This is a genomic window from Kitasatospora sp. NPDC051170 (assembly GCF_044455705.1).
In the GTDB taxonomy this organism is placed as follows: domain Bacteria; phylum Actinomycetota; class Actinomycetes; order Streptomycetales; family Streptomycetaceae; genus Kitasatospora.
Map to the genome: position 1 here is coordinate 298482 of NZ_JBITFA010000007.1, position 46159 is coordinate 344640.

Consider the following 46159-nt stretch of genomic DNA (forward strand, 5'->3'; position numbering starts at 1 on the left):
CTGGTCACCGGCTCGAACGTGATCGCCGCGACGGAGAACAACTACGTCTACGGCATCGACCCCGCCACCGGGAAGACCAACTGGACCCGCCAGCTCGGCCCGGCCTGGCCCACCTCGACCGTCCACTGCAACGACCCGGCCGCGCACACCGGGATCACCGCCACACCGGTGTACGACCCCGCCTCCAACACCGTCTACACCCTCGGCAAGGCCAACGACGGCCCGGACGCCCAGCACCCCCACTGGTACCTGCACGCGCTCAACGCCTCCACCGGCGCCGAGCGCACGGGCTGGCCGGTGACCATCCAGGGCACGCCGACCAACAGCCCCGGCCACCCCTTCAACCCCATGACGGCCAACGGGCGCCCCGGCCTGCTGCTGATGAACGGCTCGGTGTACGCGGCCTTCGCCTCCTACTGCGACACCGAGCCGTACGTCGGCCAGGTCGCCGGCGTAAACGTCGGCTCCCGCAAGGTCACCCTGTGGACCACGGAGGCCGGCTCCGACACCATGGAGGGCGGCATCTGGCAGAGCGGCGGCGGGCTGGTCTCGGACGGCTCGGGCCGGATCTTCGTCGCCACCGGCAACGGCGCAGGCACGGGCGCCTCGCCGAGCCAGGGCCCCGGCAACAAGCCGCCATCCCACCTCGGCGAGTCGGTGGTGCGGCTGGGCGTCAACAGCGACGGCAGCCTCAGCGCCAGGGACTTCTTCAGCCCCACCAACAACCGGACCATGGACAGCAACGACACCGACCTCGGCTCCGGCGGGCCGACGGCCCTGCCGAACGGGTTCGGCACCACCGCGCACCCGCACCTGCTGGTCGAGGTCGGCAAGGACGGCCGGGTCTTCCTGCTGGACCGGGACAACCTCGGCGGCATGGGCCAGGGCCCGAACGGCACCGACAACCCGGTCAGCATGGCCGGCCCCTTCGAGGGCATCTGGGGCCACCCGGCCGTCTTCGGCGGTGGCGGGGGCTACATCTACACCGTCGCCACCGACACCGGCAACGGCCGCTCACCGATGCGGGCGCTCAAGTACGGCGTCAACGGCTCCGGCGTCCCGGTCCTGACCAGCGTCGCGACCAGCAACGAGGGCTTCGGCTACGGCTCCGGCTCCCCCGTGGTCACCTCCAACGGGACGAGCCCCTCCTCCGCGCTGGTCTGGGCGGTCTGGTCCGGCTCCGGCGCGGGCGGCGTCGGCGGCGAGCTGCGGGTGTACGACGCCTTGCCCGTCAACGGCGTCATGCACCTGCGCCGCTCCTTCCCGATCGGCACGGCGGCCAAGTTCGTGGTGCCGGCGACGGACGGCGGCCGGGTCTTCGTCGGCACCAGGGACGGCCACATCGTGGGCTTCGGCAGCCAGTGACCTGAGGCCCGTGATCGTGCCCCCGACCGCCCGCCGGTCGGGGGCACCGATGTTTCACGGCAGTTCGATCAGCTCGCCCTCCCGCGCGACCTCGGCGCCCGCCGCCAGCACCTCGGGCGGGGTCCGCCGGGCGAGCGGGTTGGTGTTGTTGAGGTGGGTGTAGAGGTAGCAGGGGCCGGGGCGGAGGGCGAGGTGGGGCAGCGAGTCGTGGACGGCGAGGTGGCCCATGCCCGGTGAGCGGCGGGCGCCGCCCGTACGGTCGGCGAGTTCCCCGGCGGTGGCGAAGGTGCCGTCCAGCAGGACCACGTCCGCCCCGGCCACGGCGGCGTCCATGGCCGGTGTCCAGTCGGCCAGCCCCGGGGCGTACACGGCGCAGGCGCCGGTGCCGTCCTCGGTGAAGCGGTAGCCCGTCACCCAGTCTCCGTGGTCCGGCAGGTGGTCCGGCAGGTGCTCCGGCAGGCGGTCCGGCAGGTGGGCCGCGTACCGGGGGCGCTTGCCGCCGAGCGCGAAGGCCTCCGCGCGCAGCCCGCCCTCGAGGTCCACGGGCTTGCCCGGGGTGACGGTGTGCCAGTCGGCCCCGGTGTAGGCGGCCAGCAGCGGGCCCACCGGGAAGGCGTGGTGCAGCGCGTGGCGCACCGGCGCGGTGGCGTGCACGGTGAAACCGGAGGCCTCGCGCAGGGTCAACAGGCCCAGGGTGTGGTCGAGTTCGCCGCTGGTCAGCAGGACGCCGCGCAGCGGGGTGTCCCGGGTGCCCGGGGCGGGGGCGAGTTCGGGGGCGGCGAGCAGCTGGGTCCGCAGGTCGGGCGAGGCGTTGACCAGGTACCAGGCGCGGCCGTCGCCGCTGACGGCCAGGCAGTCCTGGCTGCGGGCCTCACCGCCGCGGCGGGCGGCGGTGCACTCGGCGCAGCCGCAGTTCCACTGCGGCAGGCCGCCGCCCGCGGCCGTGCCGAGCACCCTGATCCTCACCCCACCTCCTCCGTCGGGGACTTCAGCCGCCGGGGCGCCGGCGCGGCCGTCTCGGCGAGGACGGGCGCGGTGACCAGGTGGTGGTCCGGAGAGAGGCGGCAGGCGGGGTCCGTCGCGGCCGGGTCGCCGGTGAACTGGTAGGCCTGGCAGCGGCAGCCGCCGTGGTCCACCTCGCGCAGCGGGCAGCTGCGGCAGGGCTCCGGCATCCAGTCGGTGCCCCGGAAGCGGTTGAACGCGGGCGAGTCGTGCCAGATCTCCGTCAGCCCGTCGGTGACGGCGTTGGGCACGGCCGGTCCGGGCAGCTGGGCGGCGGCGAGGCAGGGCAGCACGTCCCCGTTGGGGGCGACCGCGAGCTGCTCGCGGCCCCAGCCGTTCATGCAGGGCTTGACGGTGCCGTCGTGCAGGTCGGCGGCGACGTGCACGATCTCGATCCGCCCGCCGTGGCGCTCCCGGGCGGCGGCGACGTCCCGTACGGCCTGGCGGACCTGCTCCTCGCCGGGGGCGAGGTGGGCGCGGTTGCGCCAGGCCCAGCCGTAGTACTGGACGTGGGCCAACTCGACGCGGTCGGCGCCCAGTTCGACCGCCCGGTCGGCGATGGCGCCGAGCCGGGCCAGGTTGCCTCGGTGCAGCACGGCGTTGACGGTCAGCGGCAGGCCCGCGGCGGTGAACTGCCGGGCGGCGGCGAGCTTGCGGTCGTGGGCGGCGATCCCGGCGACGGCGTCGGCGCGGCGCGGGTCGGTGTCCTGGAGCGAGAGCTGGACGTGGTCGAGGCCCGCCCCGGCGAGCTCCTCGGCGCGTCCGGCGGCCAGCGGGAGGCCACTGGTGACGAGATTGGTGTACATCCCCAACTCCCGTGCTCTGCCGATCAGTTGCCCCAGATCCGGGCGCAGCAGCGGCTCGCCGCCGGTCAGGTGGAGCTGGAGCACGCCGAGCCCGCGGGCCTGCTCGAGGACGCGCAGCCACTGGCCGGTGTCCAGTTCCGCCCGGTAGCGGGACAGGTCGACGGGGTTGGCGCAGTAGGTGCACTGGAGCGGGCAGCGGTAGGTGAGTTCGGCGATCAGCCCGAGCGGGGCGGGCGCGCGCACGGGCCCGCCGGGCGGGGCGGCGGCCGTCGTCTCCAGCGCGGGCGCCCCGGCGCCGTCGAGGGCGAGCAACCGCCGCTCCGCCAGGTCGGCGAGCAGGGCGGCCACCTGGGCGCCGTCCACGCCCTCGTACTCCTCGGAGAGCGCGGCGGTGACGGACCGTACGTCGCGGCGCCCGTCGCAGTGGCGCAGCACGGCGGCGGCGGTGTCGTTGAGCAGCAGCACGCCCTCGGGGTGGAGCAGGGCGCGGCGCCCGCGCGCCGGGTCGTGCACCAGCCGGACGCCGGGGCGCAGCCCGGGGGCGCCGGTCACCGCTGCGGCCCGTAGTCGACGGCGTCCAGCATGGCCCGCAGCACCTCGCACTTGAAGGCCAGCGCCTCCACGGCGGCCTGCTGCTGGGCCTCGGTCACGCAGTGGTCCAGGACGAGTTCCAGCGTGCGGGCGCTGTCCTCGCGGGCGACGGGGATGCGGTGCTCGAAGTAGGCGTACCCGGCCGGGGCGATCCAGTCGTAGTGCGCGCGCCAGGCGGTGACCCGGTCGGCCATGTGGTCGGGCGAGAACATCTCGGTGAGCGCCGCGGCCACGCCCTCGGTCCAGGGCCTGGTCTGACAGAAGTGCAGGTACCCGTCCACGGCGAAGCGCACCCCGCGGGCGACGTGCCGCTCGTCCAGCACCTCCTCGCGCTCCAGGCCCACGGCCTCGGCGAGCACCAGCCAGTCCGCCAGCCCGCCTTCCGCGCCGGTCCCGTCCTGGTAGGCGAGCCGGCCCGCCCAGGCCCGACGGACCTGTGGCAGCGGGCAGTTGGCGATGATCGCGGCGTTCTTGCGGGTCAGGCAGAGCTGGTAGTACCACCGGTTGGCGACCCAGCGCCGCAACTCCGGTGGCGTGCAGCCACCGGAGTGCAGGCGCAGGTGGAACGGGTGGGTGTCCCAGTACCGTCCGCGCAGCTCGTGCAGCCTGGCCGCGAACCGCTCACGGCTCAGCGGTCGCGCCACGTCGAGGCCCGTCCGGCGTACGCGGTGACCTCGGCACCCGTGCGGTGGCACTCCACCGCGGGCGCGGACCAGACGGGCCTGGCACCCGCCGCAGCGGCCACGGGCACGGCCGCGGCCCCTTCTGACGGTGTCGGAGTTCGGGCGGCATCCATGGTGCCTCCTCGGTCGGGGTTCCCGGCCGCGCAACCCGGGCCGGAGAGAGCACGACAGCCCTCTGCCCGGACGCTACGAGCCCCCGCCCCCGCGCGCCGCCCGAGAACCCCGCCTCATGAAGCCCCGAGACCCCCCACAACCCGCCGTTCCCCCGCCGGAACCCCCCGCCCGCGCCCCCGCGCGGCACTCACCCGCCCGGGTGAGGAAGAAGAGGTGGAGATAGGATTCGAACCCATGTAAACGGCCCTGCAAGCCGCTGCCTCACCGCTCGGCCACTCCACCGTGGCAACACGGAGAACACTACGCAGCCCCGGCGCCCGGACACCGACGCCGCGCGCACACCTCACCCGAACGGCTCAGGCCGGGTGGTGGGGAGCCCGGGAGCCGCGTCAGTCCGAGGGACCGCGGCGCAGGGTGAGCATGTCCTGGGTGTGGCCGATGGCGTAAGTGCCGTCGGGCTGGGCGAAGTTGCGCTGGACGTAGGCGGTCAGGGCGGCGCGGGTGGGGCGGGGGTCCATGGTGGCGAGGTCGGCGACGTTGACCATGAACTCGGCCACGTCCACCGCCTCGTCCAGGTTCCGCGCGCGGTAGCGCAGGCCGAGGGTCTCCAGGGCGAGGCCGTCCCCGGGGTGGCGGTCGCGCAGGGCTGCGGCGAGGGGGCGCAGGTCGTAGCGGGCGCCGGTGAAGTGGGCGGCCATCCGCATGCAGGGGCTGTCGGGGTTCTGCAGGACGACCAGCAGCGTGCCGCCTGGCGCCGTCCAGGAGCGGATGCGGGTGACGACGGGCAGCCACTGCGCCTCGGGGACGTAGTAGAGCACGTGGGAGAGGTGCACCAGGTCGGCCGGCTCCGGCGGCTCGGCGCGCTCGATCGGCTCCGGCAGGACCAGCGCCTCCGGGCAGACGGCGCGCAGCTTCTCCCGCATGGCGGCGCTGGGCTCGACGGCGACGGTGCGCTCGAAGGACCGCCCCAGGTACGCCGTGGTGCGTCCCTCCCCCGCCCCGACGTCCAGCAGCACCCGCCGGTGCGGCAGCGCGGCCACGACCTCGCCCAGCCGGGCGTGGGTGAGCGGCTTCTCGTCCGTCCCGGCGAGGAACAGCTCGAAGGCCCGCCGGTACTCCGGGCCCGACACGTCGAGCACCCGCACCGGCCGGTCGTCCATCATCGTCGGTTCCATCCCTGCCTCCTCCGAGAACGCCGCACGATCGCGCCCCATCCCACCCGGCCCGGCCTCCCGCCCCACGCAGGCACGTTCCTGCCCGCGTGTCGCCCGGCCGCGGCTCCCGGTGGTCGGGGGCGCAGGGGTGTGCTCGAATGGAGTAAAGGCAGCAGCGCCAAGGGGCCACTGTCATCGTTTTCCGGAGGCTGCCGTGCTTCTGGCCACGCCTGAACCGTCCCCGTCGCCCGGTACCGGTGGTACGCCGGCGGGGCCGAGTGTGCTGAGTTGGGGGGAGACGCTCACCGCGCTGGTGATCATCGCCGCGGTGATCCTGGTGATCGGCCTGATCCTCTGGCTGACCACTCCTGTGAAGAACGCGCCGGGCAGCGGGGTGGCGCGCAGCTGGATCGCGCTGTCGCTCATCTCCGGGCTGCTGTTCTCGGGGGTGCTCGCGTTCGCCGTCAACGACTCGACGATCCGTAGCGGACTGGTCGGGGCGCTCGGAGCGGCGGTCGGTGCGGCGACGGCGTTCTTCTTCTCGTCGAAGTCGACCGACCAGGCGCACGATCTGCTGACCAGTTCCATGGGCACGGAGACCATCCCCGACCTCCTCGGGCGCACCTCCGAGGACGCGATGCGGGTCCTGAGCACCACCACGCTGAAACTGGTGTCCGCCGACCCGTCCTACGCCGTGCCCGCGCCCGGGCGCACCGTCGCCAAACAGGATCCCGCGCCGGGCACCACCGCTCCCAAGGGCACCACCGTGCAGGTCACTTACGCCTGAATTCGCCGGAGCCGCCGCCCGCCGCCCCCGGCAGCGCTATCGTGCTGTCCCTGGCCGGGCACACGGGAGGGGGCGGGGCGGGGTGCGGTTCCTCTTCGTGCACGGCACCGGAGTGCGGCGGGACGGCTACGACCCGCTGTTCGAGCTGGTCGCGCGCGAGTTGCTGGCCCGGTTCCCGGAGGCCGAGACGGTGCCCTGCTACTGGGGGGACGAGCACGGCGCGACCCTCGGTGCGGGCGGCGCCTCGATACCCGGCTTCGCTGCGGCCGTGTCCGCGCCGGAGGCGCTGGTGGACCGGGCGGACGGCGGGTGGACGCTGCTGTACGTCGATCCGCTGTGCGAACTGCCCCCCGTCCCCTCGACCCGCGCTGCGTGACGCCTTCCGGCGGCCCGGGCTCCGGGACCCGGGCCCACAGAGCGCCGGCGAGGATGACAGCGGCCCTGCCTTCTACGATCCCGACGAGTGATCGCGCGCCAGGGGTGTGGGCAGCCTCGGCAACGGGCGACCACAGGTTCGGGCGGGGACGGCCGACTGTCAGACTGGTCCGATGATCTCCGACTCCCTCACTGAGGCCCTCACCGAGGCCCGGCTGCGCGGCGTGGCCGCCAACCCGGGTGCGCCCGCCGAGGTGCTGCTGCGGCTGCTGGCGCCCGAGGGGCGCGCGGCGTGGGCGGTGCTGTGCGGGGAACGGGCGCTGCCGGCGGAGGTGGTGGAGGCTGTGCTCGCGCACCCGGAGCCGCCGGTGCGGGGGCGCTTCGCCCGTAACCGGTGGGCGGCGCCCGAGGAGCGCGGGCGGCTGGCGAGCGATCCGGAGTCGATGGTGCGCGCCGCCCTCGCGAGCGGGCCGAGGCCCCGGTGGTTCGGGGCGGCGACGCCGCTGCCCGACGCCGTGCTGGAGGCGCTGCTGACGGCCCGGGACGAGGACTTCCCCGACGGGCAGATGCTGTCGGCGGCCGAGGTCGCCTCGGAGCTGGTGAGCTCCGGGCAGGTCCCCCCGGCCTTCCGTCGCGGGCTCGCCACCCACCCGAACCCGGTACTGCGGCGCCAGGCCGCCTGGCCCTGGTTCCGGCTGACACCCGAGCAACGCGCCGCGCTGCTCGCCGACCCCGACCCGGCCGTCGCCGAGGCGGCGCGCGAGAACAGCCGCACCCTCGACCCGGCCGCCATGGAGGCCGAACTCCCGGAGCAGGACTGCCACGCCCGCCACCTGATCCTCGTCAACTACGCCATCTCCCCCGCCGTCGCCGCCCGCTGCCTCACCGAGGGCCGCGACCTGTGGTCCCTGGCCTCCAACCCCCACACCCCCGCCGAGACGCTCCCCCGCCTCGCCCGGGAGGCCGACCCGAGGGTGCGCGAGCGCGTCGCCGCCCGCGCGGACCTCACGCCCGCGCTGCTGGCCGAGCTGGCGGACGACCCGGACGACGCCGTCCGCACCCGGGCGCGGCTCCAGCCGCTGCCGCGCACCTGGCCGCAGCGCGCCGCCATCGACCGGGTCCTCGGGCACGACGCGGACTGCCTCGGCCCGGCGGGCGAGATGCACCACGAGCCGGAGACGGCCTGGTACGAGGAGTGCGCCGCCTCCCCGCACCCCGTGCTGCGCCGCGTCGCCGCGACCTGCGCGCGGCTGCCCGAGCCGTGGGTGCACCGCCTCGCCGGGGACCAGGACGCGGACGTGCGCCACCTGCTGGCCTGCAACCACCCCCTGGCGCCGCCCGCGCTGCTCCTCGACGCCTTCCTCGCCCTGCCCCGCCAGCGCGCCCACCTGCTCACCCTCCCCCGCCTGCCCCGCACGGGCCTGAGCCACCTGCTCACCCACGAGGCCCCCGAGGTCCGCGCCCTGGCCGCCGCCGACCCGACCCTCCCCGAGCCGCCCCTGCCCCTCCTCACCGACCCGGACGACCACGTCCGCCGCGCGGCCGCCGCCAACCCCCTGCTGCCGCTCGACCTCCTCGACCGCCTCCTCGACGACCCCACCCACGCCCAGGGCGCCGCCGCCCACCCCCGCCTGCCCGCCGAGCGCCTGCACCGCCTCCTCGACGAGGCCGGGCTCGCACGGCCGGCGGTGTAGCCCCGATACCGATACCGCTACCGCTACCGGAGGACGAGTTCGAGCTCTGCCGCGGGGTACGGCGTGCTCCTGCTCCCGCGCAGCAGGCGGCGGTGGAACCCGCCCATCAGCAGGGCGGTCCGGGCGTGGCGGTCGATCGCGGCCGCCGCCTCGGGGGCGAGGCCCTCGGGGCGGTGGCCGGTGGTCCAGTCGCTCAGGAAGGCGTCGGCGTCGGTCCCCGCGAGGAGGTTGTCGCGCAGCAGGTGGCTCAGCACGTAGTGGCGGTCGTAGTCGCGGTGGAGGGCGAAGAACTCCCGTTCGGACGCGTCGAGTTCGAAGGTGGAGCTCAGCGCGAGCCCGTAGTCCGCGAAGTGGACGCGCCGCCCGTCCGTCAGCAGGTTGTGGAAGTGCGCGTCGAAGTGGACGAGCCCGCGCGAGCGCAGGAAGGCCGTACCGCGCGCCAGTTCCTCCTCCACCCAGGGCAGGGCGGCCGCGCCGTGCTCGTGGAGCCAGGAGCCGAGGGTGCCCGGCACGTACTCGAGGAACAGCACCACGCTGTGGGTGGCCCGCCCGATCGCCTCCAGCCGGGTGCGGACGGCCGGTGAGCCGCCCCAGTGGGCGACGGCGCCGTCGATGCCGCCGAACTCGTCGGCGAAGCCCTCGAACGGGGTGTCCGGCAGGACGCGCCAGTGGTGGGTGAGCGGGAAGCCGTCGTACTCGCCGCCGAGCGCCCAGTGGGTGGTCATCAGGTGCACGGCCAGTTCCCGCCAGGCGCCGAAGCCGCTGGAGCCGAAGCCGTACTGGTAGTACAGCGGCAGGCCGAAGTGGTTGGCCGTCGAGCGCAGGTGCTCGGGCCGCAGTTCGAGGTCCGTCAGCGGGATGCGCTTGACGAAGACCGGCGTGCCGTCCACCTCGGCCGCACCCGTACGGCCGCCCATCCCGGAGGCCACCGGCACCGACCGGACGAGCTCCGCGAGCCGCCGGTCACTCAGCTGGTCCAGCCGCGCGGCGACCCGCCGGTGGGTGGCGAGCCGGGGATCGGTCGAAGGCTCCGCAGCAGTGCTCATCCGACGATCGTAGAACGCTGCGCGGCCGCCCCTCAGCCCTCCCGGCTGATCCTCCACACCAGGTCCTCACCGGTGTCCCCGGGCGCGACCCGCTCGACCGGACGGCGGACGAACTCGGTGAAGCCCAGCCGCGCCGGGACCGCGCCGCTCGGCAGGTTGGCCGGATCGTGGCAGATCTCCACATGGGCGACGCCGGGGAGCCGGAACGCCTCCTCCACCAGCGCGCGGGCCGCCCGGGTGGCCAGGCCCCGGCCGGTGGCGGCGGGGTGGAGCCAGTAGCCGATCTCGCGCACGTCGGCCGCCGCGCCCTCGGCCCGGAAGATGCTGCAGGCCCCGACCAGCGCGCCGTGCTCCTCGATCGCGTACGTGAAGTTCTGGCCGCTCTCCCATCGTTCGTCCCGGGTGGCGAGGAACTGGTCCGTGACGGCCGGATGGTCGGGCACCCAGTACATCCAGGGCCGCAGGTGCTCCAGGGACTCGTCGATCAGCCGGTGGTACGCGGCGGCGTCCGTGTCCGCGCCGATCCGACGCAGGGTCAGACCGCCGTCCGACTCGATCACGTTCGGTGGGAGGTCCATGACCGGAGGATGACGCCTTCCGTTCGCACCCGCAACACATTTTAAGGTCCCCTTCGTCCAACTGCTCGTCCTCGGGCCGGCGGTGATCGCGGTCCGGCCCGACGCCCCAGGGGGGTCCGAAGGAATGGTCGTGGCCCCCGGCGGTCCGGCCGGGGGGCTGGGTTCACCGCGCTGATCGTCCGGGCTGCCGGGGCGCCGCTCACAGCCCGGCGAGCAGCGCCGTCAGCGGCGTCGCCGGGTGGGCCGGGGTGAGGGCGGCGGCGAGGACGTGGCCGTAGTGGATCTTGCGGCCCTTCTTGGTGCCCAGGAAGCGCTGGAGCTGCCGGTGCGCGGTGCGGCCGCGCTGGGCGGGCTGGCGGAGGAAGACGTCCAGGGCGCGCAGGTCGCCCTGGGCCTCGACGAGGTCGCGGACGGCGTCGACGCCGAGGGTGCGGATGAGCTCGTCCTCCAGGTCGGCGACGCAGACGTGGATGTCGGCGGCCTCCGCGCCCGCGAGCTGCCAGCCGCGCAGGTAGTAGCCGCGCTCGGCCTCGTCGCAGAGCCCGGCCAGGCGCAGACCCAGGCCCTCCCGGCCGAGGTTGGCGGCGTAGCGGCCGACGTTCATCGCGCCGCCCATCGGCAGGACGCAGACACCCTCGGCGGCGAGGTCCCGGCCGTGGGCGGCGGCGAGGGTGTCGAGGGCGGCGGAGTCGCTGAGGCCCTCCAGCAGGACGGCGGTGTGCACGCGCAGGCCGTCGGCGAGCCGCCGGGCCGGTTCGGCGGGGCCGCCACCGAAGGTCCAGGCGGCGAGGGCCTCGCGGAAGGACGCCATGTCAGCCATGGTGCTCCCCGGTTCCACCCAGGGCGTGTCTGACAATTGGCGTCGGATGAGCGGGCGTCTCCCCCAGCCTTCGGCCGGGAGCCATTGGCGACTGACGAGAAGCCGTCGAGGTGCGTGCCCCAACGACGCCCGCCCGGCGGGAATTGTCAGACACGCCCTAGACCTTCCGGCCCCAGGCGGAGACCAGGGGCGCGATGGTCAGGTCGAGGCGGCCGGTGGCGACGTTGGCCAGGTGGCGGTCGATCTCCTCGTCCGTGGCCAGGCCCTGCTCCACCAGGAGGTGACGGACCTGGCGCACCGTCGCGGCCTCCAGCACGGTGAGGGCCGGGGAGGTGATCGGGAAGTAGGCGTCGGCCTCGACGTCCACGAGCCCGGCCTCGCGCAGGACCCGGGGCAGGGTGCGCCCGTACGCGAGGTCGGCGCCCCGGCCGGCCATCAGGGTGCGGAAGGCGGTGCGCAGCCGGTTGGCGAGGGCCTGGTCGGGGCCGAACTCGTCGATGCAGAGCAGGGGTTGGAGCTGGGGGTCGGCGTCCTCCAGCAGCAGCCGGCCGCCGGGGCGCAGCGCCTGGACCATCCGGCGCAGGGCTTCGGCGCGGTCGGCGACGTGGACCAGGACGAGCCGGGCGTGCACCAGGTCGAAGGATCCGGGCGGCGGCGGGTCGGAGGCGACGTCGTGGGTGAGGACCTCGATGCGGTCGGAGGCGATGCCCGCCGTCCAGGAGACGTCGAGGTCGGTGGCGACGACGGTGCCGGTGGGGCCGACCCGTTCGGCGAGGCCGAGGGGGACGGACCCGCCGCCGGCGCCGACCTCCCAGCAGCGCATGCCGGGGCGCAGGCCCAGGCGGTCGACGTGCCGGAAGGTGACGGGGTCGAAGATCTCGGCGAGCGCCTCGAAGCGGGTGCCCGCCTCGGACTGCCGGTTGTCCAGCAGGTAACCGCCGTCACTGCCCTCGTGCTCAGCCATGCGCCGATTCTGGCAGACGGGCGGGCGCTGATCATCCCGATCGATCATTCCGATTGATCATCCGGTTCGGGCGATCGGGCTCAGCCTGCCGTCCAGGGCGCGTCGGGCAGTGTCGCGGCGGCGTCGCGGCCGGTGAACTCCAGGGTGGTCGGGGTGCCCAGGCCCGGCATCGCCATGGTGACGCGGCGCAGGCCCCCGTCCCCGTCGAGCCAGTAGGTGAGGGGTGAGCGGGCGCCGTCGGGGGCGGAGCCCTGGGCGCGGGGGCCGGAGAAGCGGTCGTAGTCGCGGCCGTCGATGCGCTCGCGGCCGAGCCAGCGGGCGCCGGACTGGGCGAGCAGCAGGGGGTTGTCGGGGCGGTCGGCGCCGAGCTGGACGAGGAGTTGGAGGCCCGCGTCGAGGGGGTCGGTGGTGTAGGCGCGGGGGGACCAGCCGGTGCGGGGCACGTGTTCGGCCTGCTGCCAGGGCGGGCCCGTCTCGCCCTCGGGGGCGGGGGCGAGGCCGAGGCCGCCGGTGTCCCAGACGATGAGGCCCTGGTCGGTGCGCGCTCCGGCGCTGCGGGGTCCGGCGGTCGGGGCGGGCGCGGGGGCGGCGGCGCCGAGGGTGCGGTAGCTGCCGACGCCCCGGTGGGCGCGGTAGTCGACGATGCCGGTGACCTGGATCCGTAGGTCGCCGCCCTCGGCGGCGGTGAGGGTGACGGCGGCGGGGCTGGCCTGGTAGAGGGTGAGGCGGGAGAGGGCGAGGCGGGAGGCTTCGTCGACGGTGACGGGGCGTTCGGCGGCGGCGTCGTCCCCGGAGACCGTGCGGTAGACGGCGTAGCCACCGGCCGTGGCGGCGCAGACGGCGGCGGCGATCAGCGCGCCGAGCAGGCGGCGTCGGCGCGGGGGCGTTCCGGTCCCGGTGCGCCGGGCCTTGGCGCCGTCGGGGGCGGCGGGCTTCTTCGGCCGGGCCTTGGTGGGCATGGGTGCGCCTTTCGTCGGTCCGGGAAGGTCCGGGAAGGTCCGGTCGGGTCAGGTCGGGTCAGGTCAGGTCCGACGGGGTCCGTCCCGGGCGCCGGACAGTCTGTCAGGGGGAACGGCGCTCGGGCGGGTTCGCGAACCGGTGGCTCGCGAACCCGCCCGAGGTGGTCAGGTGTGGTCGGCTTCGATCACATCTGACCTCGCTTCGTTCAGTACTGCGTTCAGTGCTTCGTTCAGTGCTGCTGTCCCGCGCGACGGCGGCGGACCAGCAGGACCAGCCCGGTGCCGAGGCCGAGGAGCAGCACCGCGCCACCCAGGGCGATCGGGATCTGCTGCCCCGCGCCCGTGTCCGGCAGGTGCCCGCCCGGCGGCGCGGGCGCGGGCGGGGTCTCCGACGCCGACGGGGTCGGCGTCGGGGTGGGCGTCGGCGTCGGAATGCGCTTGTTGACGGCCGTCACCGAGACCCCGTCGGCGAGGTTGTCCGCCGTGAGCGCCAGCGGCCCGAAGACCGTGGTGTCCGGCACGGTGTAGCCGTCCGGCGGGCTGACCTCCTGCCAGTAGTAGGTGCCCACCGTCCCGCTGCCCCCGCAGAGGCCGTCGGCCCCGGTGGTGCAGGGCTCGCCCACCTTGCTGTCGGGCTTGTCACCGCCCGTCTGGAGCCCGTCGGTGCCGTTGCTCTCCTTCCACAGCTGGAACTTCGCGCCCGCCAGCGGCTTGCCGTCCTGGTCGTGCTTGACCAGTTTCAGCGCGCCTTCCTGCCGGCGGAACCCGAAGTCGTAGGTGTGGTCGTTCTCCCCGGGCCCGCCGGTGGTCAGCACCCGCTCCGCGTACTTCCCACCGGACGGCACCACGCCCTTGGAGTCCACGAAGTGGTTCTCCCCGACGTTCGCCTCGGTCGGCACCCACTCGTACAGCGGCCCGCCCTTGGCGTAGTCGGCCGGTTCGTCCAGCCTGATGATGTACTTGGCCTTCGGCTTGAGCCCGCCCTCGACGTTCGTGTCGTCGAAGTAGTACTCACCCCGCTTGGTCGTCCTCGCCGTGCCGACGAGCTTCCCCGACTCGTCGTACAGGTGGACGGTCGCGCCCTCCACCGGCTTCTGGCCCGGGAGTTGGACGCCCTTGCGCTCGGGGTCGTACCAGACCCGGTTGCCGATCTGCAGCGGCGCCCGGTCGCACAGCACCTCGAGGTCGCCCATGGAGGCACCCTTGCCGAACGGCGCGGTGTCCTTCACCGGGTTGAGGCGCAGCCCGTGCTTGGGGTCGGGCTTGCCGTCCAGGCGCTGGACCCAGGCGGTGCCGTACCCGACGGCGTAGAGGTTGTCCGGGTCGAAGCCGGAGGTCGCGATGGTGCTCTCCACCTTGGAGAGGGCCATCCCGGCGAACGCGGCGTTGTGGTGGAAGGTCATCCGACTGGTGTCGAAGAACCGCTTGCCCGGTGTGGTGATCCCGCAGCCGAGGTTGGTGTCGAGGACGTACGTGCCGTTGGCGAGGCACGCCTTGTTCAGGTCACCGCCGGAGAGGATCTGGCCGGCGGTGTTGGGCACCGGGCCGGCGGGGCCCCGGTCGGCGAAGCGGTCCCGGAAGGCGATCAGCATGGAGCCGTCCGTCTCGAAGCCGATCTCGCCGATCTCGGGCTCCGGCTGGGCCAGAAAGGTGTTGCACTTCTGGCCGTTCTGGCTGGTCGGGATGGTGCTGGTCCAGGGGAACCAGCCCGCGCCGTCGCAGGGGCCCGAGCCGACGGTGGACTCGCGCTTGTAGTCCAACTTCTGGTCCAGCACGGGCTTGTGGAACGCCCCGGTGGTGAGGTCGAAGGGCAGGACGACCGCGCGCAGGTCGGAGACCTTGCCGGTCGACTCGCCCGAGCAGACCCCGCCCAGGTACCCGAGGCCGTCCTGCAGCCCGAGGCCGAAGGGACGCCAGTCCCCCGCCGCCGGGCAGCCCGGGTCGGGGATCGGGTACGACGCCTTGGGCGCGGCCGCAGTCGCCGCGCTCGCGTCGTAGCGGTACAGCTTGCGGTCGTTGAGGTTGACGACGAAGAGGTCCTTGCCGTCGTCCGTGATCTTGACCCCGCCGAGGCTCTCCCGGCCGGCGACGTCGGTGAAGGCGTCGTCGGTGCCGGTGCCGTGGGCCGTCGTCCCGGCGTCGGGGACGGTGGCCCAGAGCGTGGTCTTCTTCTGCGCCAGGTCGGTCACGTAGATCGCGCCGGGCCCGCCCGGGCCGTACACGGCGGTGCGCTTGGCCTGGGCGGTGGAGAAGACCCGCTTGTCGGCCTTGCTCCAGGCGATGCCGTAGATGTTGCCGGTCTCGGCCTTGGTCGAGATGTCGGTGACGTGGACGTCGGTGCCGTCCACGCCGCGCGCGTCGTACGGGAAGGAGACCAGCGTGCGCGCCGATCCGGCTTCCCTGCCCGCGGGCTGGCAGGTCGTGACCAGGGTGGCGTTCTTCTGGCAGTAGTCCCCGGGGTTCCACAGGCCCGTGGTGTAGGAGACCGTCTTTCCTCCGGAGAGGTCGACGAACTCCTCGTTGCTGGACAGCTGGTCGGGGGCGCCGTCGAGCCCCTGGCGGGAGGCGAAGGCCGGGAACAGCACGCCCGGCTTCGGATTCACCACCTGCACCCGGTACTTGCCGCCGGTGACCTTGGTTCCGGCGGGCGACAGGGTCACCGTGCCGTCGGCCGCCGTCGTGCCGTCGACCCCGTTGCCGGCGTCGTCGGTGAGCGTGACCTTTACTCCGCCGATTCCCGGCTCCAGCACGGGAGTCCACTTCCCGCTGGTGTCCACGGCCCGGACCACCCGGACCGTCACCGTGCCGTCCGCCGGCGTCTGCGGATGGGCCGCCGGGGCGGCGGCCAGCGAGCAGGCACCGATCCCGACCGCCACGGCCGTGATCCGCCCCACCGCCCGGCGGCCGCGCGTGGCGGCGGCCGTCTGTTCTCTCGTCGTCGTCATCCCTGCTCTCATGGTCGAGTTGGACCTACCGCCCGGCGCTCGCAAGGGAGTTCCTCAAGTGGCGGAAAGCCGCCGATGATTAACGGCAGCTTAAAGGGACCGAGTACGACCTGTAAGCGGAATGAGGAACTTTGACGAGCAGTCAGCCGAGATCGCTCACACGGCGATCGGGACGGTCTCGATCCAGCAGTGGTCCGCCACCCGTGCGAGCACCGCGAGGGCGTCCCGCGCGTCCGCCTCGGTGAGGAAGACCCCGGCGGGCGACTCCTTCGACCGGCCGCCCCCGTGGTCGACCCTGGTCATCACCACGTGCACGGCGCGGTAGCGCTCCCGGCGGGCCGGTTCCCCGCTGTCCGGGTCGGTGGCGGCCAGCAGGGCCACCACCTCCTCGGCGGAGGCCAGGTTGAAGCCCGCGTGGGCGCCGCCCAGCGGCTGGTGCCGCCAGCCGGGCCGGTCCTCGTCCGGGCCGTTGAACAGGCTCGGCTCGGTGTACGCCAGGACGCCCTCACGCCAGCCGACCGCCTGGGCCACGACGTAGCCCCGCTCCTCCTCGCTCTCCAGCACGAAGACCTGGACGCCCTCGTGGAGCGAGGTCGTGGGGTGGGCCGCCCGCACCCGCTCGGCCTCCTCCTCCACGGCGCAGCGGATGACCAGGCCCGCGCAGGAGGTCCGCAGGTCCAGGGCCTGCGCGGACGTGAACAGCACCTCGACGACGGTGTTGTCCGGGCCGATCGGGCGCGCCGGGGAGCGCTCGCTGCGCAGCATCAGCTGGCCGTGGCTCGGGGTGTAGGCCATGAGCATGAAGGACCGGTCGCTGCGGAAGAGCTCCGCACCCGGCCGGAAGGATTCGCCGGTGAGCCACTCGCTGATCATCATGCGGCTCAACCGTGGCGGCCGCACGACCGTTCGTCAACCCACCTCCGCTGGTCAACCCTCGAAGGTGACCTCGGGAAAGTCCCGCGAGGGCGCGTCCAGCAGGTGGCCGCCGCGGTGGCGCAGGTGGCGGTCGAAGAAGGCCAACGGGTAGGTCTGCTGGATGCGGACGGCGCGGGCCGGGTCGAGGGTGCCGATGAGGCCGCGCAGGGTGGCCTCGTCCCAGCCGAGGATCGGGGCGAGCTGCGGGAAGAGGGACTGGAGGTCGCTGTAGGAGCTGTGGACGGCGCCCGTGGCGTGGAGGTCGCGGCGCCAGCCGTGCAGGTGGGGCCAGAACGCGGCGACCTCGGGGGCGGTGGCGGGGGTGTTCCTGGCGGTCAGCATCAGGAACGGGCGGTCGATGTCGGGAGTGGTCCTGAAGATCATCGGGGCGTCGATGCTCAGCCCGGCGCGGATCCTCCGGTCCTGGGCCGTGATCAGGGCGGCGGCCGAGCCGCCCTTGGACCAGCCGAACGCGCCGACCCGGTCCAGGTCGAGGATCTCCCCGAGGCCCTGCGGCAGGGTCTTGCCGTCCGCGTCGGGGTTGCGGCCGGCGGCGATCTCCTCGATCCGGTCGAGGACGAAGCCCAGGTCGTAGGCGCAGTCGGCCGGGCTCAGGCCCAGGCGTGGGTTCGGGTTCGGGGGGAGGACGCGGCCGTCGGGGAACTCGGTGATGGCGTCGTTGGTGTGGTCGACGGTCACCACGACGTAGCCGCGGCTGGCGAGCTGCTGCACGATCACGGTGTGGTCGGCCCGGTAGCCGTGCGCGCCGTGGCTGTACAGCAGGACGGGCCGGCGGCGGCCGGGGTGGGCCGGGGCGCCGTCGTGGCCCGCGGTGAGCGGGACGAGGACGGCCCCGGCCGGGATGTCGGAGTCGGCGAGCAGGAAGGACAGGGCTCCGGCGCTCATCCAGGGTGCGACGGGGTGCCCTGCGGTGCGGTGCGCCGGGTACCAGATGGAGGTCATCAGCGAGCGGTGGCTGTCCGGGCCCGAGGTGGGGTCGGGCCGGGAGGTGTCCACCAGCCGCAGGACTGTGGTGCCCACCTCGTGTTGGCCGGTCGGCGCGGGCAGGGTGAGCCGCACGGGCCCGGCGGCGGCCCCGGCGGCGGGCGCAGGCGTGGGCCCGGCCGCCCGGGCGGGCGCGGCGAGGCCCAGCGGCAGCGCCGCTCCCGCCGCACCGGCGGCGAGTGCGGCGCCGAGCATCCGGCGGCGGGTCAGGGCACTGCGGGTCAGCGAGCTGCGGTCGGTGAAAGGTGCGGTCGTCACGGCGTCTCCCCCAGGTGGATGCGGAACGGCTGTCCCGGACAGGACGAAACGCTGTCACGCACGCGGGCCCGGATCATCCGTCCTCCGGATGTATTCGCCCGCCGCCGTAGTCCCCGGGATGTACACCCCCGGACCCGCCCCGCACCGCACCGCCCGTCAGTCCAGCAGCTCCCCCATGTGCCCGTCGTCCGCGAGCAGCGGCCAGAAGTGGTCCTCGGTGGACCACGCCTCCGGGTCGAGCGCCCGCAGGATCCCCTCGGCCGCGCCGGAGTACATCTCGCCCGGCGAGAAGACCGTCCACGGCCCCGCCTCCCGGTCGCGGGCCGCCCGCAACCGCTCGTACGTCCAGAGGGTGAGGAGCAGCGTGGAGAGGTCCCGGTGCAGGTAGGCGGCGAGCTCGCCGTCGGCCCCCCAGTCGGACAGCTCCACCCGGCCGGTGGCGCCGTCGAGGAGGACGGTCAGGTCGTACGTCCACTCGCTCAGCACCAGGAACCCGGCCTGGTACGGGCGTTCGCTGCCGTCCTCCTCGTCCGTGCTGTCGGGGTAGCGCTCGGCCATCGTGGGCAGCGGGCCCTCGGCCTCGGCGGAGAACATGCCCGATCCGCCGACGGGCAGGCCGAGTTCGGCGAGCAGGCGCCTGCTCGGCCCGTGGGCGAGCTGCGCGGGCAGGTCGCCTTCGGCGTAGCGGCGCACCTCGCAGCCGGTCAGCTCGGCCAACTCCTCGACCAACGCCGGGCCGAGGGCGTACGCGAGGCCCTCGCCGGGCAGCGCGGCCCAGCCGAGCGCCCGTATCCCGACGGCCGTGTCCCAGTGCGGCGGCCGGTCGTCCCAGTGCCGGAACAGCTCCGGATCGGCCTCGCGCAGCGAGGCGCCGACGATCCGCGCGACCTCCGCGACGGCGCCCGGGCCCCGCGCGGCGATGCCCTCCGCCTCCGGGCCGGGGACGAGCCCGGCCTGCTCGGTGACGGCCTCGACCTGGCCGAGCAGGGAGGTGAGCGTCCACACGTCCGTGGCGAGCCGGTCCCGGCGCACGCTCCCGTCGTCGTCCACGATCACCAGGACCACCTCGCCACTGGCGCCGTCCACGGCCACGGCGGCCGGCTCCCAGGCGTCCTCGGCGTCGTAGCAGGTCTCGCCGAGGACGACGAGCCGCTCGGCCCCGCCCGCCGGGGCGGCCTTGAACCAGACGTCGGCGGTGCGCAGCTCCTCCGCCCCCGAGGCCGTCAGGTCCAGATGCCCGATCACCCTCGGCAGCCCGCCCGCCGCCAGCCACTCCCGGCTGGGCCCGTGCGTGAGCACGGCGGGCAGCAGCCGCGCCGCCCCGGCCTCCGAGCGCTCCGAGCGCTCCGAGCGCTCCGAGCCGTTCGAAACCTCCGTCATCGCATCCCCCGTGGTCGTTCGTCGTCCATCGACGCGAGCGACCATAGCCGATGCCACTGACACTGACGGTGCGTCGATCGGCCGGACGGAACGGCGGGGCCGCGGTTAGGCTCGCGGGATGGCGACCGATCTTGCACGTTCCCTCGCGACCGGCCAGCGCTCCCTGGGCGATCCCACCCTCGGCTACCCGCTGCTCCCCCCGCTGACCTCCGGCTGCCCGGGCACCGGCACCGGCACCGGCACCGGCACCGGCACCGAGGAAGTCTCCTACCCCCTCGACCTCGACTACGCCTACGACCGCCTCGACGCCGCCGCCCTCTTCGGGCCCGCCGCCGGCCCCCGTACGGGCCTGGACCGGTGGGCGCCGCTGCTGCCCCCGCTGCTCGCACCGGGCCTCGGCGAGGGCGGCACCCCGCTGGTCGAGATCGCGCCGGGCGTCCACATCAAGGACGAGTCGCGCAACCCCACCTGGAGCCACAAGGACCGGCTCAACCGCTGCACCACCAGCGCCGCCGTGGCCGCCGGCGCCGCCGGCATCGCCGTCGCCTCCTCCGGCAACCACGGCGCCTCGGCCGCCGCCTACGCCGCCCGCGCCGGGCTGCGCTGCGTGGTCTTCACCGGGCCGGACCTGCCGCCCGCCGTCGGCGACTTCCTGAACGCGTACGGCGCGGTGGTGCTCCCGGTGCCGTGGGAGGACCGGTGGCCGCTGATGCGCCGGGCGGTGGAGCGCTTCGGCCTGCACCCGGTCAGCAACCTGACCGGCACCCACACCGGGCACCCGTACGGGCCCGAGGGGTACAAGACCGTCGCGTACGAGATCTTCCAGGACGTGGGCACCCCGGCGGCGGTGTTCGTGCCGGTCGGCTACGGCGAGCTGCTGTACGGCGTGTGGAAGGGCTTCGAGGAGCTGCGCCGCCTGGGCCTGGCAGCACGCGTGCCGCGGATCTACTCCTGCGAGTCGGCGGCGGGCGCGCCGCTGGCCACCGCCGTCGCCCGGGGGCTGCCGGCGGCGCGGGTGGAGGTGGGGCACACGGACGCGTACTCCATCACCTCGCCGGTGAGCGGCTACCGGGGCGTGCTGGTGCTGCGCGAGGGCGGCGGCCGCCCGCTGGTGCTGGAGGACGCGCAACTGGACGCGGCCCGGCAGGAGTTGGCGCGCAGCGGCCTGTGGGTGGAGCTGTCGGCGGCGGCGGGCCTGGCGGGGCTGCGCAGCCTGGGCGCCGAGGAACTCGGGCAACTCCCGGACGACGGACCGCTGGTGTGCATCTCGACGTCCAGCGGCTTCAAGGACAAGCTCGTCGGCCGGCGAACCACCGAAGCGGTGGACCCGCGATGGCCGGAGGTGGAGCGCCGGCTGCTCGCCGCGGGAATCGGGAACTGACCGAAGCACGGGTCAAGGGCCGGTCAAGCGCCGACCCCCGGTCCGCAAAGCACAGTTCGCCCGTCGGCTCGTCCCCGTAGGGGCGGCGTTCGCCCGGCGGCGGCAGTCTGGCCGCTTCGCACCCCCGTCCGTTCGTCCGCGCGTCGAAGGGTTGTCACCGTGCTTCGCTCCTACCGCCGTCCGCTGCCGCTGCTCGCGCTCGCCGTCGCCGCCCTGCCCGCGCTCGCGCTGCCCGCCGTCCCGGCCGGCGCGGTCACGTACGGCACGCCGACGATCACCCTGTCGGCCGGGTACCTGTCCGGCGCGGTGGGGGCCACCGGCGACCCGACCGTGACCGTCACGGTGGCCCAGAGCGGCGCCGGCGCCTCCTCGCTGACGGTCGCGGCCTCGGCGAGCACCAGCTCCTCGGTGGCCCGCACCGGGGACGTGACGGTCAGCGGCACCGGCGCCGCCCGCACCCTGGCCGTGGCCGCGCAGGGCGTCGGCTACACCGACCTGACGGTCAAGGTGACGGGCCTGGGCGGCAAGACCGCCACCCGCACGCTGCACTACGCGGCCTCCGCCGCCGTCCGGAACCCGGCCGTCACCCGCTACTTCACCGGCTCCAGCGACGCCTCGGCGGCGGTGGACGCGGGCGGCGGCTACATCGTGGTCGGCGACGACGAGTCCAACACCCTGCGGCTCTACAACCGGGCCGACTCCGGTGCCCCGGTGCGCACCTGGGACTTCAGCACGGCCCTCGGCGTCAGCAAGGAGATCGACATCGAGGCGGCCACCCGGGTCGGCGACACCATCTACTGGACGGGCTCGCTGGGCAACAACAAGGACGGCAAGCTCCGCCCGGACCGCGACACCGTCTTCGCCACCAAGGTCACCGGCTCGGGCGCCGACACCCAGCTGACGCTGGTCGGCTCCTACCGGAGCCTGCGCGAGGACCTGATCGCCTGGGACTCCGCCAACGGCGACCGCTACGGCTTCGCGGCGGGCGCCGCCGAGGGCCAGGCGCCCAAGCAGATCGACGGGTTCAACGTGGAGGGCCTGGAGTTCGCCCCGGGCAGCGACTCCACCGCCTACATCGGCTTCCGCGCGCCGCTCACCCCGGCCGTCACCGGTGGCCGGGCACTGCTGGTGCCGGTCACCAACTTCACGTCCCTGGTGAACGGTTCGGCCTCCCACGCCACGATCGGCCAGCCGATCGAGCTGGACCTCGGCGGCCTGTCGATCCGCGACCTCCGCCGCAACTCCCTCGGCCAGTATCTGATCGTGGCCGGCTCCTGGGCGGCCGAGGACAACTCCGCGCCGTACGCGCTCTACCGGTGGAACGGGCAGCCGGGCTCCGCGCCCGTCAAGCTCCTCGACCTGCCGACGGGCGACGCGGGCGCCTGGGAGGCCGTCCCGGACGTGCCGAACCTGGACGTGCCGGGCGCCAGGGCGCAGCTGATCACGGACTGCGGCTCGGCGGACCTGTACAACGACGCGACGGAGGCCAAGGACCTCACCCACCCCGAGTGGAAGAAGTCCCGCAGCGTCTGGTTCACCCTGAGCTGACGCGCAGGAGGTGGCGGGGCTCTCCCGACCGGGCCGGGAGGCCCCGCCGCCTCACAGCTCGACCAGCACCTTGCCCCGGCTGGCCGAGCGGTCGTGGAAGAGGCTGCGGTAGGCGGCCGGGATGGCGTCGAAGCCCTGGTGGACGGTCTGCCGGTAGGCGAGCGCCCCGGAGCGCACCAGCGGCCCGAGGTCGCGCCGCAGCGCCGTCCAGTTCTCCTCGGTGAACCACTCCAGCGAGAAGATCCCGCGGATGGTGGTGCGCGGGAACATGATCAGCGGCAGCAGCCGGGGCCCGACGTGCCGGGAGCCGACCTGGCTGCCCCACTGCCAGCACACCGCCACCCTGCTGCCGACGGCGAGCATGCCGAAGACCACGTCGGTGAGCGCCCCGCCGAGGCTGTCGAAGTACCGGTCCACGCCGTCCGGGGCGAGTTCGGCGAGCTCCTTCTCCAGCCGCTCGGGCGCGTCCCCGTCGCGGTAGAGCACCACCCCGTCGAAGCCCAGCTCCCAGAGCCACTCGGCCTTCTCGGGCGTGGCGGTGGTGCCGATCACCCGGGCGCCGCGTCGCTTGGCCAGCTGCCCGACCAGCGAACCGACGGATCCGGAGGCGCCGCTGACCACCACCGTCGAGCCGGGCCGCACGTCGAGGAAGGTCTCGACCGTCCCCCAGGCCGTCATCCCGGGCCCGCCGAGGATGCCGAGGGCCGTGGTCAGCGGCAGCCGCCCGTCGTAGTCGGCCCGGTCCAGGCGCCGGTAGGCGGGGAAGACCATCGGGAACGTGCCGGTCTGCCACAGCTGCGGCGCGCCGTCGCTGACCACATGGCTGCGCCAGCCGCCGAACCCCTGCACCAGCTCCCCGGCTCCGAACCGCGCGGCGGGGCCGGCCTCCAGCACCTCCATGATCGAGTCGGAGCCCATGTGCTGCCCGATCGGGGTGTCCAGCGCGATCCCCTGGAGGTACGGGTCGACGGAGACGTGCAGGGTCCGCAGCAGCATCTCGTCCGGCGCGAGCCGTACGTCCACCTCCTCGACGACCTTGCGGTAGATCCGCCCGACGTCGGGCACGCCCTCGACGTGCTCGCGGACGATCCACTTCTCGATCCTCACGACACCGCTCCAAACTGCCGGTCGGGTCCAAACTGCCGGTCGGGGCCGAACTCCCGGTCGGGGCCGACCGGTTCGACGATCAGGACGGGCGGCGGCGCGGTGTCGTCCACCGAGGCGGTGAAGGGCCGGCGGTCGTCGCGGCAGATGAACTGGACGACGTGCCGGCCGGCCGCGGCCGCCCTGATCAGGCCGCCGGTGGTGGCCCAGACGCCGGAGAGGTAGCAGTTGGCCAGGCCCGGGACGCCGGGGCCGTTGCGCTTGACCTCCTCCTCCAGGGTCTCGCCGCTCTCCACGAACGGCTGCCAACCGAGCACCGTGCCGTCGTAGTTGCCGGTGTAGCGGACCTGGGTGAGCGGGGTGGAGACGTCCTTGACGGCCACCGCCTCGCGCAGGCCCGGGTGGTGGCCGTCCAGGAAGTCCACGATCGCGTCGCGCACCCGGCGCTTCTCGCGCTGGTAGGCGCGGCCCCGGCCGACGGGCAGGGTGTGCAGTTCCTCGCCGCGCCGGGTGCGGGCCTGCTGTTCGGGGCCGGTGCTCAGCTCCCGCCAGGGGGCGATGTCGCAGAAGTAGCTGGCGTAGACGACGGTGGTGGCGGGCGGCGAGAGCTCGGGGTAGTGGCGGCTGCGGAACTGGACGTTGATGCTCGGGTGGCGCATCCCGGTGAGCCGGGCGGCGAGTTCGTCCTCGAGCAGGTAGGTGGTGCAGGGGTCGCCCGCGGGGAAGGGCCGGCGCAGGCCGAGGAAGACGGTCAGGTAGCCGGGGAAGACCATGCCCTCCTCGGTGATGGTCCGGGTGTACAGCCGGCGGTAGGTGTCGTTGAGGTACCGGCCCTTGAGCAGGTCCATCATGGTGGTGCGGCCGTCGCAGGCGGCCACCACGATGTCGGCGCGCACCTCGCGCCCGTCGGTCAGCCGTACGCCGACCGCCGTGTCGCCCTCGACGAGGATCTCGCTCACCTTGGCGTTGTAGGTGATCTCCCCGCCGAGGCGCCGGTAGCGCTCCTCGACGGAGCGGGCCAGGCCGAGCGAGCCGCCCTCGGGCACGCCGGCCGAATGCCCCGCGTGCGAGGCGAGCTGGAAGTACGTCGGCAGCACGGGGAAGTTGGGGTGCTTCTCGTACAGGACGAAGTTGAAAGCCTCGCGCAGCAGCGGGCTGCGGAAGCGGGCCGCGTAGTCGCTCATCAGCACGGTGATCGAGCGCCGGATGACGTTGAAGTACGGCAGGAACCCGGCGAGCATCCGCCAGCGTTCGGCGCGGCCCATCAGCCCGACCGGAGTGAGGAAGGGGTAACGGGCCAGCGCCCGGCGGAACTTGCGCAGCCCGTCGCAGAACTGCCGGATCCGGCGGGCGTCCTCGGGGGCGAGGTCGAGCAGGTGGGCCTGAAGGCGGTCGGGGTCGGAGTAGAAGTGGACGGCCCGGCCGTCACGGGTGCGCACCACGTTGAACACGTCGAAGTTGCGCATCCGCTTGCCCTGGAGGGCGCCGAGCTCCAGCCAGATGCGGTGCATCTCGTTGCCGGGGCCGCTGCCGAGCAGCCAGCTGACGCAGCAGTCGAAGGTGAACTCCCCGCGCTCCCAGCCGGTGCAGCAGCCGCCGGGGATCTCGTGCATCTCCAGGACGTGGGTGCGGTAGCCGTTCATCCGCGCGTAGCAGCCGGTGGACAGGCCCCCGAGGCCGCCGCCGATGATGACCATGCTCCGCCGGTCGGTCGGGGGGCGGCTCATTCGGACGCTCCCACGGTGGCGCGGTCGAGCCGGGGCAGCGGGCCCCACTTCCCGGGGTGCCAGGGCTCCCGGTTCTCGCTCGGCCGGGCCCGGAAGGGCACGCCGAGCTCCCGGCAGAGGTACTGGGCGGCGTAACGGCCGCTGGTGGCGGCGCGGATGAGGCCTCCGAGGGCCGTCCACTGCCCGGCCATGGAGAAGCCCGCCAGGCCCGGGATCCGCATCCGGTCGCGGTTCACGAGCCGGTCGGCGGCGTCCTCGGCCTCGGAGAACGCCTGCCAGGCGAGGATGCTGCCGTGGGTGTTGCCGGTGAAGCGCTCGGTGGTCACCGGTGAGGCGACGTCGACGAGTTGAATCCGCCGGGCGATCCCGGGATAGGTGTGTTCCAGGAACTCCCGGACGAACGCGGCGACTTCCTGCTTGCGGGCGCGGTAGGCGCGGCGGTCGCGCAGCTTGAGCTCCTTCCAGGAGCGGTAGTCGCTGAAGTAGGTGCAGTGCAGCACGGACTTGCCGGGCGGGGCGAAGCCGTCCGCGTAGGCCGAGCGCATCTGCACCACCAGGCTGCCCTGGAGGGAGCCGGGCAGCCGGGCGGCCGTGCGGGGTGCCAGCAGGTAGGTGGTGCTGTGCGGCTCGCCGGGCGGCAGGGGGCCGTCGAGGCCGACGAAGGCGGAGACCACGGCCGGGTACAGGTTGCCCGGCCGGTGCAGGAGTTCGCCGTACATCCGGTCCAGGGTGGGGCTGGACCAGCGCCCGCCGAGCAGCCGGTCGAGCACGGTCGGGCCGTCGCAGGCGGCCACCACGTGGTCGGCGAAGTGCCGTGAGCTGTCCCTGAGTTGGACGCCGACGGCCCGACCACCCTCGATCAGGACGCGCTCCACGCGGCAGCGGTAGCCGATCGTGCCGCCGAGGGAGGTGTAGCGCTCCTCGACGGAGCGGGCCAGGCCCAGTGAACCCCCTTGGGGGAACCCGGCGTTGCCGGTGTGGGCGGCGGCCAGCGTGTAGAGGTAGGGCAGCAGCGGGAAGCCGGCCGGTTCCTGGAGGAACATGACGGGGAAGGCCCGGCGCAGCAACCGGTCCTCGAAGCGCTCGGCGAAGGCGCTCATCGGGGTGGTGGCGGTGCGCCAGTACAGCCGGAAGGCGGGCAGGACGGCCCGCAGGGTGCGCAGCCGCTCGGCGGTGGTGCGCAGGGGTGGCGGGGTGAGCTCCCAGGGGGCCTCGGTGGCGATGAAGCGGCGCAGGTCCCGGCAGAACGCGCGGACGGGGGCGGCGTCGCCGGGGGCGAGGTCGAGCAGGTGGGCTTCGAGGCGGTCCGGGTCGCAGTGGAAGGTGACGGCGCGGCCGTGTTCGTCGACGACGCGGTTGAAGACCTCGAAGTGGGTGACGGACTTGCCGTCCAGGGCGCCGAGTTCGCGCCAGACCTGGTGGGCGCCGCTGGTCTCGGCGGTGCCGATGAGCCAGTCGATGCAGTAGTCGAAGAGGTAGCCGTCGCGGGCCCAGGCGGTGCAGCAGCCGCCGGGCAGGACGTGCTTCTCGAAGATGCGGGTCTCCAGGCCGCTCATCTGCGCGTAGCAGCCGGTGGCCAGGCCCGCGAGGCCCGCGCCGATGACGATGACCCGGGGCGGGCCGCCGTCCGTCCGCTCGCGCCCGGACCAGTCCGGCCCGCGCTCAGCCCCGGCCATCGGCGGTGCCTCCCGTCAGCGTCGAAGCCACCAGGGCGGCGTTGAGGGCGGCGGATTCGCCGTCGAGCATCTCGGCGTGGCTGCCGTGCCCGGCCCGGACGGTGGTGCCGCCGGTGGAGGCGCCCTGCCAGGAGCCGTCCTGTCCGCCGGTGTGGACGGCGAGGCGGGCGGGTTCGCACAGGACGTCCAGCCGGGCGCGGACGGCGCCGAGGTTGGGGGTGCGGCTGCTGAACTCCAGGTAGTCGCGGGCCTGCTGGAGGGTCTCCCGGGCGACGATCCGGGAGCCGGTGTGGCGGTGCAGGTGCTCGTGGAGTTCGCGTTCGAAGGCGGCGAGGTGCTCCTCGCCGAGGTCGAAGGCGGCGTTGACGCGGTAGGCGTCGAGCAGCAGCACGGAGGTGACGGTGCGCCCGCGCGCCTCCAGCTCCCGGGCGACCTCGAAGGCGAGGTTGCCGCCGAGGGAGTAGCCGAGCAGCGTGTACGGGCCCTCGGGCTGGAGGGTCTCGACGAGGTCGGCGTAGCGGCTCGTCTTGTCCTCCCCGCTCAGGTAGTTGAAGGCGGCGACGCGGTGTCCGGGCAGGTGGGCGGCGAGTTGGCGGTAGACGAGTCCGTGGCCGCCGGCGGGCGGGAAGCAGAAGACCGTACGGGCCTCGGGCGCGCCGGGGTTGAACCACAGGTACGGCTGGGCGCCGGCCAGTTCGCCGGTGACGATCTGCTCGACGGTGCGGGCCATGCCGTGCAGGGTGGTGACCTTGAACAGCGGGCCGACGGGGATCTCGATGCTGAACTCGGCCTGGAGGTGGTGGATGAGTTCGATCAGCCGGATGGAGCTGCCGCCGAGTTCGAAGAAGTCGTGCTGGAGGCCCGCCCGGTCGAGGCCGAGCAGGCGCTGCCAGTGGTCGGCGACGCGCTTCTCGTACAGGGTGACGGGTGGTTCGTGCTGGTCGCCGCCGGTGTCGGCCTCCGGGGCCGGCAGGGCGGCGAGGTCGACCTTGCCGTTGGCGGTGAGGGGCAGGGCGGGCAGTTCGGTGAGGTAGGAGGGGATCATCACCGTGGGCAGGTGCTCGGCGAGGCGGCGGCGCAGCTCGCGGCGGTCGAGGACGGCGCCCTCGGCGGGGACGAGGTAGGCGGCCAGAGCGGCGTCCCCACCGGGATCCTGACGGATCGTCACACAGGCGTGGGCGACCTCGGGCAGGGCCGTGAGGTGGGCCTCGATCTCGCCGGGTTCGATGCGGTGGCCCCGGACCTTGACCTGGTTGTCGATGCGGCCGAGCAGGTGGGCGGTGCCGCCGGCGCTCCAGTGGCCGAGGTCGCCGGTGCGGTAGAGGCGCCGCAGGCTTCCGTCGAGGTCGACGGTGGCGAAGCGGCGGGCGGTCTGCTCGGGGTCGCCGAGGTATCCGGCGGCCACGCCCGCGCCGCCGATCCACAGTTCGCCGGGCACGCCGACGGGCACCGGCTCGCCGTGGCGGTCGAGGATGTACAGCTCGCTGTTGGGGAAGGGCCGGCCGATGGGGACCATCCGGCCGGGCTCCGACTCCTCGGCGGCGCCTTCGTAGTAACTGCTGTCCACGGTGGCCTCGGTGAGGCCGTAGGAGTTGACCAGCCGGGTCTGCGGCCCGCACAGGGCGCGCAGTCGGCGGTGCTCGGACGCCTTCCAGGAGTCGGAGCCGACGATCAGCAGCCTGAGGAAGTCCAGCCGCAGGCCCCCGCGTTCGCAGTGGGCCAGCAGGGCGCGGGCCACGGCGGGGACGAACTCGCCGCAGTCGACGGCCTCCTCGCGCATCACCCGGTGGAGGCGGGCGGTGTCGAAGAGCAGGTCGCGGTCGACGAGGACGAGGGCGCCGCCGGTGCCCAGGGCCCGGGCGAGGTCCCCGGTGAAGACGTCGAAGGCGCAGCCGGCCATCTGGAGGTGCACCCGGGCCTCGGTGTCGAGGCGGTACTCCGCGCGCCAGCCGGCGGTGACGGCGGCGAGGTTGCGGTGGGTGACCTGGACGCCCTTGGGGCGGCCGGTGGAGCCGGAGGTGTGGATGACGTACGCGAGCCGGTCCGGGTCGGGGGCGGGCAGCGGGCCCTTCGCGCGGGCGGGCCGGTCCAGCTCCTCCAGCGTGACGGGCCTGGCGGCCAGCCCCTCGGGCAGCGGGCGGCGCTGGTCGACGAGGACCAGGGCGGCGCCGGCGTCGGCGATCTGGTGGGCGAGCCGGTCGGCCGGGTGGCCTGGGTCGAGCGGCAGGTACGCGGCGCCGGCGCGCCAGACGGCCAGCAGGGCGGTGATCAGCTCGGGCGACTTGTCGAGGTGGACGGCGACCACCGCGCCCTCGCCGACGCCGAGTTCGCGCAGCCGCAGGGCCCGGCGGTGGGAGCGGCGGTCGAGCTCGCCGTAGGTGACGCGCTCGACGCCGCCTCGGCCGGGGTGGGAGACGGCCAGTGCCTCGGGGTGTTCGGCGGCCGCCTTGGCGAAGAGCTCGGGCAGCGGCGCGTCGTGGTCGATCCGGCGGCCGGCTCCGCTGAACTCGCCGAGGATCAGGCGCCGTTCGGCGGCGTCGAGCATCCGCAGCCGTCCGACCGGCTCGTCCGTACCGCGCGTACCGTCCGTACCGTCCGTACCGGCGCGGGTCATCGCGTCGAGCAGGTTGCGGTAGTGGGCGGCGAGCCGCTGGACCGTCCCGGGGTCGAACAGGTCGGAGTTGTACTTGAACACGCAGTGGAAGCGGCCGTCCGCGCGGTCCTCGTAGGCGGAGAGCGTCAGGTCGAACTGCCCCTCCTCCTCGGGAAGTTCGATGTACTCCAGCCGGTAGCCGAAACGCTCCACGGCGACCTTGTGGGTGAGCAGGATGAACATCGCCTGGAAGACGGCCGAGCGGCTCGGGTCGTGCTGGAGCCCGAGCCGTTCGACCAGCAGCGGGAAGGGGTACTCCTGGTGATCGAGCCCGCCGAGGACGCTCTGGCGCACCCGGGCGAGCAGTTCGGCGACGGTCGGCTCCCCGGCGAGGCTCACGTGCAGCGGCAGCGGGTTGACGAAGTAGCCGTAGACGGAGGCGAACTCCTCCTGGGTGCGCCCGGTGACCGGGCTGCCGACCACGATGCCGTCCTGCCCGGACCAGCGGTGCAGCAGCAGGTAGTAGGCGCTCAGCAGCACCATGAACGGGGTGGCGTTGTGCTCCCGGGCCAGCGCGTGCACGCGGTCGGTGAGTTCGGCGTCGAGCCGGAAGAACTCGGAGGCGCCGTTGTGGGTCTGCACGGCCGGGCGGGGCCGGTCGGTGGGCAGGGCGAGGACGGGCATCTCGGCGGGCAGGTGGCCGCGCCAGTAGTCGAGCATCCGGTCGGCCTCGGGCCCGGCCAGGAAGCGGTTCTGCTGGTTGAGGAAGTCCAGGTAGCGGGCGGCCACCGGCGGGAGGGACGGCGTACGGCCCTCGCGCAGCGCCGCGTAGACCTCGAACAGTTCCTCGATGAACGTGAAGGTGGAGATCGCGTCCGAGACGATGTGGTGGACGGCCTTCATCAGCACCCACCGGTCGGGCCCGCGCCGGAAGAGCCGCAGCCGCACCAGCGGGTCGCGCTCCAGGTCGTACGGCCGCCGGTACTCGCTGACGAGCAGCTCGCGGACCTCCTCCCAGGGGCGGCCCTCGACGTCGAACAGGGCGGTGTCGGCCGCGGGTTCGGCCCGGACGTGCTGGACGGGCCGGCCCTGCTCGGTGGTGAAGGCGGCCCGCAGCAGCGGGTGCCGCTCCACCAGGTGGCGGAAGGCGGCGAACAGCAGCTCGGGGTCGAGTGCGGCGCGCACCTCGACGGCGCCGCCGATGTTGTACGCGAAGCCGTCCGGGTGCAGCTGGCGCAGGAACCAGAGGGCCTGCTGGTTGTGGGTGAGCGGGAAGCGGGCCTCGTCGGTGTGGAGTTCGGCCTCCGCTCCCCCGGCGCCACCCTCAGCGGTCAGCAGCGTGGCCAGGCCCTCGGTGAGCAGGTCGGCGAGGTCGCCGACGGTGCCGTTGCCGAGCAGCGCCACCACCGGCAGGGCGACGCCGAGTTCGCCGTGGACGCGGGCGCGCAGCTCCATGGCGAGCAGCGAGTCCAGGCCGTGGGCGCCGAGCCTGGTCGTCTCCTCGATGCGGTCGGCGCCGGTGCGCAGCACGGCGGCCGCGGCCGCGGTGAGGCGCTCCAGGACGAGGGCGCGGCGGGTGTCCGGGTCGGCGGGGCGGTAGGCGTCGAGGAAACCCGCGGCCCCGCCCCCGGCCCCGGTGTCGGCCGGGGCCCGCTCGGCGGCCGCCGCGGCGAGGTCGGCGACCAGCGGCGGCGGCGCCGGGTACCAGGCGAGGAAGGTCGGCCAGTCGACGACGGGGGCGATGAGCAGCTGGGCCCGGTCCTGGCCGAGCACGCGTTCGAGCACGGCCGTTCCGGCCTCGGGCGGCAGGGAGTTCATGCCGCGGGCGTCGCGGTAGTGGGCGACCAGGCCGAGTTCCTCGATCATGCCGGTGGCCCAGGGCCCCCAGTCGAGGCTGAGCCCGGGCAGGCCGGCGGCCCGGCGGTGGTGGGCGAGGGCGTCCAGGAAGGCGTTGCCCGCCGCGTAGTTGGTCTGTCCGGCGGTGGTGAGCAGGGAGGCGACGGAGGCGAAGAGCACGAAGTGGTCGAGCGGCTCCTCGCGCAGCAGCCGGTGCAGCAGGTGGGCGCCGATCACCTTGGGGGCGTAGCCGGCGTCGAAGGCGGGCCGGTCCATCTGAGCGAGCAGGGTGTCGCGGACCTGCCCGGCGAGGTGGAACACGCCGCGGATGGGCGGGAGTTCGCGGCCGCGGTAGTCGTCGAGCCAGGCGGCGAGGGCGTCCTGGTCGGTGACGTCGACGGGGGCGATCAGCGGGGAGGCGCCGAGGGCCTGGAGTTCGCGCAGGAAGGCGATCCGCTCCCCGGCGGGGGTGGCGGGGTCGGTCTGCGCCCACCGCTCGCGCCCGGGCAGGGCGGTGCGGCCGACGAGGATCAGCCGGCGGGCGCCGCGCCGCACCAGGGTGCGGCAGAGCAGCCGGCCCAGCGCGCCGAAGGCGCCGGTGACGAGGTAGCTTCCGTCCGCGCGCAGGACGGGCGGCAGCGGACGGGTGAGCCCCTCGGCGGGGCGCAGCCGGGCGGTGAGGCGGCGCCCGCCGCGCAGGGCGATCTCCTGCTCGTCGCAGGCGGCTGGTGCCTGACGCGGCGCCGTTGCCTGACGCGGCACCAGCTCCGCGAGCAGGGCCTCGGCCTGTTCGGCGGCGGGCCTGGCGGGGTCGAGGTCGATCAACGTGCCCCGCTGGGCGACGAGTTCCTGCTGCCAGAGCACCCGGCCCACGCCCCAGGCGGGCGCGCCGAGGGGCTCGACCCGGTCGCCGGGCGTGGCGGCCTGAGCCCCCCGGGTGACGATGTGCAGCCGCATCCCCGGCCGGGCGGCGGGCAGGGCCCGGGCGAGGGCGATCAGGGCGTAGGCGCCGTGGCTCGCGAGCTCTCCGTGCCGCTCGGGGGTGGTGACGTCGAGGGCGGGCTGGTCGAGGTTCCAGAGGTGGACGGCGGTGCGGTGGCCCGGGCCGAGGTCGGCGAGCAGCCGGGCGTGGTCCTCGGCGGAGTCGGGCCGTACGGTCGAACTCCCCTCACCGAAGGAGTAGTTCGCGCCGGGCCGCACCAGGTGGGCGCCTGCGGTCAGCGCGGCCAGGCGCTCGGCGAGCCCGCCCTCGTCCGCGAAGATCAGCAGGTCGCCGGTGTCCTCCGTGCGGGACGGCGACGGAACCTCCGTCCAGGCGAGTTCGGTGAGCCACCCGTCGATGGTCGCCAGGCCCACCGAGGCGGCGGCCGCGGTGACGTCGGCGGCGCGGAAGCCGGTGATCCGCCCGAGCGGGGTGCCGTCCTCGGCGTAGAGGGCGAGGTCGCCGACCAGTTCCTCGCCGCTGTCGCGGGTGACGGTGGCGTGCGCCCACAGCGGGCGGGCGCCGACCTCGTCGATCCGCAGCTCCCCGATGGCGACGGGCAGCCGCACCCCGCCTCGCACCCCGCCCACCCCGCCACCCTCGCCACCCTCGGCACAGTGCAGCCGGGTGGTGAGGAGGGTCTGGAAGCAGGCGTCGAGCAGGGCGGGGTGGAGGTGGTGCTCACCGGCCTGCGGGCCGAGCGCGGCGGCCGGTTCGATGCGGGCGAGGGCCTCCCCGGGCCCGGCCCACACCTCGGCGATGTTCCGGAAGGCCGGCCCGTACTGGTAGCCCAGCCCGGCGAGGCGCCGGTAGCACTCGACGCCGTCGAGGCGCTGCTTGCCGAGCCGTACGGCCTCGGTGTCCAGGGCGGGCCCGTGGGTGCGGCGCTGGCCGGTGCGCACCCGGCCGGTGGCGTGGACGAGGCTCTCGCCGCCCGGGGTGGACGCGATGGTGAAGCGGGCATCCTCGGGGGCGTAGCCGAGCTGGACGGGGGTGGGTTCGCTCTCGGAGAGGACCAGCGCCCGCTGGAACTCGACGTCGGCGAGCGTGACGTCCGTTCCGCCGGTGAGGGCGCGCACGGCCTGGGCGGCCATCTCCAGGTACCCGGCGGCGGGCAGGACGGCCTGGCCCTCGATGCGGTGGTCGCCGAGGTAGGGCAGCCGTTCGGGGTCCAGGGCGGTGGCCCAGGTGGGCTGGGCGCTCGCAGTGCGCCGGCCGAGCAGCGGGTGGTCGACCTCGCCGAGGCGGACCTTGCGTACGGCCTCCGGCTCCGTCCAGTACCGCTCGCGCCGCCACGGGTACCCGGGCAGCGGCACCGGCCGGCCCGCCGGGTGCAGCGCCGTCCAGTCCAGCTCGACGCCGAGGGTGTGCAGTTCGGCGAGGCTGCGGGTGAAGCGGGCGGGCTCGTCCTCGTGGCGGCGCAGCGATGGCAGGCTCACGGCCCGCTCGGCGCTCTCCCGGACGGCGTGGCCGAGCACGGGGTGCGGGCCGATCTCCAGGAAGATCCCGGCCCCGTCCGCCGCCATCCGCTCGACGGCGGCCCGGAAGCGGACGGTGTCGCGGACGTTGTCCCACCAGTAGGCCGCGTCGAGCTCGGGCCCGGCGGCCACGCCCTCGCGGCCGGTGAGGTGCAGCGGCAGCCGGGCGCGCCGGGGCTTGATCCCGGCGAGGCCCGCGAGGAGTTCCTCCCGGATCGGGTCCATCAGCAGGCTGTGGTAGGGCACTTCGACGTCGAGGGCCCGCACGAAGACGCCCTCGGCGGCGAGTTGGCCGGCGAGTTCGCCGATCGCCCCGGTGTCCCCGGCCAGGGTGACGGAGGAGGGGCCGTTGACGGCGGCGAGCGAGAGCAGTTCCCGGTACGGGCGCAGCCGCCGCTCGGCCTCGGCCTCGGAGAGCCCGGCGGCGATCATGGCGCCGGTGCCGGCCAGGCGGTGCTGGAGGCGGCTGCGGGTGAGGACCACCCGGACGGCGTCCGGCAGGTCGTACACCCCGGCCTCGTAAAAGGCGGCGGCCTCGCCGGTGCTGTGCCCGACCACGGCGTCGGGCTTCACGCCCCGGCTGCGCCACAGGGCCGAAAGCCCCACCTGGAGGGCGAAGTTGGCGGGCTGGGCGAGCCAGGTGCGCGCCATCCGCGAGTCGGCCTCCTCGCGCAGCATCTCCTCCAGCAGGCTCCAGCCGGCCTGGTCGCGGACCTCCCGGTCCACGGCCTCGACGGCCTCCCGGTACACCGGTTCGCCGGCGTACAGGCCCCGGCCCATGCCCCACCACTGGGGGCCCATGCCGGTGAAGACCCAGGCCAGCCGTCGCTGCCGCCGCTCGCGCGCCCGGCCCTGGACGAGGGCGGGGTGGGGCTCGCCGCGTTCGCAGGCGGCGAGGGCCTGCTCCAGTTCCTCCCGGTCCCGGTAGGCGACGGCGAGGCGCTCGGGCAGGTGCTGGCGGCGGTGGGCGAGGGTGTGGCCGAGGTCGGCGAGCGGGGTGCCCCCGGCGAGCTCCCCGCGTACGGCGCCCGCGCGTTCGGGCAGGGAGGCGGCGTCCTTGGTGCTGAGCGGCAGCACCGTGCAGGCCGGCCCCGCCGCGGACTCCGGGGGCGCGGGCTCCGACGGCGCGGGCTCCGTGGGCAGGGGAGCCGGCGCCTCCTCCAGCAGCACGTGGGCGTTGGTGCCGCCGAACCCGAAGGAGTTGACCCCGGCCCGCGCCGGACCGGTGTGCTCGGGCCAGTCCAGGGCGGTGGTGGGGATCTCGAAGGGCAGGGCGTCGAGGTCGATGCCGGGGTTGGGCCGTTCCAGGTTGAGGTGCGGCGGGATGCGCCGGTGCCCGAGCGCGAGCGCGGTCTTGATGAGCCCGGCGACCCCGGCGGCGGCCTCGGTGTGCCCGATGTTGGTCTTGACGGAGCCGACGTAGCAGCGCTCCCCCGCGCGGCGGCCCCGGCCGAGGACGCGTCCGAGGGCTTCCGCCTCGATCGGGTCGCCGACGGGGGTGGAGGTGCCGTGCGCCTCGACGTACTGGAGGCTGCCGGGCTCGATGCCGGCCTCGGCGCAGACCTTCTCGATCAGGGCCGCCTGGGCGTCGGCGCTGGGCACGGTGATCCCGTTGGTGCGGCCGTCCTGGTTGACGCCGGTGCCGAGGACGACGGCGTGCACCCGGTCCCCGTCGCGCAGGGCGTCGGAGAGGCGCTTGAGGACGACCACACCGACGCCCTCGGCCCGGACGTAGCCGTCGGCGGAGGCGTCGAAGGCGCGGGAGCGGCCGTCCGCGGAGAGGAATCCGCCCTTGGTCTCGGCGATGGTGTACTGCGGGGTCATGTGCAGCAGGGCGCCGCCGGCCAGGGCGAGTTCGCTCTCGCCGCGCAGCAGGCTCTGGCAGGCGAGGTGGACGGCGACGAGGGAGGAGCTGCAGGCGGTGTCGATCGAGAGGCTGGGGCCGCGGAAGTCGAAGCAGTGCGAGATCCGGTTGGAGACCATCGTCATCATGGTGCCGGTGGCGGTGTGCGCGGCGATGGTGGCGAAGTCCAGGTCGGCGAACTGGAGGATCTTCCAGTCGAGGGTGAACGCTCCCATGTAGACGCCGACTTGGCGCCCGGCCAGCTCCCCGGGCCGCAGTCCGCCGTCCTCCAGGGCCTCCCAGCTGACCTCCAGGAGCTTTCGCTGCTGCGGGTCCATGTGCTCGGCCTCGCGGGGGCTGATGCCGAAGAAGTCGGGGTCGAAGGTGTCGAAGCCGTCGATGTAGCCGCCCCTGCCGCCGGTCAGCCTGCCGGGTTTGGCGCGGTCGCGGCTGCCCAGGGTCGTGGTGTCGTAGCGGTCGGCGGGGGTGTCGGTGAGGCAGTCCCGGCCCTCGATCAGGTTGCGCCAGTAGGTCCGGTGGTCGTTGGCGTGTCCCGGCAGGCGGCAGCCGATGCCGGTGATCGCGATCCGTTCGCAGGGCACGGCGAAGGGCGAGGTGGTCATGGTCCATTCCGGAGGGTGGTGAGCGGGGCGGCCCCGCTCGGCTCGGCGGTCGGCGGGGTGTCCGGGGTCGACGCAGGGGTGAATACCCGGGCACAAGAATGAATATTCCGACCAAAAGTTCCGACTACGAACACTGAATTGACGACTGGGATTGACTGTAAACGATCAGAGACTCTAGCCGGATGTTGAGTCCCGGTCAGTCATTCGACGTGTTAACGCCACAATTGACCCGATCGACGCAAGGTATGCGCACGAAGTTGACGAAACACGGGAGTGAATGGGGCGCGTTCGGCGGCCCTGCGGGGAATCCCCCACCGGGCCGCGCCCCTCACAACCCCGCGAGCTCCCCCAGGCGCCGCGCCACCTGCGGCCGGTGCACGGCCAGTCGGGCGCGCAGGCCGCGCAGCTCGTACCCGACGAGCGCGGGCAGCGGGTCGCCCGGGCCGGCCTCCAGGGTGGGGCCGAGCAGGTCCACGGCCGCCTGCGGGTCGTGGGCGCAGACGAGGCAGTCGGCGATGCGGACGTTGAAGAGGAGGCGGCTGGCGGGGAGTTGGGCCGGGCCGAGCAGCTCCAGGGCCGTCCCGGCGGCGGCCAGGGCCCGGCGGGCCAGCCGGGGGTCGTCCACCTCCGCGGCGAGGTCGCGCAGGGCGGCGGCCGCGGCGGACTCGACCCGCAGCCGCATCGAGGCGATGGTCAGCCAGGGCGCGTCCGCCTCGTCCCGGGCGCCGATGTGCTCCACGTGCGCCCGGGCCCGGTCGATCTCCCGGACGGTGCCCCGCACGTCGCCGGTCAGGGCCAGGGCGCGGGCCCGGCCGATCCCGCCCATGGCGCTCGCCCAGTGCCGCCCGGGGGCGGCCCGCTCGATCTCGCAGGCGTAGCCGAGGGCGACGCCCGGATCGTCGTCGAGCCGGGCCAGGGTGCTGAGGTCGCTGAGCGTGCCGACCTGGGTGGCCTCGTCCTCGGCGAGCCGCGCCCAGGTGAGCGCCCGGTCGAAGCAGGCCATCGCGGTGGCGCCCTTGCCGTCCTGCATCCTCAACGCCCCCGCCGCGTGCGCGTGTTCGGCGGCCAGCCGGGCCAGCGGGCGGCGCTGGGCGGCGGGCGCGAGGGCCAGCCGGGCGAGGACGGCCCGCAGGGTGTGCTCGATGGCGACGGCCAGGGCCGGGCGGTGGCCGTGCTCCCCGGCGCGCAGGTAGGCGGCGAGCAGCCCGGCCAGGGCGTGCGCGGTGGCGGCGTCCAGCGGCGGCGCGGCGGCGGGGTCCGCGTTGCAGAACTCGAGGTGCAGGGCCGCCAGTTCCCTCTCCTCGGGCACGTCGCAGCCCTGGGCGTCGTGCAGCGGGCAGAGCAGCCCGTAGTCCGGCAGCCGCCGCGGCGGCAGGAGCGCGGGGGCGGGCGCCGGCACGAGGGAGAGGTGCGAGGGCAGCGGCGGGCGCAGCAGGCCGGGGGCGAAGGGGTCGAGGGCGGGCAGTGCGGCGGTCTCGGCGCGCAGACACGCCTCGCTCAACTCGCCTTCGGCCCCGAGGAGTTCGTCGATCCGCCGGGCGATCCTGGGGGTGACCCTGCGGGCGCCGTGCTCGATCTTGCTGACGGCGGTGTGGTCGTAGCCGATCCCGGCGCCCAGTTGCGCCTGGGTCAGGCCGGCCCGGCGCCGCCAGTGCCGCAGCAGCGCGCCGAACTCGCGCCAGGCGTCCGTCCCCTGGCCGCCGGGGCGGTGCGTCGCCCGATCGTCGGAGCGGTGCGTCGCCCGATCGTCGGAGCCCACCAGGTTGCGGTGCACGCTGCCTCCCCGGTCGCGTCGTCCCCCCGGTTCCACGAGCGAGACGGTACTGGATGGCGATCGATCCGTACATCAGGTGGTCTCGACCAGTTGCCCTGGTGGTCTCAACCACTCGGGGAAAAGCCCAGCTTGACGGAATTTGCCAACCCTATGCATCACGCGCACCAGCCATTGACCGGAGCATGACGCCATGTGAGGGTTCGGGCACCCGAGCGCGGACGGCCCGCACGGCCGTCCCCAGACACGGCCTTGCGGCGAGGCCCCCAGCCACACCGTCCGCGGTCGAGGACCCCCACGTTCGAGGAGCCTCGATGCAACGCAGAGTTCCCACAAGGCGGTTGCTCACCACAGCCACCACCTTGACTCTCCTGGTCGGCGCGATCGCCGGCACCGCAGGGCCGGCCACCGCCGCGCCCACCCCCACGCCCGCCCCGCCGAGCGCGCTCGCCCTCGCCGTGAACGCCGCCGACGCGGCCGCCGCGGCCGGGGCGGACTCGCTGGCCAAGGGCCCGGGCGAGACGTACGAGCGCCGCGCCGTCACCCCCTGGCTCGGTGGCCTGTACTCCGTCTCCTACGAGCGCAGCTACCACGGCCTCCCGGTCGTCGGCGGCGACGCGGTCGTGCTCGCCGACAGCCAGGGCAAGGTGCGCGGTTCGCAGAACGCCGCCCCCGGCCCCGTCGGCGGCTCGACCACCCCGAAGATCAGCGCCGCCGCCGCGGAGAAGACCGCGCGCACCCACCTGGCCACCGTCGACTCGGTGGCCCAGCGCCGCCTCGTCGTGCGCGTCAAGGACGGCAGCAGCACGCTCGCCTGGGAGACCGTGCTCAAGGGCCGCACCGAGACCGCGCCGAGCAGCCTGCACGTCTTCGTCGACGCCACCACCGGAGAGGTCGTCGACACCTACGACGACGTCGAGGCGGGCACCGTCAACAGCAAGTGGAACGGCCCCGGCCCGATGACCATCAGCACCTCGGGCTCCGGCGGCTCGTACTCGCTGAGCGACCCGAGCAGGCCCGGCCTCAGCTGTTCCGACTACAGCACCGGCCAGGTCTTCCGGAAGTCCTCGGACTCCTGGGGCAACGGCAGCGGCTCCAGCAAGGAGACCGGCTGCGGCGACGCCATGTGGGCGGCCCAGAAGGAATGGGACATGCTCCGCGAGTGGCTCGGCCGCAACGGCCACGACGGCAACGGCGGCAGCTGGCCGATCAAGGTCGGCCTGAGCGACGTCAACGCCTACTGGGACGGCAGCTCCGTCTCCATCGGCCACAGCCAGTCCGGTGACTGGATCGCCTCCCAGGACGTCGTCGGCCACGAATTCGGCCACGGCATCGACCAGTTCACCCCGGGCGGCGCCAACAACGAGAACGGCCTCGGCGAGGGCACCGGCGACATCTTCGGCGCGCTCACCAAGGAGTACAACAACGAGCCCCAGCAGTACGACTACCCGGACTACCAGGTCGGCCGGCTGATCAACCTCGTCGGCAGCGGCCCGATCCGCAACCTCTACCAGCCCTCCCTGGTCAACAACGACCCGAACTGCTACTCCTCCTCCATCCCGAGCACCGAGGTCCACGCCGCGGCCGGCCCGCTGAACCACTGGTTCTACCTGCTCTCCAAGGGCTCCAGCGGCACCAACGGCTCGCCCAGCAGCCCGACCTGCAACAACTCCTCGGTCACCGGCATCGGCATGAAGCAGGCCGGCCAGGTCTGGTACGGCGGCATGCTGCTCAAGACCAGCGGCATGACCTACAAGCGCTACCGCACCGCCACGCTGACCGCCGCCAAGAACCTCGACCCGACCTGCGAGTACTGGAAGGCCACCAAGGCCGCCTGGGACGCGGTCAGCGTCCCGGCGCAGAGCGGCGACCCGTCCTGCACGCCGTCCGGCGGCCAGAACGACTTCTCGCTCAGCCTCAACCCGGCCTCCGGCACCGTCCAGCCCGGCGCCTCGACCACCGCGACCATCGGCACCGCAGTGACCTCGGGCACCGCGCAGAGCGTCAGCCTCAAGGCCACCGGCGCCCCGACCGGCGTGACCGCGACCGTCTCGCCGGGCTCGGTGCAGGCCGGCTCCTCCGCCACGCTGACCCTGTCGGCCTCCGGCTCCGCCCCCGCGGGCACCTACACCATCACCGTCACCGGCACCGAGGGCGCGGCCACCCACACCGCCCAGTACAGCCTGACGGTCGGCGGCGGCGGGCCCAACCCGGGCACCCCGCCCACCATCGACGTCAGCAAGATCCAGGCCGACCTGAGCCAGCTCAACTCGATCGCCAACCAGAACGGCGGCACCCGCCAGGCCGGCACCGGCGGGCACACCCAGTCCGTCGCCTACATCAAGGCCAAGCTCCAGGCGGCCGGCTTCACCGTCGCCGAGCAGACCTGCACCTCCTGCACCTACCGCTCCAACAACCTGATCGCCGACTGGCCCGGCGGCCCGTCCGACCAGGTCACCATGTTCGGCGCCCACCTCGACAGCGTCTCGGCCGGCCCCGGCATCAACGACAACGGCTCCGGCTCCGCCACCCTGCTCGAGAACGCGCTCGCGCTCGCCCAGCAGAACCCCACCATGAGCCGCCACGTGCGCTTCGCCTGGTGGACCGGTGAGGAGCAGGGCCTGCAGGGCTCCAACTACTACGTCGGCCAGCTCAGCTCCACCCAGCGCTCCGCGATCAAGGGCTACTACAACTTCGACATGGTCGCCTCGCCCAACGCCGGCTACTTCATCAACAACATCAACTCCAGCGCCGCCGCCCCGATGAAGGCGTACTGGGACTCGCTGAACATCCAGCCGGAGGAGAACGTCGAGGGCGTCGGCCGCTCCGACGACTACTCCTTCCAGCAGGCCGGCATCCCGACCTCGGGCTACGCGGCCGGTGCCAGCGACACCAAGTCCTCGTCCCAGGCGGCCAAGTGGGGCGGCCAGGCCGGCCAGTCCTACGACTCCTGCTACCACCAGTCCTGCGACACCACGAGCAACATCGACCCGACCCCGCTCGGCCGCAGCGCCAACGGCGTCGCGTACACCATCTGGAAGACCTCCGTCGGCGGCACCGTGCCCACCAACGACTTCTCCCTCTCGGTGAACCCGAACAGCGCCACCGTCAAGCCCGGTGACTCCACCAGCGCGACGGTCTCCACCGCCACCACCTCCGGCTCCGCCCAGACCGTCAACCTCTCGGCCTCCGGCGCCCCCGCCGGCGTGACGGTCTCGCTCAGCCCGTCCTCCGTCCAGTCCGGCGGCTCCTCCACGCTGAACATCAGCACCGCGAGCTCCACCGCCGCCGGCACCTACAACATCACCGTCACCGGCGCCGGCTCCGCGACCCACACGACCGGCTTCACGCTGACCGTCAGCGGCCCGGGCAACCCCGGCGGCACCTGGACGCCCGGCACCACGTACCAGGCCGGGGACATCGTGACCTACAACGGGGTCAGCTACCGCTGCATCCAGGGTCACACCGCGCAGGTCGGCTGGGAGCCGCCGATCGTCCCCGCCCTGTGGGGGGCCATCTGACGGACCTGACACCACCTCACAGCCCCTGAAAGCCGCTGCGCCGCGATCCGTCGAGGGGACGGATCGCGGCGCAGCCGTCCGCGTTCTCGGTAGTCTCGGTACGGCCCCAGCCCCGACCGCGTCCAGGAGCCCCCGGTGACTTCGACCTCCCAGCCCCGGCCCGTACGTGACGTCCCGGAACTGGCCGCCGAGGCCGTCGAGCAGTGGCGCACCGAGGAGGCCGAACTCGTCGACCTGCTCGCCCGGGCCCGGCGCAGCGTCGGGGGCCTCGCCGCCTTCCGGCTCGGCCCCGTCCCGACCGTCCTGGTCACCGACCCGGCCGCCGTCCAGCACGTGCTGGCCCGCCACCCCGACACGTACGTCAAGCGCTCCCACCGCGCCCGGATGCTCGTCGGCGACGGCGTGCTCTCCGCCACCGGCGACGCCTGGAAGCGCCAACGGCGGTTGCTGCAGTCCCAGTTCACCGGTACAGGCATGCGCCGCTACGAGCAGCGGATCGCGGACGCCGCCCGCCGGACCGCCACCCGCTGGGAGGGGTACCGCCGCACCGGCGAGACCTTCGACCTCGGCGAGGAGATGCGCCGCTTCGCCCTCGACACCGTCTGGCGGGCGCTCACCGGACTGCCGCTGGACGAGCACACGGACGCCGAACTCCGCTCCGTGGAACGGGTGGTGGCCGCCATGCCCACCCTGCCCGGCTCCGTCGACGAGGCCCGGCGGACGGTCGAGGCCGACCTCGCCCGCATCGACGCCGTCGCCGAGGCGGCGATCTCCACCGCCCGGCTCGGCCGGTCCCCCGAGCCCGGCGTCCTGCACACCCTCCTCGAAGCCTCGGCCCAACACCCCGAATACACCGACCGGTTGATCCGCGACGAACTGGTCACCCTCCTCGTCGCCGGACACGAGACCACCGCCACCACCCTGACCTGGCTCCACCTCCTCCTCGACCGCACCCCCACCGCCCGGGACGCCGACCCGGCCGCACTCGTCAGCGAGACCCTGCGCCTCTACCCCTCCGCCTGGCTGCTCCCCCGGCACGCCGTCCGCGACGACGTCCTCGAAGGCCACCACATCGCCGCCGGCACCGACATCCTCGTCTGCCCCTTCCTCACCCACCGCGACCCCGACCTGTGGCCCGACCCCGAAGACTTCGACCCCTCCCGCTTCACCACCCCCGGCCGCCTCCCCGTCGGCGCCTACCTCCCCTTCGGCCTCGGCGCCCGCGCCTGCCTCGGCACCCAGTTCGCCCTGCGCGAGACCACCGCCCTCCTCGAACTCCTACTACCCCTGGGCCCCTTGACCCTCCACACACCCCCGCAGGGCTGCGCCTACAGCATCACCGTCCGCCCCGACGGCCCCGTCCTCGCCAGCTTCACCTGACTCCCGGGCCCACTGCGGCAAAAAGGCCCTCCTCCAACGCCTCCCCGGCCAGCGCGGCGGCTGTGGCGCCGTGGGGTGATCTACGCTGTGCGACGCCGCACCCGGAGATCTGGAGCCCGACGCGATGAGCCTCACCACCGCCAGACCGCTGTTCGCCGCCGTCGACATCGGTGGGACCAAGATCGCCGGGGCGCTGGTCGACGGCGAGGGGCGGCTCCGCCACCGTCTGCGACTCCCGACCCCCGCGAAGGCGCCGGGCGGGGAGGTCCTGGCCGTCGTGCACCGCGTGCTCGACCATCTCGCCGCCACCGCCGACTGGGCCGCCGTGGCGGCCGTCGGCATCGGGAGTGCGGGGCCGGTGGACCTCGTGGCGGGGGCGGTCAGCCCCGTCAACATCCCCGGCTGGCGCGGCTTCCCGCTGGTCGCCGAGGCTTCCGCGCACCCGGCGGTCGCGGCCCGCGCTCTGCCCGTACAGCTCGCCGGGGACGGAGTGGCGATGGCCGCCGCCGAGCACTGGCAGGGCGCGGCGCGGGGGGCCGCGAACGCGCTGTGCCTGGTGGTGTCGACGGGGGTCGGCGCGGGCCTGGTGCTGGACGGCGCCGTACGGCCCGGCCCCAGCGGCAACGCCGGGCACCTGGGTCACATCACCGTGGACCTCGACGGCGACCCCTGCCCCTGCGGCTCGCGCGGCTGCCTGGAGGGCATCGCCAGCGGTACGGCCATCGCCCGCCGCGCCCTCGCCGCCGGCTGGATCCCCACCGGCGAGGACCGCACGGCCCGCGCGGTCGCCACCGCCGCCGAGGCCGGCGACCCGATCGCCCTCGCCACCTTCGACCGCGCCGCCCAGGCCCTGGCGGCGGGAATCGCCGCCACCGCCGCACTCGTCGACCTCGACCGCGTGGTCGTGGGCGGCGGCGTCGCCACCGCCGGCGCCACCCTCTTCACCCCCCTCACCCACCACCTGCGCACCTACGCCGCCCTCCCCTACCTGGCGGGCCTCCACGTACGCCGCGCCGAACTCGGCACCGACGCCGGCCTCATCGGCGCCGCCGCCCTCTGCCGCTGACCGGCACGCACCGGAACCGCCGGGGCGTCTCGCGCAACACTCCTCAACGCGCGGCTCGCGACGGGCGGTCAATTCGGTCGACCGGACCCGAGGGCGTTCAGGAGAATCGGCGCATGTCTCTCCTGGTGCACACCTTCGTCTACGACGCCGATGGCGGCCGCACGTTCCTGAAGGATCCCGGCAACGGCGGTGACCTGGCCGGGTTCGAGAGCACCCGGGACCGGTTGTGGGGCTCGGAGGCGGTCCGGGCGCTGGGGGCCGAGTTCCTCCCGCGGCTGGAGGGTGACGATCTCTCCGTGGAGCCGCATGAGATCGATCGCTTCCTCGCGGAGTGCGCGGCCCTCCGGCCGCACCTCGATGTGCTTGCCGGGCAGGGCGGTTACGAGGCCGACTACGTCGCCGCGCGGTTCGGAAACATCGTCGCCGCCGCGCTCCGCGCGAAGGCGGAGGGCGGCGGGATCGTCGTCTGGTAGCGGTGGCAGGCCGGGGTCAGTCGCGGAGGGTGGTGAAGGTGTCGGGGGTGTAGGAGCCGCCCTGGGTGTGGAGGGGGACGCTCATGCGGTTGGCGGCGTTGATGAGGGCGATCGTGCAGATCAGGGTGGCGAGTTGGTCGTCGTCGTAGTGCTCGCGGGCTTCCGTCCAGGTGGCGTCGGAGACGGCTTGGGCGGTGTCGGCGAGGCGGGTGGCTTCTTCGGCGAGGGCGAGGGCGGCGCGTTCGGGGGCGGTGAAGGCGGTGGTGTGCCGCCAGGCGGCGACGAGGTTGAGGCGGAGGGGGGTTTCGCCGGCGGCGGTGGCCTCCTTGGTGTGGACGTCGACGCAGAAGCCGCAGCCGTTGATCTGGCTGGCGCGCAGTTCGACCAGGTGCCGGGTGGTGGCGGGGAGGGTGGATTCCTGGAGGGCCAGGGAGGTGTTGTAGAAGCGCTTGGCGACCTTCGCCGCGGTGGGGCTGTCGAACAGGTTGAATCGAACGGTCATGGCGTCGTCCTCGCTCTCGTGGTGTCCGCACCGGACGACCATGGGATGCCGCCGCCCCGCCCGGGGTGACGGGAAGGGAGTGTGGCCTGCGTCACGGCGAGCCGGTGTCACGGAACGGCGGCGCGGAGCATCTCGTGTGCGACACACAGACGCCGAAGGGGCGGACGATGACCGAACGAAGCGTGGACGACGGCACCGAGGCGTTCCTCGCCCACCGCAGCCTGCTGTTCACCGTCGCGTACGAGATGCTCGGCTCGGCCGCCGACGCCGAGGACGTGGTGCAGGAGACCTGGCTGCGCTGGTCGGCCGCCGACCGGGGCGCGGTCCTCAACCAGCGCGCCTACCTGGTGCGGATCGCCACCCGCCAGGCGCTGGGCCGGTTGCGGGTGCTCGGGCGGCGCCGGGAGTCGTACGTGGGGCCGTGGCTGCCCGAGCCGCTGTTGACGGCGCCGGACGTGGCCGAGGACGTGGAGCTGGCGGACAGCGTCTCGATGGCGATGCTGCTGGTGCTGGAGACGCTCACGCCCGTGGAGCGGGCGGTGTTCGTGCTGCGCGAGGTGTTCGTGCTGGAGTACGGGGAGATCGCGGAGGCGGTCGGCAGGTCGGCGACGACGGTCCGTCAGATCGCCCACCGCGCCCGGGCCCACGTGGCGGAGCGCCGCCCGCGCAGTGTGGTGACGGCGGCGGAGGGCCGGAGCGCGATCGAGGCGTTCCGGCGGGCGCTGGAGACCGGCGATCTGCAGGACCTGCTGGATCTGCTCGCCCCGGACGTGGTCCTGCTGGGCGACAGCGGCGGGGTGCGGCCGGGGGAGGTCGAGCCGATCGTCGGCGCCGACCGGGTGGCCCGCGCGCTGGCCGTCGGACTGCCCCTGCTCCGGGGCAGGGCGCAGGCCCGGGTGGTGCAGGTCAACGGCGGCCCGGCCCTGCTCCTGCGGTTGGACGGGGTGATCGACGACGTGGTGTCGGTGCGGATCGACGACGGCCTGATCAGCGCGCTCTACGTGGTGCGCAACCCGGAGAAGCTGTCGCGGGTCGAGCGGGAGACCGTGGTCGTCCGCTGAGCCCCCGGGGCGTGGGGGGGGGGGGGGGGCGCCCCCCCCCCCCCCCCCCCCCCCCCGCCCCCCCCCCCGGGGGGCCCCCCCCCCCCGGGCCCCCCCCCCCCCCCCCCCCCCCCGAACGCCCCCCCCCCGGGGGGCCCCCCCGCCGGCCCCCCC

The 46159-nt window shown here is 74.2% G+C and carries 31 protein-coding genes and 1 tRNA gene (1 of these 32 running past the window's edge); 11 read left to right on the forward strand and 21 right to left on the reverse strand.

The window, feature by feature from the left end; translation table 11 throughout:
• Positions 1–1365: the 3' portion of a PQQ-binding-like beta-propeller repeat protein gene (locus ACIBCA_RS17840; protein WP_396283827.1), read on the forward strand. The gene continues 216 nt to the left of window position 1, outside the view; the window shows 1365 of its 1581 coding nt (coding positions 217–1581); its start codon lies beyond the left edge, outside the window; it ends in the stop codon at positions 1363–1365.
• 54 nt (positions 1366–1419) lie between these two features.
• Here ACIBCA_RS17840 and pqqB read toward each other — a convergent pair whose 3' ends face one another.
• The 6 genes from pqqB to ACIBCA_RS17870 form a co-directional block, all read right to left on the reverse strand.
• A complete protein-coding gene (gene pqqB / locus ACIBCA_RS17845) occupies positions 1420–2331 on the reverse strand; it encodes a pyrroloquinoline quinone biosynthesis protein PqqB (RefSeq protein ID WP_396283828.1) in 912 nt (303 codons plus the stop codon).
• Positions 2328–3725: a pyrroloquinoline quinone biosynthesis protein PqqE gene (gene pqqE / locus ACIBCA_RS17850; RefSeq protein ID WP_396283829.1), complete on the reverse strand. Its 1398-nt coding sequence runs from the start codon at positions 3723–3725 to the stop codon at positions 2328–2330. Before pqqE ends, pqqB begins: the two co-directional genes overlap by 4 nt.
• Positions 3722–4408, reverse strand: coding sequence for a pyrroloquinoline-quinone synthase PqqC (pqqC, locus tag ACIBCA_RS17855; protein WP_396283830.1), 687 nt, complete (start codon positions 4406–4408; stop codon positions 3722–3724). Before pqqC ends, pqqE begins: the two co-directional genes overlap by 4 nt.
• Positions 4393–4515, reverse strand: a complete 123-nt coding sequence (gene pqqA / locus ACIBCA_RS17860) for a pyrroloquinoline quinone precursor peptide PqqA (protein ID WP_396283831.1) — start codon at positions 4513–4515, stop codon at positions 4393–4395. The genes pqqC and pqqA overlap by 16 nt, the downstream gene beginning before the upstream one ends.
• A 257-nt stretch (positions 4516–4772) precedes the next feature.
• Positions 4773–4843: transfer RNA gene (locus tag ACIBCA_RS17865), tRNA-Cys, on the reverse strand.
• A gap of 107 nt (positions 4844–4950) precedes the next feature.
• Positions 4951–5736, reverse strand: a complete 786-nt coding sequence (locus tag ACIBCA_RS17870; RefSeq protein WP_396283832.1) for a class I SAM-dependent methyltransferase — start codon at positions 5734–5736, stop codon at positions 4951–4953.
• Between the two features lie 193 nt (positions 5737–5929).
• On the opposite strand from ACIBCA_RS17870, the gene ACIBCA_RS17875 reads away from it, so the two are divergent.
• The 3 genes from ACIBCA_RS17875 to ACIBCA_RS17885 all read left to right on the forward strand — a co-directional run bounded on the left by ACIBCA_RS17875 (position 5930) and on the right by ACIBCA_RS17885 (position 8571).
• Positions 5930–6502, forward strand: a complete 573-nt coding sequence (locus ACIBCA_RS17875; RefSeq protein ID WP_396283833.1) for a PASTA domain-containing protein — start codon at positions 5930–5932, stop codon at positions 6500–6502.
• A gap of 82 nt (positions 6503–6584) precedes the next feature.
• Positions 6585–6878, forward strand: coding sequence for a hypothetical protein (locus tag ACIBCA_RS17880; protein ID WP_396283834.1), 294 nt, complete (start codon positions 6585–6587; stop codon positions 6876–6878).
• Between the two features lie 172 nt (positions 6879–7050).
• The gene (locus tag ACIBCA_RS17885) at positions 7051–8571 is read left to right on the forward strand and encodes a hypothetical protein (RefSeq protein WP_396283835.1); all 1521 of its coding nucleotides are present in this window, start codon (positions 7051–7053) and stop codon (positions 8569–8571) included.
• Between the two features lie 23 nt (positions 8572–8594).
• Here ACIBCA_RS17885 and ACIBCA_RS17890 read toward each other — a convergent pair whose 3' ends face one another.
• The 9 genes from ACIBCA_RS17890 to ACIBCA_RS17930 all read right to left on the reverse strand — a co-directional run bounded on the left by ACIBCA_RS17890 (position 8595) and on the right by ACIBCA_RS17930 (position 19441).
• Complete coding sequence (locus ACIBCA_RS17890; protein ID WP_396283836.1) at positions 8595–9617, reverse strand: protein kinase family protein; 1023 nt, start codon at positions 9615–9617, stop codon at positions 8595–8597.
• Positions 9618–9649: 32 nt separating this feature from the next.
• Positions 9650–10195, reverse strand: coding sequence for a GNAT family N-acetyltransferase (locus tag ACIBCA_RS17895; protein ID WP_396283837.1), 546 nt, complete (start codon positions 10193–10195; stop codon positions 9650–9652).
• 199 nt (positions 10196–10394) lie between these two features.
• Positions 10395–11015: a TOPRIM nucleotidyl transferase/hydrolase domain-containing protein gene (locus ACIBCA_RS17900; protein WP_396283838.1), complete on the reverse strand. Its 621-nt coding sequence runs from the start codon at positions 11013–11015 to the stop codon at positions 10395–10397.
• Between the two features lie 157 nt (positions 11016–11172).
• Entirely contained in the window at positions 11173–11979 is an 807-nt protein-coding gene (locus tag ACIBCA_RS17905) for a methyltransferase domain-containing protein (RefSeq protein ID WP_396283839.1), read from the reverse strand.
• A gap of 80 nt (positions 11980–12059) precedes the next feature.
• A complete protein-coding gene (locus ACIBCA_RS17910) occupies positions 12060–12938 on the reverse strand; it encodes a hypothetical protein (protein ID WP_396283840.1) in 879 nt (292 codons plus the stop codon).
• Positions 12939–13168: 230 nt separating this feature from the next.
• Positions 13169–15883 carry an SdrD B-like domain-containing protein gene (locus tag ACIBCA_RS17915; RefSeq protein ID WP_396283841.1) on the reverse strand — a complete coding sequence of 905 codons (2715 nt, stop codon included), beginning with the start codon at positions 15881–15883 and terminating at the stop codon, positions 13169–13171.
• Positions 15884–16039: 156 nt separating this feature from the next.
• Positions 16040–16759 carry a hypothetical protein gene (locus ACIBCA_RS17920; RefSeq protein WP_396283842.1) on the reverse strand — a complete coding sequence of 240 codons (720 nt, stop codon included), beginning with the start codon at positions 16757–16759 and terminating at the stop codon, positions 16040–16042.
• 51 nt (positions 16760–16810) lie between these two features.
• Positions 16811–18061, reverse strand: a complete 1251-nt coding sequence (locus ACIBCA_RS17925) for an alpha/beta hydrolase family protein (protein ID WP_396283843.1) — start codon at positions 18059–18061, stop codon at positions 16811–16813.
• A gap of 156 nt (positions 18062–18217) precedes the next feature.
• Positions 18218–19441, reverse strand: coding sequence for an SUKH-4 family immunity protein (locus ACIBCA_RS17930; protein WP_396283844.1), 1224 nt, complete (start codon positions 19439–19441; stop codon positions 18218–18220).
• A 118-nt stretch (positions 19442–19559) separates the two neighbouring features.
• Here ACIBCA_RS17930 and ACIBCA_RS17935 point away from each other — a divergent pair, with 118 nt between their 5' ends.
• The gene (locus tag ACIBCA_RS17935) at positions 19560–20822 is read left to right on the forward strand and encodes a pyridoxal-phosphate dependent enzyme (protein WP_396283845.1); all 1263 of its coding nucleotides are present in this window, start codon (positions 19560–19562) and stop codon (positions 20820–20822) included.
• A 159-nt stretch (positions 20823–20981) separates the two neighbouring features.
• Entirely contained in the window at positions 20982–22370 is a 1389-nt protein-coding gene (locus ACIBCA_RS17940) for a hypothetical protein (protein WP_396283846.1), read from the forward strand.
• 51 nt (positions 22371–22421) lie between these two features.
• Here the strand turns inward: ACIBCA_RS17940 and ACIBCA_RS17945 are convergent, their stop codons facing one another.
• The 5 genes from ACIBCA_RS17945 to ACIBCA_RS17965 form a co-directional block, all read right to left on the reverse strand.
• Positions 22422–23477: a zinc-binding dehydrogenase gene (locus ACIBCA_RS17945; RefSeq protein WP_396283847.1), complete on the reverse strand. Its 1056-nt coding sequence runs from the start codon at positions 23475–23477 to the stop codon at positions 22422–22424.
• The gene (locus tag ACIBCA_RS17950; RefSeq protein WP_396283866.1) at positions 23474–25171 is read right to left on the reverse strand and encodes a phytoene desaturase family protein; all 1698 of its coding nucleotides are present in this window, start codon (positions 25169–25171) and stop codon (positions 23474–23476) included. Before ACIBCA_RS17950 ends, ACIBCA_RS17945 begins: the two co-directional genes overlap by 4 nt.
• 26 nt (positions 25172–25197) lie before the next feature.
• Complete coding sequence (locus tag ACIBCA_RS17955) at positions 25198–26877, reverse strand: phytoene desaturase family protein (protein WP_396283848.1); 1680 nt, start codon at positions 26875–26877, stop codon at positions 25198–25200.
• On the reverse strand, positions 26864–36232 hold the full coding sequence (locus ACIBCA_RS17960) for an amino acid adenylation domain-containing protein (protein ID WP_396283849.1): 9369 nt from the start codon (positions 36230–36232) through the stop codon (positions 26864–26866). Before ACIBCA_RS17960 ends, ACIBCA_RS17955 begins: the two co-directional genes overlap by 14 nt.
• 328 nt (positions 36233–36560) lie before the next feature.
• On the reverse strand, positions 36561–38006 hold the full coding sequence (locus ACIBCA_RS17965; RefSeq protein WP_396283850.1) for a helix-turn-helix domain-containing protein: 1446 nt from the start codon (positions 38004–38006) through the stop codon (positions 36561–36563).
• Positions 38007–38317: 311 nt separating this feature from the next.
• Here ACIBCA_RS17965 and ACIBCA_RS17970 point away from each other — a divergent pair, with 311 nt between their 5' ends.
• From ACIBCA_RS17970 to ACIBCA_RS17985, 4 genes are all read left to right on the forward strand, one after another.
• Entirely contained in the window at positions 38318–41524 is a 3207-nt protein-coding gene (locus tag ACIBCA_RS17970) for a M28 family peptidase (protein WP_396283851.1), read from the forward strand.
• A gap of 135 nt (positions 41525–41659) precedes the next feature.
• Positions 41660–42904 carry a cytochrome P450 gene (locus tag ACIBCA_RS17975; RefSeq protein WP_396283852.1) on the forward strand — a complete coding sequence of 415 codons (1245 nt, stop codon included), beginning with the start codon at positions 41660–41662 and terminating at the stop codon, positions 42902–42904.
• A 124-nt stretch (positions 42905–43028) separates the two neighbouring features.
• A complete protein-coding gene (locus tag ACIBCA_RS17980) occupies positions 43029–43970 on the forward strand; it encodes an ROK family protein (protein ID WP_396283853.1) in 942 nt (313 codons plus the stop codon).
• A gap of 113 nt (positions 43971–44083) precedes the next feature.
• Positions 44084–44443: a hypothetical protein gene (locus ACIBCA_RS17985; protein ID WP_396283854.1), complete on the forward strand. Its 360-nt coding sequence runs from the start codon at positions 44084–44086 to the stop codon at positions 44441–44443.
• 16 nt (positions 44444–44459) lie between these two features.
• Here the strand turns inward: ACIBCA_RS17985 and ACIBCA_RS17990 are convergent, their stop codons facing one another.
• On the reverse strand, positions 44460–44945 hold the full coding sequence (locus tag ACIBCA_RS17990) for a carboxymuconolactone decarboxylase family protein (protein WP_396283855.1): 486 nt from the start codon (positions 44943–44945) through the stop codon (positions 44460–44462).
• A gap of 167 nt (positions 44946–45112) precedes the next feature.
• On the opposite strand from ACIBCA_RS17990, the gene ACIBCA_RS17995 reads away from it, so the two are divergent.
• Positions 45113–46006 (forward strand): RNA polymerase sigma-70 factor, encoded by an 894-nt coding sequence (locus ACIBCA_RS17995; RefSeq protein ID WP_396283856.1) that lies wholly within the window; start codon positions 45113–45115, stop codon positions 46004–46006.
• Positions 46007–46159: the final 153 nt, after the last annotated feature.

Excerpts from the sequence above, each read along its gene's own strand:
- ACIBCA_RS17870 (WP_396283832.1), bottom strand. The coding sequence starts at position 5,736 with ATGGAACCGACGATGATGGACGACCGGCCGGTGCGGGTGCTCGACGTG.
- ACIBCA_RS17885 (WP_396283835.1), top strand. The coding sequence starts at position 7,051 with ATGATCTCCGACTCCCTCACTGAGGCCCTCACCGAGGCCCGGCTGCGC.
- ACIBCA_RS17890 (WP_396283836.1), bottom strand. The coding sequence starts at position 9,617 with ATGAGCACTGCTGCGGAGCCTTCGACCGATCCCCGGCTCGCCACCCAC.
- ACIBCA_RS17895 (WP_396283837.1), bottom strand. The coding sequence starts at position 10,195 with ATGGACCTCCCACCGAACGTGATCGAGTCGGACGGCGGTCTGACCCTG.
- ACIBCA_RS17900 (WP_396283838.1), bottom strand. The coding sequence starts at position 11,015 with ATGGCTGACATGGCGTCCTTCCGCGAGGCCCTCGCCGCCTGGACCTTC.
- ACIBCA_RS17905 (WP_396283839.1), bottom strand. The coding sequence starts at position 11,979 with ATGGCTGAGCACGAGGGCAGTGACGGCGGTTACCTGCTGGACAACCGG.
- ACIBCA_RS17910 (WP_396283840.1), bottom strand. The coding sequence starts at position 12,938 with ATGCCCACCAAGGCCCGGCCGAAGAAGCCCGCCGCCCCCGACGGCGCC.
- ACIBCA_RS17915 (WP_396283841.1), bottom strand. The coding sequence starts at position 15,883 with ATGACGACGACGAGAGAACAGACGGCCGCCGCCACGCGCGGCCGCCGG.
- ACIBCA_RS17920 (WP_396283842.1), bottom strand. The coding sequence starts at position 16,759 with ATGATGATCAGCGAGTGGCTCACCGGCGAATCCTTCCGGCCGGGTGCG.
- ACIBCA_RS17930 (WP_396283844.1), bottom strand. The coding sequence starts at position 19,441 with ATGACGGAGGTTTCGAACGGCTCGGAGCGCTCGGAGCGCTCGGAGCGC.
- ACIBCA_RS17935 (WP_396283845.1), top strand. The coding sequence starts at position 19,560 with ATGGCGACCGATCTTGCACGTTCCCTCGCGACCGGCCAGCGCTCCCTG.
- ACIBCA_RS17950 (WP_396283866.1), bottom strand. The coding sequence starts at position 25,171 with ATGGTCATCATCGGCGGCGGCCTCGGGGGCCTGTCCACCGGCTGCTAC.
- ACIBCA_RS17955 (WP_396283848.1), bottom strand. The coding sequence starts at position 26,877 with ATGGCCGGGGCTGAGCGCGGGCCGGACTGGTCCGGGCGCGAGCGGACG.
- ACIBCA_RS17960 (WP_396283849.1), bottom strand. The coding sequence starts at position 36,232 with ATGACCACCTCGCCCTTCGCCGTGCCCTGCGAACGGATCGCGATCACC.
- ACIBCA_RS17970 (WP_396283851.1), top strand. The coding sequence starts at position 38,318 with ATGCAACGCAGAGTTCCCACAAGGCGGTTGCTCACCACAGCCACCACC.
- ACIBCA_RS17980 (WP_396283853.1), top strand. The coding sequence starts at position 43,029 with ATGAGCCTCACCACCGCCAGACCGCTGTTCGCCGCCGTCGACATCGGT.
- ACIBCA_RS17985 (WP_396283854.1), top strand. The coding sequence starts at position 44,084 with ATGTCTCTCCTGGTGCACACCTTCGTCTACGACGCCGATGGCGGCCGC.
- ACIBCA_RS17990 (WP_396283855.1), bottom strand. The coding sequence starts at position 44,945 with ATGACCGTTCGATTCAACCTGTTCGACAGCCCCACCGCGGCGAAGGTC.
- ACIBCA_RS17995 (WP_396283856.1), top strand. The coding sequence starts at position 45,113 with ATGACCGAACGAAGCGTGGACGACGGCACCGAGGCGTTCCTCGCCCAC.